Below are 57,671 nucleotides of genomic sequence, written 5' to 3'. Positions count from 1 at the left end.
GAGCTAAGAAGTTTGATAAGAATATGGGACTTGGTTCACTGATTTCCGTCATGCTTCCATATACGATTTTCTTTGGCATCGCTTGGATTTTATTTTTTATCGCCTGGTATTATCTCGGAATTCCGCTCGGTCCTGGAGCAGATATCCATTTAAAATAGAAGGAGGAAGCTTATGGCTGCTGTATTTTCAAAAGAACGATTGATTGAGGAGCTGGATCAATGCCCTTCTTATGAAGGAATTGATCCGACAGAACTTGCTGATAAATTATCCGTCCTTTTTGAAATAGGAAAAACGCCTGAAGGCGGAATCACAAGGTTTCCCTATACAAAGGAAGAAAACGAAGCAAAAGCCATTTTTAAAGGCTGGATGATAGAAGCCGGCCTTGAAATCAGGGAAGATGCAATCGGCAATTTATTTGGCACACTTCAAGGAACATCGAGAGAGCTTCCTGTCGTCATGACAGGCTCTCATTTGGACAGTGTTCCAAATGGCGGTGCATTTGACGGTCCGCTCGGCTGCTTAAGCAGTTTGCTTGCCATCAAGGCGATTGCTTCTAAGGAAGAGAAGCCAAAACGTTCCATTGAGCTTGCGGTTTTTGTGGACGAAGAAGGAGCACGATTTAAAAACGGTATTTTTGGAAGCCGCGTTATGATGGGTGAAGTTGGTGCAGCTGATTTCAAATCGTTTAAAGACGATAATGACAACGTTCTGTACGATGAAATGGTACGTTGCGGGCATGATCCGGAACGAGTTCAGGATTCGTACAGAAAACCAGAGGATATATATGCTTTTCTTGAACTTCATATTGAACAGGGCAGGCGCCTGGAATCAGAAGGGAAAGATATCGGAATTGTGAGCGGGATTGCAGGGCCTTCTTGGACGTCCTTTACGTTCTTAGGAGAAACAGATCATGCGGGAAATACACCTATGAACTTCCGCAGGGATACACTGGCGGCCGCAGCAGAATTTATTCTGAAAGTTGAACAGGCACCGCCAAGGTTCAGCCATACAGCTGTTGCAACAGTTGGGAAAATAAATGTTTTTCCAAATGGAACGAACGTCATTTCCGGCAAAACAGAGGTCATTGTCGATGCAAGGGATATTGACCTGGAAGCAAGAGATGCCATGATTGCATCATTAAAAGATGAAGCAGTGAACCTTTCAAAGGAAAGAGGAGTTGTAGTCGACATAAAAGACGGCATTAATATCGCACCTGTGATTGTCCCAGACCATATACAGGAAGTCATCCAAACCTCTGCAAAAGCGAGTGGACTAACCTCGCTCTCACTTCCAAGCGGTGCGGGGCATGACGCAATGACACTCGGAAAATATGTGCCATCAGGCATGATTTTTGTGCCTAGCTTAAACGGGAAAAGCCATTCACCGGAAGAGTGGACCTCACTGCCTGACTGCGTCAGAGGTGTGCAGGTGATGAAAGAATCGCTTGACCAGCTGGCAAATAGGATTTGAGTGCAATCCCAAAATCCAAAAATCCTCTCCCGCAATTTGGGAGAGGATTTTATAATGTTCAAATCTAATAAAAAAATGGTCATATGATTGCAGTGATTAAGGGATTACCTGGAATTTAATAAGATTATTCGGGTTCCATATTGAACGTTAGTGGGAAATTGTGGTAGTAATAAGATGGAGTACATACGAGATATCCGAAAGGAGCCCATCCATTGAAAAAATTAATACAGTTTAGTCTGGTTTTTATGCTGATCTTTACTGGGGGTTGCGGAATGAGCAAAGAAAAAGGAATCGGAAACGGTAAAACAGATGCTTCAACTATGCCGGAAACAGAAGCCTTTAAAGATGAATTTACACGGGAATTTATGGCTTCAAGCAAAGAGGTTGAAGAAGGGTATTATACATTCCAATCAAAGACAAAGGGATATACGATGCTGTTTCCCAGAAATGCTGTAATTTCTAAAAAGAATTACGAAATTCAAGAAGATAAATATGAGACCTTAACATTTGGTGAAAAATTGGAAGATAAGAATATTTCATATTATATAAAATTAACTTTTGAAGACAACAGCAATACAGCTGATACAGATATTAAATTGCGTCAGCTATCCAAAAGCACAGGTTATAGTGGGAACTTTGAAAGTGAAGATATGAATGAAAATACTGTGTATTATTCGAGTGATAAACCAGAAGAGACGGATTACTATTTTTACTTGGCATATATTAAATCAAAACAATCCGATAAAGCGATACGGCTTACATACTTCAGTAACTGTTCTGAAGAGGAAAAGAACTGTGAGTTATTGTCCAAAGGTATTGTTGAAAGGATTAATTCATTAATACAGTCTATTAAACTCAAGTAGATAACATTAAATTATTTGAAGGTTAATATCAAATGCAAAACGAAGAAGTTCTGAGGCGGAATAGGACACCGCTCGAAATTTAGAAATTTAAATGAGTAATTACTCCCATGTGTATAGTAGTAACTTTTTCATTATTCAGGTTTCATCTTGAACACCAGTGGGAAATTGTGGTAGTAATAAGGTGGAGTACATACGAGATATCCGAAAGGAGCCCATCCATTGAAAAAATTAATACAGTTTAGTCTGGTTTTTATGCTGATCTTTACTGGGGGTTGCGGAATGAGCAAAGAAAAAGGAAACGGAAACGGTAAAACAGATGCTTCAACTATGCCGGAAACAGAAGCCTTTAAAGATGAATTTACACGGGAATTTATGGCTTCAAGCAAAGAGGTTGAAGAAGGGTATTATACACTCCAATCAAAGACAAAGGGATATACGATGTTGTTTCCTGTGAGTGCAACTATTTCATCCACGTCCTATGACTCTCAAGAAGACTTTTTTGAAACATATAACTTTGGGGAAGGCGTAAAGGAAAGCAACCTATCAAGATATGTAACTATTACCTATGAAGACAAACCTACCACTAAAAATATTGAATTTAACTTAGATATGTTATCAGAGCATGCAGGATATGAAACATCTTTTGAAAAGATTAATAATGGTGAAAATCTTATCTATTACGGTAAAGGTTCCCAAACAATCAATGATACAGAGACAAAAAAGAAAGCGGATTTTTATGGATATTTTGGATACATACAATCACAAAAGACCGAAAAAGGAATTCAATTCTTTTATGAGGTTACATGTATGGACGCAGATCAATCTTGTGAAATTGATGTAAAGAGTGAAGAAGAAAATGCATTGTTGATCATGAAGTCAATTGATTTTACAAAGTAGGTTTTAGAGGTGAAACCAATGCAAAACGAAGAAGTTTTGAATAGTGACATTCTGCGGGTCAGGCTGACTGAGCTTGAATACGGCGGTGAAAAAAAGTTCACTGTAGAAGAAGTTAGAAAAATCATTATAGAAGAAACGGGTGAAAGTCCTCCTAGTAACATTGAAATCTTCAGTACAGATTCTCTTAAAGAATTTAAAGAATTAAAGAATGAAGGCAAAGATTCTGGTTTTGATGGTACAGCTATTCATTTTTTTGATGCTGAAAAAGGAATTAATCAGACATACGTTATTACTAGAGGAAGTGAGAATGTAGAAAGGTTAGATGATAATGAAGAAAAAGGCGGTCCCTTAGACTGGGTTTACAATTCATTAGGTATTTATGCTGGTAAAGAGAGTAATCAATACAGGGATGCGAAATTATTTGATTCATTAGTAAGTAAAGAAGTGGAAAAAAATATTAAATTAAATCATATAGAAATTGAAAATAAAAAATATGGACTTGGTCACTCGTTAGGTGGAAATTTAATTCAGATGATTTCTATAATGAATAGATCATTTGAAAAGGTATATGCTTTTAACGATGCACCACCAAGTGCCTATCAACTAGCTTTTATTGATATTAGCTTTAGAAGAAAACTATTTTTAAGATTTGATCTTAATCCAAATTCATTTGATGAAATCTACACTATTCCCCCGGGAGAACTCAAAGCTTTTGCTGAAAACCACTACAGAGAGAGCGGCCAAAACATCCACCACCTCACCAACGAAGAAGACATGCTGTTTGCAGCCTGCAATCTCCGTGGATTTCTTGATTTAGGAAGCCGGACAGTGTTGGATTCAGATCCAGATTTTGAGAGCATTCGTGAAAGAATCAGCAATCTATCAGATGAAGATTTATATGAGATGCAAAAGTTCCTAGTGAAGTATGCGCCCGCGTATAAAGCGGGAGGATATAACGGCTTAATCAAAGCGATGACTGGCGTTGATTTGGTGCTTTTACAGGAGCTAAAAGATACTTGGACCAATATCAGCATCACGGATAATCCAGTTGGTGCTGCTGAAGCTGTTTGGGAGACGGTCAAAAAGTTTGACGAAATTGCTGTTAATCTCAAGGACTTTGCGATGCAGTTGCCGCAATTGATTAAAAATCTTCCAGTCCTGCTGAGCATTTTTACTGATCTGACGAGCGGGGAAATTGACCTTATTGTGGATGAGCTTAAAGGTATGGAGAAGGATGTAAAGGAAATCCAAAGCTTGATTGCAAGTCTTGCAGATTTGACAGCGATGGATGGGCTTCTAACGCTTAATCCTATAGACTTTGTTCAAAAACTGTTTGCTATTAAAGATCATTTTGAAGCAATCGATGCGAAAATCAATCAGCTTTTCGGACGTTTCGATACCATCAAAGCCATCATCGGGGAGGCAAAGCTGGAATTTGGCGAGGCTGTAGAGGGCCACAGCCTTCAGCAGGTTTCCAATGCACTTGCTAAAAAGGGCAGGCGTTATGAAGGCGGAAGTCTCTTTATCTTTAAAGCCGATGGGAATGGACAGAAAATTGAAGTGAATCTCTCTTCAGCTGTGAAGATTTATCAATCAGGAATGGATTCCTATGATGATCAGGAGGCTGTTTTAAGAAGATATCAGAGTGCTTTTGAGACTGTTTTCTTTGAGGATTATGAGAGAAGAAAAGGAGATCTTCTGAGCCGGATTCATGATATGGAATCTAACCCGCATTCTTATCGGAAGCTGCTTGCTATAGGAAGCGATTATGAAGTGAAAAGCATTCATGTCCATGAACAAATTCCAGCGCTGCCTGCAGCTTTCTCAGACCGTTTAGATGAAACGGTCCATCATTTTCAGGATCAGTTCGATAAAGGAAGAAAACTCATTTCTTCCATACGGACATCGATTGAAAAGATGTTTCAAGAAGAAAAGGACATTGCTTCTATTTTTGATCTCAGATAAGGAGGAATGAGTGTGAACCAGCTTTATAAGGAGCACGTGTTTGATTCTGCTAAGGATTTAAGATACAAAGCGGATCATCTCAATTTCCAGCTTGAATCGCTTGGTTCAGCAGGTGTTGAGCTTTCTAATATGATTAGAATGGAGCTTGCAGGCAGTACGGCAGAGTTTATTAATCAAATATCCACCGAACTGACCAAGCTTCAGTCTGAAAATGAAGCAGTCATCAGCCAGCAGATTTACAGCAATCATATGCTTGCTAATCAGTATTCCAATTTTGTAAATGACATGAATGCTCAATATTTGACGATTCGATATGAGAAGAAGGAAGCGATTGGATAAAGGCAAAAACATTAACGGAGAAAATCACTTATCTACAAAAACCACCATTTTTTTCATATATAATATGAGAATATATCCTCCAAAATTCATCTGGCTGGACCGTCACAAATAACCCGGGAATCAGAAATGGGACTATCCCCTTAACGTATGGTAAATTTTATTAATTTTTTCCTTATTATAGGTTTTATGGGTGAATTGACTGGGTAAATAATAACAGAATCGAGGAATTCAGTCATATTCTTCCTCCATTACATATTAATAGATAGAATGTACCATTTTACTAGTATTCTAGAAGTAACAATTGACCTTCATGGTCTTTGTTTATACAATTAATGTAAATTCGTGTAAAAGGAGAGATGAAAATGTCAGGAATTATTCGCGTTACCCCTGCTGAACTTGTCGATATGTCAAAACGTTATAACAATGAGGGTGGAGAGCTTGGCCTTATGATCGGCCGCCTTGACAGCATGATCGGCCAATTACAGGCTATGTGGGAAGGGGAAGCAAGCAACGCTTTCAGAGATCAATACGAACAGCTTAAGCCTTCTTTCGTTGACATGCAGCATTTAGTAGAAGATATTTCAAGACAATTAGAGAAGACAGCACACGCTCTTCAAGAGGCTGATGCAAACATTGCAGGCCAAATCCGCGGTTAATAAGATCTGACAATCTAATGAAGTGCAGAAAGGAGCGCCCATTCTAAATCAGATGACGGCGCTTCTTCATTTTTGAGGTGAAAAGGCATGTATATTGAAGTGACAATCGATTTGAAGCATTACACAGGAGAAACATTTGATCTGCGTCTATCAAATTATCACTCTGTCAAAAAAGTAGTAGATATCGTATGGCAGGCAAGATGCATTTCTGACCCACCTCGAGAAGGGTATTGGGTGCGCGTTCCCAATAAGCAGATTGTCCTATCAGGCAACCATAAGCTTGTAGAATGCGGAATTACAACAGGAGATCGTTTTGAAATCCTATGAAGGAGTCATTCTCAATGTCAGAAAAAAAACAGACTTATTTAGAGCAGCAGCTTGAGGCTGTCATAACGAAGGAAGATGGCTATACCTTCATCTTCCAAACAGAAAAAGTGAAACTGGATCAAGCAGCAGAAATCGAAATGCTGAAAGAAATGGATCCATCCATTAAACGGGAAATTACTCTGACTGAAGATGAATTAAGGGTTCATGTTCAGCCGCCTGAGACTTATTTGGGTTTTTCCAGTTTAAATAAAAAAGAAGAACGAAGCAAGTGGAATTTTTCCTATCAGCTGGTAAAAAAGGTAAAAAATCACTCGTTATCGCGGCTTCATTTGATTGTGTGTCCTGAAAACATTTCATTTGATCAAAGCTTTACGCCCTATTTTCTTCATTACGGTGTAATGGAAAGCATTCCTCCTTATGAACAGGACAATGACCGGCTCTGGCAGGAACTGAAAGCCTGTGTTGCAGCTGCTGTCGATTCCAACTATTCATTTGAACAGTATTTAAAATTCAGCGAAACATTAGATATTTCTCAAGTATCCCGGGAATTGCTTTCAGCGGCAACTTATTCTGAATTGTTAACCCTGATTGAAAGGAACATGAGGGAAGTCGATAACAAGAATGCAGCCCTAGTATCCATTCCGGAAAAGAAATGGAAGCTTACACGGTACATAGCTCTCGGATTTCTTGTTTTGCTTGTTCCCGCACTTGTTTATACAGCATATTCCCTTTTTTCCCTTCACCCTAAACAAGAAGCGTTTGTAGAGACCAATGAATACTACCTGGGAAATGATTACAGTGAAGTGGTCAGCACCCTTTCAAGCTACAGCATTGAAGAAATGCCAAACGTTGTGAAATTTCAATTAGCATCCTCTTACATAGTGAATGAATCTTTGACTGAAGACCAAAAGGAAAGCGTGCAAAACACGCTGACCCTCCAATCTGATCCTCAGTACCTTGAGTATTGGATTCATATTGGAAGAGGCGAGGCGAAAGAAGCACTCGATCTTGCAAGAAATCTTGAGGACCGGGATCTGATTGTCTTTGGGCTTATTAAATACCAGGATCAAATAAAAGCGGATACCGAAATGAACAGTGAAGAAAAGCAGCAGGAACTTCAAAAAATAGATGCAGAAATAAAACAGTTTAAAGAAGAACAAGAAGCCCAGAAAAAAGAAGAAGAGCAGAAGTTAGAGGAAGAACAGAAAGCGAAAGAGCAAGTGGAAGAACAGCAGAAAGCAGAAGAAGAGGCTAATGATGCAGCTGAGCAGGCGAAAGCTGCAGAGAAAAAGCCAGCCGCTCCTGCAAAATCAGGCTCTGACTGACGATTATAGGCAACAGGAGGTGATATCATGACTATTTTATGGGTTTTTCACGGTGAATCCTATCAGCAATATCAGGCGGACGGAGAGGCGTTCCGCCCGATTTCTATCGGTTCTGAGATTCAGCACACGCTGACAGTCAGGAATTTTCCTTTTTCTGAAGGAGCGCTTACCGTTGCAAAAGCAGAGGGAGCAGACGAGTTTGTCATTATGCAGAATGACAAATTCATTGGAAAGGCAGCAGAAAAAGAGCCTTTTCGTCTTTTGGATCATTCAGAACAGCTGACGATTTATCTAACACCAGCGCCTAAAAAAGCAGAGATCTGCTATATTGGCTTTCAAAAAGAAATTTCTTTTTCAGCGACCAGTAAAGAGGCTCATATTTATAAAGATAAGGGTGCCCTCCCGGTTCTTGGAAAGGGATCTGTCAGCCTGCTGAAAACAGGCGCTCACTGGTTGGTTTCGCCTGAGAGTGAAACGGTTTATGTGAATGGAAGGAAGGCAGATGGTCTCACGGAATTGCAGATTGGAGACATTCTCTTCTGGCCGTTTATGACCGTCCGTCTTATTGATGAAGATTTGCTGCAGGTTATGAGTATAGAGGATTTTCATTCAAATCTGCCCCATACGGAAAAGCCAAAATCGGAAATGAGCAAAAAATATCCAATCTACCGCCGCACGCCGCGGATGATTTATGAGCTGCCGAAAGATAAAATTTCTCTCACTTTCCCTGCGCAGGAAGGGGACGATCAATCACGGAGCCTGTGGCTGATTATTCTGCCGCCGCTAGTCATGATGATTGCGATGGGAATTGTCGCTCTTATTGCTCCCCGGGGCATTTTTATTATCGTCTCAATGGTTATGTTTGTCATGACGCTGATTACGTCAACCGCACAATATTTCAGAGAAAAAGGCAATTACAAGAAGCGGAAAGAACGAAGACTCAGGGTTTATACCCAGTACCTTGAAAACAAACGCCATGAACTTCAGGAAGTGGCTGAAAAACAGCGCCAGGTTCTGTCTTACCATTTTCCTTCCTTTGAACAAATGAAGTATATGACGCGGGAGATATCTGACCGGATTTGGGAAAGAACGCCTGAAAGCAATGACTTTCTTGAGCTTCGAATCGGAACAGGCACCGTTAAATCAAGCTATGAAATTTCACTAAGCTCAAACGATATGGCGAACAGAGAAGTGGACGATCTCTTAGAACAGTCACAGCAAATGGAAAAGGTCTACCGGGAAATCGAATCTGTTCCAATCAGTGTAAACCTTTCAAAGGGCGCAATGGGAATGATCGGGAAAGAAGCGATCATGAAAAATGAACTTCATCAATTAATCGGTCAGCTTGCTTTTTCCCACAGCTATCATGATGTCCGGTTTGTGTTTATCTTTAATGAAAAAGAATACAAGAGCTGGGAATGGCTTAAATGGCTTCCGCATTTTCAGCTTCCGCATGCCTTTGCAAAAGGCATGATTTATAACGAGCAGACGAGAGATCAGCTGCTTTCGTCAATTTATGAAATGCTGCGTGAGCGTGATCTTGAGGAAAAGAAGGAAAACACAAGGTTTGCGCCGCACATTATTTTTGTTATTACAAATCAGCAGCTTATTTCCGATCATGTTATTTTAGAATATTTAGAAGGCGAGTTTTCACATTTAGGCATTTCCGTTATTTTTGCCGCAGAAGCGAAGGAAAGCCTGTCTGATAACATCCATACGCTTGTGAGATATGTAAATGATCAAGAAGGGGACATTCTCATTCAAGAGAAAAAAGCTGTTTCTGTTCCTTTTAAGCTTGATATACATAAGCATGAGGGAAATGAGCCGTTCGCCCGGATGCTGCGCACGCTTGATCACCAAGTGGGGATGACAAATTCGATTCCTAAAAGTGTTTCCTTCTTAGAAATGGTGAATGCAAAAGAAGTGGATGATCTGCCGATTGAGCAGAACTGGCTTACGCGGGAATCGGCAAAGTCTCTTGCAGTTCCAGTAGGACTGAAAGGCAAGGAAGATGTAGTGGAGCTGAATCTTCATGAAAAAGCTCATGGGCCTCACGGCTTATTAGCGGGTACAACCGGTTCAGGTAAAAGTGAATTTCTTCAAACGTATATTTTGTCACTTGCCGTTCACTTCCATCCTCATGAGGTAGCTTTCCTTCTCATTGATTATAAGGGCGGAGGAATGGCGCAGCCGTTTAAAAATATGCCGCATTTGCTTGGCACCATTACAAACATTGAAGGCAGTAAAAACTTCAGTGCCCGTGCCCTAGCATCAATTAAAAGCGAATTAAAGCGGCGCCAGCGTCTGTTCGATCAGTATCAGGTCAATCACATAAATGATTATACAACTCTTTATAAACGCAATCAGGCAGAAGAACCGCTTCCTCACTTATTTTTAATTTCCGATGAATTTGCGGAATTGAAAAGCGAAGAGCCTGATTTTATCCGGGAGCTTGTCAGTGCAGCGCGCATAGGGCGAAGCTTAGGCGTGCATCTCATCCTGGCAACACAAAAGCCCGGCGGAGTCATCGATGACCAAATCTGGAGCAATGCGAGATTCAGAGTGGCCCTTAAGGTTCAGGATGCAAGCGACAGTAAAGAGATTTTGAAAAATGCAGATGCGGCCTCTATTACCATTACAGGACGGGGTTATCTGCAGGTAGGCAATAATGAGGTGTACGAGCTTTTCCAATCAGCCTGGAGCGGAGCGCCTTATTTAGAAGAAACATCAGAGTCGGAGGATGAGGTCGCAATCGTGACAGACCTTGGTCTGCAGCCGTTATCTAATGTTGCTTCTTCTAAACAGCATAAAAAAGATACGGAATCAGAGATTGAAGTGATTGTCGATAAAATTGAGGAACTGCAGGCGTCTATGGGCATCCGCAAGCTGAACAGCCCATGGCTGCCGCCGCTTGAAAACAGAATTTCACGCCATCAATATGCTTCCAAGCAGCCTGAGGAAATCTATCTTGGCCTAGTTGATGAGCCTGAAAAACAAAGCCAGACCCCATACTCGTATCAGCTGATGGATGACGGAAACATCGCCATCTTCGGTTCGTCCGGCTACGGAAAATCACATACTGTGATGCTCTTGCTGTTAAGCATCGCTTCCAGACTCAGCCCTGAAGAAGCGCATTATTACGTAATCGATTACGGAAATGGCACACTGCTGCCGCTCAGACAGCTGCCGCATACAGCGGATTATTTCCAGCTGGATCAAGAGCTGAAAATCGATAAATTTATGAGAATCGTAAAAGATGAGATTTCACGAAGAAAGCAATTGTTCCAGCAGCAAGAGGTCAGCAGCATCAAAATGTACAATTCACTGAGCAAAAACAAGCTGCCTCTAATGTATATTACCATTGATAATTTTGATCTCGTGAAAGAAGAAATGCAGGAGCTTGAAACGCAGCTGATTCAATTCGCGCGTGATGGACAGTCTCTTGGCATCTATATGATTTTTACAGCGACAAGAGTACAGTCTGTCCGTCAATCATTGATGAACAGCATGAAAACGAAAATCCTTCATTACCTTATGGATACGACTGAAACATATATGGCTGTCGGAAAGGTTCCGTTTGCTCCTGAACCTATTCCGGGACGCGCCATCATCAAGAAGGATCAGGCCTATTTCTCCCAAATTTTCCTTCCTGCTGACGGCGGGGATGATTACGAGCTGCTTGATTCCATCAAAGATGATATTGGAATGCTGAAGGAGAAGTATAAAGGTGCCAAGCTTCCTCGTCCGGTCCCAATGCTTCCTGCTGAACTGACCATGATCAACTTTACACAGTTCACAGATGATGCCCAGAAAACAGGGGTTATCCCAATCGGACTTGATGAAGAGCATGTACAGCCTGTCAGTGTAAATCTGGCCAAAACGAAGCACTGTCTCGTACTCGGCCAGACTCAAAAAGGAAAGACAAATGTGCTTAAAGTCATCCTGAACACAGCCCTGCTTCAGCCGACCGAATCAATCGGCGTATTCGATTCGATTGACCGCGGTCTGTCAAGCTATGCTTCTGAAGAAAAGGTTGCCTATCTAGATACGAAAGAACACATATCGTCGTGGCTGGATACAACTGAAGATCTTCTTAAAGACAGAGAACAAACCTATCTTACAGCTATCCAGCAAGGTGTTGTAAATAATCTGGCTTTCTCGCCGGTCATGCTTGTCGTTGACGGTTATTCAAGGTTCCAGCAATCTCTTGACAGTATGCTGCAGGAGAGATTGACACGATTCATGAAAAATTACAGCCACCTTGGCTTTAACGTAATTGTTTCAGGAAATAACAATGAGCTGACAAAAGGATTTGATGCATTCACAAGTGAAATCAAGCAAATCCGCCAGGCGCTCATCTTAATGAAAAAATCAGAACAAACTCTATACACCTTGCCTTATAGCCGAAAAGAAAGCGATATACATCCAGGCTTTGGATATTATGTGGAAAATGGCAAAGAAACGAAAATACAAATTCCTCTTTGTGCCATTGAAAGGAAGATCTACACATGACAGATCAAAGAAAGCATACGATTAAAATGATAGCTGCGGTGCTGCTTATCTTAGCAGTGCCTGCTCTATTCTTTCAATTCATCGGGGACAACCCGCTTGAAATCAAGGAGAAGGCTACGAGAAACATTGCGGTCGTTAATGAGGACATTGGAACGGAAAAGGCTGAAGGGGAAAATAAGGAAGCTGAACCTGTCCAATTCGGCAAGGAAGTTGCAGCGATTCTTGATAAGGATTCCCAGTACGACTGGACAATCCTGAGCAGAAGTGCCGCAGTTAATGGGCTGAAGAATGGGCAGTACGACGCTGTCATTTATATTCCTTCCAATTTTTCTTCCAACATTTTAACGTATGATGAACAGCAGCCTTCGAAAGCAGAATTTGAATATGTGGTCCAAAATCAGCTGAATGCTGAAAACAGACAAAGAGTGCTACGGGCACTTGAAGACGCTACAGGCCGCGTAAATAAGCAAATGTCTTCGCTTTACTGGAGCTATGTCGCGCAGGACATGGAGAATGTAAGAGAAGAGTTTGACCGCATTCTTGAAAAGGAAATTGCCTTTCAAAATGCCATGCTGAATTTCTATAAACCAAGCTCTAAAGATTTGGCAGGGGAATTGGATCAGCAAAAACAAATGCTTGAGCAGCTTCAAACGACAATGAAACAGGCTGAAGAAGAGTCGCCGGAACGAAAAAACTCAGTTGATCAATTCGAGAAAAGTCTAGCCTCATTTGTTAAGTATGTTGAAGAATATCAGGCGTATCAGGAAGATCAGCAGCAGCTTCTGACGCTTGCCCAGCAGGAAAGCTTAACGGCTATTCAGGGCGGCACCATGGAAGTAGATCAAGTACAAAATGAAACGCAGCAGGCCTTTAACGAACAAGGAAGCATGCTTGCATCAAAAATGACGGACATTCAGCAACAGCTCGACCAGAATCAGAAAACAGCAGAAAACCTTGGCAGTGTAAGGCTCAGCCAGACAGAACGCCAGGCAAGAGAGCTTGAGACTGTTCATCGTAATTATGTGGACATGTATATTATGAAGGATAATCAGGATACACTGAACCGTCTTGAAGGGGAACTTATTCCTCTTAGGGAGAGCCTTAAGCAAGGGAATCCTGGTGAGGAACCAGGAAGCGGAGAGGAAGGGCCGCCTGAAGATGACGGAGATGTCACTGAACCAGAAGCTCCCGGTGAAAATGAAAGTCCTGCTAACATGGAAGAGGAGCGGGCTAACATTCTCGCTGTTTCAGAACAGCTGAAAAATCTCAAGGCCATTCTAGAAACGATTCCGGATCCTAAACCAGAGCAAGTAACACAAGCTTTAACTGAACTAGAAGACATGTCAGCCCAGCTTGTAGCAATCGAAGAATCAATCAAGTCAAAAGAAAATCAGAACTCATGGAAAGGCGAGTATGAAAAACTGCTTGCTCTTTATGAAAAGCTGACAGAAGAAAATGCAGAACTATTAGAAGAAAATCAGCTTCTAAAAGATGAAAACAGCAAACTGGCAGAAAAGATAAACCAGCTGACAGATAATATGAACTCAGGTTCAGCTGCAATCATCGAACAAGAACAAACCATACTGAACTCGCTCAGCCCTGAAAGAAAGCAAAGACTTGAGAGTGTGTTCAGCGGTCCAATCGGAAATGCATCAATGAACGATATGATGAAATACCATACGATTTTATCTCAGTACGAGGCAGCCGCCAAGCGTATGAATACCTCTTCAGATCCAGCCAAAGATGCTGTCCTTGCAGATGAAATGCAAAAAACAAAAGTAGAATCGATTCTATCAATCAATGAAGAAGAACAAGGCGCATGGGACAAGCTGAATCAGGAGCTGCCGGCAACGGAAGAAGAAATGAAAGAAGTCCAGGCTTCCGCTCTTGCATTCATGGATGAATACAGCAAGGAGCTCGATTCTCAGCAGGCAGCTATATTAGAGGATCTTGCTTCTATGGAAGAGAGCGCAAATAGCGTACTGAGCCAAGTTCAGAAAACAGAAAATACAGCTTCCAAAATGCCGCTTGAAAACTCGGATGGTACTGTCCTTGTTGTCAATCAGCAAACTATCTCCCAGGAATTAGTCATGATTTCAGACTTGATGAATTCGCTTGGAGAAAGACAGGAGACGGTTGTAAGCAGTACAGATGTCCTCCAGCAAAAAGTGAATGAAGTTCAATCGGAAGCAGACCTTTTAAATGATAAATGGGCAACAAATGTAGCTTCAACACAGCTTGTCAGAGATGACGTCTTCAGCATACTCGGCAATACGTTTGTAGACGGACAGAACAACGGGTATGTATATGAACACCTTGCCAATCCGCTGCAAATTAGCGGTGAAGCACCGGCTGCTCAGGCTAAAGCGGTTCCGCCGGTCGTGATTCTTGTCATCATCCTGATCAGCAGCTTGCTGATCGGATTCTTCAGTCATTATTTCAAAGCAGCACCGTTAGTAGTAAGAGGCTCTATGTTTGGTCTATTAAACTTAATTGTGGGGCTCATCATCAGCGTGTTCGGGTTAAATATTTACACTCTCACAGATGAACGAGCGATTCAATGGTCAATTTTTACGGTGCTTCTGTTATTTGCAGCATCAACTGTCGTAAGAGTTTCGTTCTTGCTCGGCAATTTCGCAGGCTGGCTTGCAAGTGTAGGTCTCGTTGCCTTCTTTATCAGTCCGCTGCTTGCTTTAGCCGCGCCAAACTTCACATACGAAGATCCGATGTCCAAGGTGTACATCTCGATTCAGTATGATGCAAATAACTTATTTACTCAGGGAGTGATTGTGCTGATTGGCATTATCCTTGTTCTGACCATCTTGCCGTTTGTTGTGAATGCTCTTAAAAACTCAAACGAAAAGGCCAATCAGGAACATACCCATGAAGCGTAAAACAGTCATATGGTTCTCGTTTTTACTGATCATGTTTGTTTTTACAAGTGGGATTCCGGCACATGCAGAGACAAAAACAAACCTTGAGGAGCTGGATCCTAATGTCTATGAGGAAAAAGAGCTTAAGGAAAACACGGAATATCTGCATGAGGAATCACTGTATGAAAAAAGAACCACCATACCGGAGGAGCAAAAAGATCTAACCTTTGAAAAGCCGTCCAGGGACGAAAAGGACGATCTGCAGGAACAGCTCTTCACTGATTACACAAAAGAAAAAAACACGATTAAATCCAAAGCGGAACAACTGGATTTATTCTCAGGCAGTGCAGAACCATCAATGAGTATGACAGAAACGGTAAATTCTGAAACAACCCAAAACTCCGGCTTAATGATGACGTATATTCTTCTGATTGCCATTGGCGTCATCCTGATGCTCGGACTTTTGATTCCAAAGATGACACAAAGTAAAAAAACAAACTAAGAGATTGAGGCAGCTTTTTATAAGCTGTCTTTTTTTCACGCTGCTTGGCGATTTTCGCAAAAAGACCCTTTCACTGCTTGGTGTATTAACTAATGCCTTACTTATTTTGGCTGTAGAGCAAAAAACATCCTTCGTGCTATGATGATAGGAATCTTTGAATATGAAAGTGAAACGATCCTATGAGAATAAATAAATATATAAGTGAAACAGGCTATTGCTCAAGGCGTGAAACCGACCGTCTTATTGCTGAATGCCGAATTACCATTAATGGAGTAACGTGTGAGGCCGGCGACACGGTTGCAAAAGGAGATACCGTTTTAATTGACGGCGGTCCGATTCCGTCAAAAGGTGTCTCTATTTATCTGGCTTTAAATAAACCAGTGGGTATTACTTGTACAGCAGCAAGGGATGTAAAAGGAAATATCATCGATTTTATGGCTTTCCCGGAACGGATCTTTCCTGTCGGCCGGCTGGATAAAGCGTCAGAAGGGTTAATTTTGCTCACAAATGATGGAACGATCGTAAATAAGATCATGCGGTCTGAATATGGCCATGAAAAAGAATATCTCGTCAAAGTAGATAAGCCATTTGACCATGACTTTATTCTTGGAATGTCAGAGGGAGTAGAAATACTCGGAGTGACAACTAAACCGTGTACAGTTGAGAGGATCAGTGATTCTGAATTCCGCATTATTCTTAAACAGGGACTTAATCGTCAGATCCGCAGAATGTGCAAGGTGTTCGGCTATAAGGTGGAGAGGCTTGAAAGAAAGCGAATCATGAATCTGTCTGTAGAAGGTTTAAACAGCGGAGAGTGGCGCGAGTTAACATCGGGTGAGATCGAAGAACTGATGAGCAGGCTTGTTTAAAGAAAAACCCGCGGGACACATCACATGTGCACCGCGGGTTCTTTTGTCAGGCTGAGAAGCCTTCTTCATGCAGGTAATTTGCAGCTTCTTTATAAGTGGTAAATGTGCCATCAAGGTTTAATCCGGCATACACATTCCACATATCATCTTCTTGGATCAAAATAAGAGTCTGTCCATCCTCATTTGTCCATTTTTCTTCTTCAAATTCTTCTGCTTGTTCGTCTTCCTGCACAGAAAGCGAATGAATGGATTTTTTGATGATGCTGCGCAATTCTTCTTCAGAGAAATCACGGATGTTAACCATGCCTTTATCATTCGCGGCATATCCTTTTACATGTTCAGCATATACGAATCCATTTCCGTTTGGATGAAGGTGATAGACCACATTTTTCTTATCGTAAATACTTTCCTCAAAATGAAAGTTGATTCTTCCAAGGGAAACGTTCTTTCTTTGCAATTCCTTAAATGATTCAATAACAGCAAGCTTTTGTTCAAAAGTAAGCATATCTTTCCTCCGATAATCGATTCAATTTGCTTATTATATCACAAGGAGATGAAAACCATTTATTTGACTGGAAAGTGTGAAGAAGATACTATACGTTCAAGAGATTAAACATAAGAACTTATTGGAGGGCAAAAGATTGAAGACTATGGCTATAAAAAAATACGGAAAAAATCAAAAGTTGATGATAACAGAAGCTCCAATGCCGGCAATAGGATAAAAGGATGTTCTCGTGGAGATATATGCTTCGAGTATTAACCCCATTGATTTTAAAATAAGAGACGGCAAGGTAAGAACTTTACTCACCTATAAAATGCCGCTTGTGCTGGGAAATGATTTTTCAGGAAAAGTCATAAAAACGGGAGAGAAGGTTACAGCTTTTAAAACAGGTGACAGTGTATACGGACGCCCGCGAAAAACAAGAATCGGCACGTTTGCAGAATATATTTCTTCACATGAAGAAGATCTTTCGCTTATGCCGGAGAACCTCTCGTTCACTGAAGCCGCCTCCCTGCCTCTTGTTGGGCTGACAGCCTGGCAGGCGTTTCATGACATCTTAAAGCTGAAAAAAGGCCAAAAGATCTTAATTCATGCAGGAGCTGGAGGATTGGGCACATTTGCGATTCAACTTGCGAAGCAGATGGGGGCTTATGTTGCGGTAACTGCCAGTGAAAAAGGGCATCATCTTGCCGAATCATTGGGTGCAGATTTAATCGTCAATTATAAAAAAGAAAAATTTAATGAAGTGCTGAATGACTATGATGCTGTTTTTGATACACTCGGCGGTGAAGCTCTTCAGAAATCATTCGAGGTTCTAAAGCCTGGAGGCAAAATTGTATCCGTTTCAGGGGTTCCAGACGCTTCTTATGCGAAGGATCATCAAATGGGAATCGTAAAATCGGTTCTTTTTTGGGCTGTCAGCAGAAAGCTGATGTCCCTGGCAAAAAAACATGATGCTGCGTATCACTTCTTATTTATGAAGCCAAGCGGGGATCAGCTGAGATTGATTAAGGAATTGGTTGAAACAGGAAAAATAAGGCCTGTGATCGATCGTACTTATTCTTTTCAAGACACACAGGCAGCACTTGATTATGTTGAAACGGGCCGTGCCAAAGGAAAAGTAATCGTGAAAGTAAAACAATAGCAGGCGGCCTTTTCTGATAAACTAAATGCATAAAACAGCAGGAGAGGAATGTTCAAATGAGAGCACTTGTATTCAATCAATTCGGCGGACCTGAAGTATTGACTTCAGCAGAGCTTGAAAAGCCTGTTCCGGGACCGGACGAAGTTTTAATCACAATGAAAGCAGCAGGGCTGAATTTTGCGGATGTGTACCGCCGAAAAGGAAACTACCACTTAGAGGGAGAGCCTCCGTACATACTTGGATATGAGGGAGCAGGAATTGTTGAAGAAATCGGCAGTGAAGTACGCGGTATTAAACCAGGTGACCGGGTTGGGTTTGCAGATGTTCCTCATTCAAATGCAGAGTTTGCTGCCGCGCCTGTTGAGAAGGTGATTCCACTGCCAGATGAGATTTCATTTGAAACAGCAGCTTCAGTGCTTCTGCAGGGGCTGACAGCTCACTATCTGACGTCTGACAGCTACAAGATTAAAGCGGGTGATACGGCTATCGTTCATGCTGCAGCCGGCGGTGTAGGCCAGTTGCTCGTTCAGATCATTCACCTTTTGGGCGGCAGAGTCATCGCGCTAGTCTCTACTCATGAAAAAGCAAACATTGCTAAAGCAGCAGGTGCAGAAGAAGCATTTGTTTATACAGAAGACTGGAAGCAGAAGGTCCTTGAGGTGAACGCAGGAAAGGGAGCAGATGTCGTTTATGAATCAGTAGGTTCAACACTTATGGACAGCTTTGAGGCAACCCGTATTGGCGGAACCGTCGTATTCTACGGTATGGCAGGTGGAGATCCTGTACATATTGACCCGAGAATGCTGATGGATACTTCAAAAACCCTGACTGGCGGTGATCTTTGGAATGTACTTACGTCCAGAGAAGAGCGCATCTCAAGATCAAATAAGCTATTCAGCTGGATTGCAGAAGGCTCACTGCGGATCGCTGAACCTGCCCGCTTTGCTTTAGAAGATGGAGCAAAAGCGCACCGTTATCTTGAGAGCAGAAAAAGCACGGGGAAAATTGTGCTGATTCCATAAGGTGGAGGCTGCTTTTTTCAGCAGCCTTTTTTTCATCTGTCATTCCCTAAACGGGCGCTTCTGCTATTCTTATTGTCCAGCTCCACCTCTTTTTCGCTCCATTCCCAAAACTTAGCGGCTAGCTCCATATCTCTGGCGCGCTCAGTTGGAAGCTCTATTTTTCTTTTATAAAAATATTGCCCGGTTACATGTTCCACTTCATGACTTTCTGCTAAGTAAATAGCTGTTTGTGCTCCTTGTTCAGGAGTCAGAAAGAAGGGTTTTAAAAGAGCATAAACACCTTTTCCAAATCCTGTCTTGCGATTAACACCCAAACTTGTTGCTACTGCTCCGGGGTGAAGTGCGTTAACCGTTACCCCTGTACCCTTCAGTTTCTTTGCAAGTTCCAAGGTAAATAAAAGATTGGCCAGCTTTGATTGAGAGTAGCCCTTCCATACTGTAAAACCTTTAGTCAAATAAGGGTCATGAAAATGAATGTTTCCGATTTTATGGGCACCGGATGAGACGTTTATGATCCGGCCCTGCGGTGATTTTTTTAATGCAGGGAGCAACAGCCGGGTCAAAAGAAAATGACCAAGATGGTTCACGCCCATCATGCTTTCAAATCCATCTTCCGTTTGCTCCCGTTTTATCGTCACAACACCGGCATTATTGATTAATACGTCCAAAGAATGGTATTTATCATCATACTGCCTTGCAAATTCCCTAATGCTTAAAAGAGATCCAAGATCACACCTCATAAGCTCAATCGCATTCGATTTGCTTTCCCTTTTCGCCTGATCAAGTGCTGCCTGTCCTCGTTCTAGACTCCTGCAGGCCATGATGACATGAGCGCCCTTTTTAGCCATCTCAATTGCAGCAGCAAGCCCCATACCTGAATTTGCACCTGTAATAATCACCTTTTTATCTTTCAAACTGTCCTCTCCTTATCGTTTTCCTCAGATGCTGTTAATTTACGCTCAGATGCCTCTGTAAGCTTTCATTTCGTGTGGGCTATAGGGAAACCTGATTATCCATAAATCGGCGCATTTAGCCCTGTTTCTGAAACAATCTGGTGAAAAGCCGTATTTATGATTCGAATAAGTGAAATTTAAGGCCGAACGGATCCATCACCATGACGCTTTTTTCACTTATTTCCTCAGTTACTGTACAGCCTGCTTGCAGCAAAGAAGCTTTAGCTTCTGAAAAAGAATCAACGGCAAATTCAAAAAAGACACCATCAGGCTTTTTGTTTTCGACATAAAAAAAGTTCCCATTCATGCTGAATTTTGTTTCTGATTCATTTGAGAACTGGGCGGTCATGCCGATTACTGTTTCATAAAACGCAATGGCTTTTTCGTAATTTCCCGCAGCAAAAGCAATGTTGCCGGTCAATCGAAACGGGGTATGTTCATTCATTTTTTTAGATGGACGGTAGGTATCCGATCCTGATGGGAGAAGGTCAAATAGGTGCCACACAGAACAAAAATCATCACCCGGTCCAAAAGGAGCCTGTGAAACATGATAAATGGACCCATCCGCCTCTTTTTTGAAAGCTGAGACACCCGGATAATAAAGTCCGTCTTTTTCAAAACCGAAATCTTGTTTAAAAGCAGTGCCAGAAGTGGAGACGATAGGGAACTGCCATCTTCTTTCAGCGGCGAATGCATCTTGGATATGAGGATCATCAGGTGTGGAAAGAACAAAAGCAGCTTTTTTTGCGATATGGTGATAGACGCCATTAAACCCGTCTGCCCACATCGTACAGTAAGAACAGTTTTTCCCCATGTTATGGACGATGATAAGCTCATCTTTCTCTTTAAAAAGCTCACTTAATGTGACAGAATGTCCATTAGATGACGTAAAAACATAATTTTCGGCCTTTTTCACCGTCTCTTTTTTCCTGAGTGCTGCAAGAAGCTGTTTTTTTTCAAGAAGCTCTTTTTCTAGAGAAGAAATCTCTTCCACTAACTTATTTTGATTCATTTTCATACCTCCTCTGCTATCTAAGTAGATATTTCGGGCGGTAAGGGTCTTTATCCTTTAAATAAATGCTTTTTTAGAATGGAGTGTGCGTTTAATGACCGTTAAAGGAGTGGCACTTGATGCAAATACAAGATGCCGTCACTATGCAACTGACAAAGATATTATTGCAATCAAATTTAAGTGCTGTGAGACATTTTATGCCTGCTATGAATGCCATGAGCAGCTTGCAGATCACAGTCCGGAAGTATGGGATAAATCAGAGCGGGATGTACCTGCAGTGCTTTGCGGTTCTTGCCGCCATATACTGACGATTCAAGAATATTTGGACAGCGGCAACTGCTGTCCGAAGTGCGATTCTGCCTTCAATCCGGGCTGTAAAACACATTACCACTTGTACTTCAGCTCTTAAAACGTTTAGTATTCTTACTTTTTGGGAAAATAAAAAGAAAGAAAAGAGGAGGAGTTTACAGTGAAAAAACTGATTCGAAAAGCGATAAAATATGCTCCAATCGTCTATCCTATTGTAAAGAAAATGCTTAATAAGCGAAAAAGCGGCGGACGCACAACTTATTAATAAACGTTAGATCGCAGCTTATAAGGCTGCGGTCTTTTTTTGTGCTGTTTTTTCACAAAAAAACACCTGCTGACTGTCAGCAGGTGCTCCGTTCTATCGATTAAGTTCTTTTGCGCATAGTACGCAATACAAGGCTTAATAAGAAAACAAAGATGATAGCTCCAAGCAATGCAGGGATAATAGCGATGCCTGCTAAAGTTGGTCCGAATGAGCCAAGAAGCTCTCCGCCGATCCAAGCTCCAATAATACCTGCAATGATGTTTCCTATAATGCCTCCAGGTACGTTTTTACCTAAAATAACTCCTGCTAACCAGCCGATTAAACCGCCGACGATAAGATATAAAATAAAGCCCATTTTAAATTCCGCCTTTCTTAAGATAGTGTTTGGTTTTTGTTTCTATGGTTGTTATTCCCCCGCCTTTTAGAAAAGAAACATCTTGCTGTAATTTTTTTTATTTATCTTTGAAAAATAGCTCTTCAGATCTGTATGAAATCATTCTTGAATAAGGACTTATCTAGAATCTGCAAGTTGTTTCATGTAGTATGGGTAGAATAAGATAACGATACTTTTTTAAAGATGGGACGGAACTATGAAAACTGAGACAACGCTCACGATTAAATCTAAATACGTAAAGGAAATGAAAAACGGCAGCCCGCTGATTCAAAAGGATTCGGTCGTTAATCTTTCTAACTTAAAGCATGAAGGCGAGCTCATCAGACTGGTCGATGAACAGCAGCGGTTTATTGGAAGGGGATATTACGGGAAGCAGAATAAAGGCATTGGCTGGATCCTTACTTCTAGTGAAAGAGAAGAAATGAATCAAGCCTTCTTTGATCAGAAAATTCTAGCTGCCATCCAGTTCCGCAAGAACCTTTTCCAAAGCGAAGCTACGACAGCCTTCCGGGTTTTCAACGGTGAAGGGGACGGCATCGGCGGATTAACAATCGATTATTTTGACGGCTACTATCTGGTGACATGGTACAGTAAAGGAATTTACCAATTTAATCTCTTCATACTTGAAGCCTTGAAGAAAAATGCCGAAATTCGCGGAATTTATCAGAAAAAACGATTCGATTCTCAAGGGAAGTTTGTTGAGGAGGATGGATTTGTAGAAGGGCATAGACCGGAATTCCCATTAATCGTAAAGGAAAATGGCGTGAAATTTGCGGTGTATTTAAACGATGGCGCCATGGTGGGTGTTTTTCTTGATCAAAGGGATGTAAGAAAGACCATTAGAGACCGTTATGCAAAAGGAAAAACCGTATTGAATCTGTTTTCTTATACAGGTGCGTTTTCTGTGTTTGCTGCTCTTGGCGGGGCTGTAAAAACAACGAGTGTTGATCTGGCGAACCGGAGTCTAAGCAAAACAATCGAACAATTCAGCATTAATGAGGTTGATTATGAATCGCAGGATATTATTGTTGAAGACGTTTTTCATTACTTCAAATATGCTTTGAAAAAAAATCTCAAATTTGATCTTGTCATCCTGGACCCGCCAAGCTTTGCAAGATCTAAAAAATATACGTTCAGCGCTGCAAAGGACTACAAGGATCTGCTGAAGGAGACCATTGCTCTAACGGAAGACAATGGGGTTATAGTTGCATCCACAAACTGCAGTACGTTTTCAATGAAGAAGTTTAAAGGGTTTATCGACACAGCCTTTAAAGAAACAGGAGAAAAGTACAAAATAAAAGAAGAATTTTCCCTGCCGGATGATTTTAAAACGAAAAAGGAATTCCAAGAGGGGAATTATTTAAAAGTCGTGTTTATAGAAAAGCTGAATCCAGTCAGATAATGACTGGATTTTCTTTTGGTACAGCATTAGACAGAATAATATTTGTTTGAAAAGAAACCCTATCTTGATGATTGAAAGAGGCTGGCTTGAAAGACCTCCTCAGCCTGAAATGAAGCCAATATAAAAAAAGCAGCGATTTATCTGCAGCTGCTTTTTATCCATTCTTCTTTGAGGAGAGAATGCATGATTACATCACATGGAATATTGTCTTGAATGATATAATTTCTAAGCCTTCCTTCCTCTTTAAAGCCTAAACGTAAAAGAACGCTCCGAGAAGGGGAATTCGCAAGCATCACCACCGCCCCGATGCGGATCATCTCCATCTCCTCAAACCCAAAATCAAGTATTGCCTCAATGGCCTCTGATGCATAGCCTTTCTGCCACTGCAGATGGGAGATTTCATAGCCTACTTCAGCTCGTTTGTACTTCTTTGAGAGCGCGTGAAATCCGCATGTGCCAATTAGTTCATTGGTTTCTTTGAGTTCAATCCCCCATCGGATGAGCTTATTCGATTGATAGCCAATCTGAAACGAATGAATCAAAGTCTCTGCATCCTCTAATGTTTTAAAAGAATCCATTCCATAATACTTTGTTACCTCTCTATTAGAGAAATAATCAAACAATTTTACAGCATCCGATCTTTCAATACTTCTTAGCCTTAAACGGTCTGTTTCTAATTGCGGAAATGATGTCATTTTCGTTCTCCTTTTAACTCCTTTAAAATGTTTCAGTTCGACATGTATTGATGGATTCCCTGTTTTTCTTCTTCCGATTTTTGTGATGAACAAAATGATTTTGGTTGGATAAAATCCGATATTAACTTAATAAATGAGAATGTTTACAAGTATACCAATATTGTATACTTGTAAACAAAATGTAATGAAATGTATACAGTAATTGTTTACATGTACACATATGTGTACGCATCCCGTTATATAAGGATGTATACAAATTGTTTATGTTGTGTACAAATTTGTTTTCAATGTAAACGTATTTGTACACATGTATACGAAAATGTAATCATCTTGGTTCTATTGACGAAACTATCAATCTCTAATACTCTTTAATAGAATGGATTTTTATACTAATTCATGAAGTGAAAGGAATGGTGTTCATGAGTAATTCTAGAATCGCAGCAATCGATGTAGGAAACGATGCAGTAAAAGCAATTTTCGGAAAATATGACTCTCAACTATACATACCGAATGTCATTGCAAGAGACATTGAAGATCGTCCGGTCATTGGAATTGAGGAATTAGACAGCAAAGACCCTCTCGATGGCATCCATATTAAAGTTCACTCCCCTGCTTTAAAAGAAAACAATGCCATTTACCGTGTTGGATCACTCGCAACAAAAAGCGACAACGCTTCTGAGCTTGATCCTGGCAGCAGCAAATCTGAAGAAGATCAAACGCTGATTATGCTGTTTGCATCAATTGCCCTTGACGCAGTAAAACCTGAAAATGAAAAAGTGTTCCGCAGAAACAACAAAGTTATTGATGCAAATTATACACTTGGTACAGGACTTCCATTAAGAGAAGCTAAAGAAGGCAAAGATGTTGGATACCGCTCTAAACTTCTTGGAAATGTTCATCAGGTAGAATTTTTAATCACTCCGAAATATCAGGGATTAAAAGTTAATATTAAATTTGATGAAGTGAAAGTGTATCCTGAAGGATTTGCAGCTTATATCAACTTAGTGATGGATAAGGATTTAAACATCATCAATAAAGACTTGATTGATAAGCGCATCATCATCCAGGATATTGGAGGTCTTTCTACAGATATCGCAGTTATCAAAAACCGCAACGTAGATGACGATAAAGCGCAGGGCTTTAACCTTGGCGTTGTTGAATCGCTTGAAGCAATCCGTGAAGAGATCCGTTCTAAACATGGTGTTGAGCTTGACAGCCGCCGCGATGTCGTGGAAATCATTACTAAGAAAACAGACCGCAATCATATCTATGTAAGAGGAAGCCGTACAAGCGTTCATGATATTACGGACCGAATTCTTTTAGACCTTGCGAAAAAACAATATCGCCACCTGCGCAATGTTTGGCAAAAGAACTCACAAACTGAGATCTGCTATTTTGTCGGCGGAGGAGCAGTTGTGCTGAAAGATTACCTTAAAACGCTTAATAATAATCTTGACGGCTACAACATTGACTTCTTTGAAGATGAGAATGAAAGCATCTGGATGATGGCAAATGCTTATTACAAGCTTGTTTTTGACTTTTACCGCAAGACAAACAAAGATAAAAGCAACGAAGATAAAAAAGCAGCTACTACCAAATAATAGGGTGGTTTTATGAACAAAGGCACTTCATCAGGCATTCAGAGGGGACAGGCGATCACGTTTCGCATCCCCTCCGATACTCCTGAGCACATAATAAAACAGCTGCAAAAGCTGAAAGAAACGGAAAAAAGGAACTTCTCAAGCAAAATTGCTGAATTTGTCTCACAAGGTGTGAGTGATTCTTTTGTTAAAGAGAAGGAAAGCATCACAATTCCGCTTCCGCAAAAACTAAGTAAAGCTCAAAGAGACTGGCTAAAACATGAGCACTCTGAAGCGCTGCTTGGAAGCATTGTATATCAGATTCTTGCTGATCCGATAAGAGCAGCTTCCCTTCTTGCCTCATTTAACAGCAGGTCACTTGATATTGACGAGGCCCTTTACTTACAGGAAACTCCCTTTCAGTCTAATCGCCGTCCGGCAGTGGAGGAACCTGAATCTGACGAAGATTTTGATGAAAATGCAGGGCTGGATGATTTTGATTGGGAAAAAGCTTTGCAGGAATCAGCCTCATCAGCAGAAGAAGAAGAAAAAGAAGAAACGGCAGATGATTTGATTGGCGGATTTCTTTCTAAGATGAATAAGTGAGCCGAAGCGTCTGTTTAGCGCAGGCGGTGAGTCGGGCAATGAAGCTTCACATCAGCGCACATTATTTAATTCTTTCAAAATCTTTTAAAAAAGCTAACGGCCGTACGTTAGCTTTTTTGCTGTGTTTAAAGATAAACGTGATATCTAAAACGGGGTATTGCTACATATCATGGAAAAAGGAGGGATCACCCATGTACGAAGAGTTAACAAGACTTCAAAAAAAGCACCGTCAGAAGGCATCAATCATGCTTGCAGACTCTTTCTTTGATAATCCCTTATTTTTTTACCTTTTCCCTGATGAGAGAAAACGACGGAGAATTTTGCAGAACGTATACCGGGGGACGATTGAAATTGTGGATGCAATCAGTGAGGTATATGTGACTTCAGATCGGGTAGAAGGAATTTTTGCTGTGAGGAGAACTGGAAGTCCTGCTTTTTCGCCAGCTCTTTACAAGGCCATTTTAAAAACGATGTTCAGAAGCCTGCTGTTAATAAAGGACGTGCCGCTGGTGTCTTTTGTTAAAAAAGCGAGAAAGCTGTCCATTATTTCAAAAAGAATGGCTTTTTATGAAAAACAAAAACCACATCTAGTACTAGACATGGTCGCAGTTGATAAGAAATATAGAGGCCGGAAGTTTATGAGTCAAATGATTAGAGCGGCGCTGAAAGAGGCTGATATCAGGAGGACATTCTGCGTTCTGGAGACGGAAACTATCGAAAATGTCCGGATTTACGAACACTTCGGCTTCCAGCTATCACAGAGCATTGAGGTGATAAAAGGGCAGCTGACCGTTTATATCCTCGTATATGATCCTTATCAGCAAATCATTTATGCTGAAAAAACTTAAGGAGCATCAATTGATTTTACCCGGCCGACTTGTCCATCCTGAAGTCGCACTTTTATTCCGTGAGGGTGAAAAGCTGATTTTGTCAGGATGTCTTTTACTACACCGCCTGTAAGCTTTCCAGAGCGCTGATCTTGCTTCAGAACAATCTGAACAGGTGTACCCTGCTTAATGTTTTCGCGGTTTTGACCGTTCATTTAAACACCCATTCTTCTGCGCTGATTATTTGTTTTCTTGGAAACCTGGCTCTTCATGTTTTTCGTCTGATTCGAACCTTTCAAACTGCCATTGCCATTCGCTTGTGCCTGCTTTTTGCTGGCAAGCTTTTGTTTAATCGCCTCTTCAAGTGTCATTTTCTTTTCTGACATTGGACAAACCTCCTTTAAAAATAAGATGTACAGTCATTATACTATCATTCATTAAATAAAAATAGAACTCTCTCTGCAGGCATGCTTGAAACTGCTTAATTAGGCGGGAAAGCTGTATAATAGTGGTAAATAATCTGATAGAGGAGCATGGATATGACTGTATCTTTAGGCGGAAGCCAGCTGAGCAATTATTTAGCTTTTCGAAAGAACCCTCTCCGATTTCTTTTAAATACTCATACACTTGGTGACATTGTTGCCATAAATCCTCATTCCAGGAACACATCCTACATTATTCATTCCAGAGAAGCTGTTAAGCAGATTTTGACTATAAAAGAAGAGTATTTTGAAAAAGGTTCTTCTGCACGGACGCTTGGGAAAACACTTGGAAACGGAGTTTTAACAAGCGAAGGAGACGAGCACAGGCAGCAGAAGAAAATGATGCAGCCTGCCTTTCACAAGCGGAAAATTGCAGGTTATGCAGAAACTGTCACCTCGATGACTCAAGACTTAATCGGCTCATGGAAATCCGGAGAAACGAGGCCGATTCATGAAGATATGATGAATCTGACGCTTAGGATTATCATAAAAACAATGTTTGGAGTCCAGCTTTCTAAAGCGACAAATCATATTACTAAAGCAGTCAGCGATATCATTGAAAAAACGGCCAAATCCTTGCTGACACCTTTTCCTCCCCCTGAATTTTTGCCTACCGTTCAAAATAGAAAGTACAAAAAGGGAGTCCGGGCACTGGATGAACTGGCTGATTTTCTAATTGAAGAAGGAATGAAACAGTCAACAGACGAACACCTTATGTCTTTGCTTCTTGAGACAAAGTATGAGGATGGTGAGCCATTATCGAAAAAAGAAATAAGAGATCAAATTGTCACTATTTTAATTGCAGGACATGAAACGACTGCAAATTTATTATCGTGGGTGTTTGCAATGCTTGCCGTACATCCCGATATTGAAAAAAGAATGCTTGTTGAGTTGGACCTCTTAGGTGACCGTTTGGAGTTCGGGGATTTAAAAGCTCTGTCATTTACCAATCAAATCATACAGGAAACACTAAGGCTTTATCCTTCTGCATGGATTATGCTCAGGGAGGCAAAGGCGGATGCTGAAATCTTAAATGAATCGTTTAAGAAAGGCTCAATCTTTTTGATTAGTCCTTATGTTATGCACCGAAATCCAGCCTATTTCACTGATCCGGAAGTATTTAAACCTGATCGTTTTTCAAAAGAAACGAATGATGAGATACCAATGTACGGTTATTTTCCGTTCGGAGGAGGCTCAAGAGGATGCATAGGAAGCCAGTTTGCCATGATGGAAGCTGTACTGATCGCTGGAACAATCATCAAAGAATTTACGCTTAAACCCGTAAGTAAATCTGAATCAATGGTTCCTGAACCGCTCGTTTCTTTAAGAATAAAGAATGGGTTGTTTATGAATGTAAATAAAAGAGGATAAAAAAATATATTTTCTGGGAAATAGATAGATTGTAGCCTTGCCTTCTTGCCTCGTCTCAACGCATTTTCATTTCAGGGAAAGAAGGTTTTTTCATGTGATAAAGTGTACAATAAGAATCGAAGATAATGAATGACGGATGATAGAGAGGATACATGAAACGAATGACTTTTTCAGCATTAGGAATTTCCGATAGATTAACTAAAGCACTTAAGCACCAGGGTATTTCAAACCCTACTCAAATTCAGGAGGAAGCGATCCCTGCTGTGCTTGACGGTGCCGATATCATAGCGAAGGCACAGACAGGAACAGGAAAGACGCTTGCCTTTGTTTTGCCGATTCTTGAAAAGATCGACACGGAACACAAAGCTGTTCAGGCACTGATTGTCACTCCGACAAGGGAGCTTGCCATACAGATTACAGCTGAAATAAAGAAGATTACAGACAGGCTGGATGAGACAGGAGTTCTCGCCATTTACGGCGGACAGGATGTGGAGCGCCAGATAAAAAAACTGGGTCGCGGCATTCACATTGCGGTTGGGACACCTGGCCGGATTTTGGATCATATACGCAGGGAGACGATCAATCTCTCAGAAGTATCCACGCTTGTGCTTGATGAAGCGGATCAAATGCTTCAGGCAGGCTTCCAGAAGGATATTGAAGAAATCATTGCTCAAACCTTCGACTCCCGGCAGACACTGCTTTTTTCTGCGACCATTACGAATAAAGTGAGAGACTTGTCCAAGCAGTATATGACAAATCCCAAAGATATTACAGTGCAGGAAAAGCAGATTACTGTGGAAAAAATCACTCAGCTGGTCGTGGAGACAAACGACAGGGCTAAGCAGGCGGCTCTTTTCCGTTTTCTGGACGAGCAGCGTCCTTTCCTTGCGATTATCTTCTGCCGCACGAAAATAAGAGCCGGCAGACTGTTTGATGCGATGAAGGCGCGGAAGTATGCAGCAGAAGAGCTCCACGGTGATCTTTCTCAGGCTAAAAGAGAAAAGGTGATGAAGCTCTTCCGCGAAGCCAAAATTCAATATTTGATTGCAACAGACGTTGCGGCACGGGGTCTTGATGTAGAAGGAGTAACCCATGTCTATAACTATGATATGCCTCTCGATGCTGAAACGTATATCCACCGGATTGGAAGAACGGGGCGAGCAGGTGACGAAGGAATGGCTGTCACGTTTGCTGCGCCAAAGGATATGGACGACCTCCATACAATCGAAAAAGGAATTGCGCTAAAGCTGCCGAGACAAAAAATCGACATTCCCTCATCGGAATACACATCTCAGCCTAAAAACAAAGATCAGGTTTACCGCCCTGAAAAAGCAAAAAGAGGATCACAATCCAATCGCGGAAACGCAAGCAGAAGGCCAAGGTAAATCCTTTGGGAAATCCTTGGTCTCCTGAAAGAACGGTCTCAGAGTCCCTGGCTGTAAAGCTTATTACAAACGATTTTCAGAAGCTTCACCCTGTTCGTGCTAAACTGCTCGGAAAGGGATTCGACAATACCGTATTTGAAGTGAACGAACGGTATGTTTTCAGGTTCCCGCGCAGGCAGATTGCTGTTGATTTACTGCAAACAGAAAAGCGGCTTCTGCCCATACTGCCTGACATGGGAATAGCGATACCAGTGCCTATTTTAAGCGGTTCCGCTGGATTAGATTATCAATGGCCGTACCTTGGCTATTCTTACCTTCAGGGGCAAACACCTGCTCATCTGACAGAGAAACAGCGCACTGACATGGCCATTCCATTAGCGAGGTTTTTAAGAGTTCTTCATGCATTTCCTGTCGAACAAGCGCTGAGAGCAGGAGTTAAAAATGATACCCTCGGAAGACTTAATATGAACAAACGAATTCCGATGCTTCGTGAAACAGCAGAGAAGCTTTGCAGGATTCGTCCGGAAAGCCTTCCTGTCATACAGCTGCAAAGCTATGCAGGTCAGCTCGAACCTATCGATGAAGCATCTGAAAAATGCCTCGTTCATGGAGACTTGCACATTCGGAATATCCTGGTAACCGAAGACGGGTGTCTGTCAGGGATCATTGACTGGGGAGACACTCATATTGGGGATCCTGCAGTCGATTTGTCAGCTGTTTACAGCCTTCTTCCACCCGAAGCAAGACTCCTGTTTTTCGAAGAATATGGGCGAATTAATGAAACAACTTCAGCATTGGCAAGGTTTAAAGCGGTCTATACCCTTGCTGTTCTCCTTATATACGGAATCGATCTAAAGGATTGGGTTTTAGTGAAAAGCGCGGAGGAAGCATTAGAGCTTGCGCTGATTTGATGACTGAGCACCTTAAAACGGGCTCGGTCTTTTTGTTATTGGAAAAAAATCCAATTAGATTATTTACAACGAAACAATGTTATGTTACATTTATGTTATAACGTAACAATGTTTTGTTCTTTTGGAAGGAGGATTTAAGTGGAACAAGAGGTTATTTCAAAAAAAGAACTGCTTGATGCAACAGGAATATCATACGGTCAGCTTTACAGATGGAAACGGAAAAACATCATTCCGGAAGAGTGGTTTATTAAAAAATCAAGCTTTACCGGTCAGGAGACCTTTTTTCCAAAAGAGAAAATCATAGAGCGTATTGAAGCGATCAAAGGGATGAAGGATGCATACTCCCTTGATGAGCTATCTGCCTTTTTTTCCCCGCGGCCAGCAGATGTTGCCTTATCGGGAGAAGTGCTTGCAGCCCGTTCGATCCTGACGCCGGAAACTTTGAAAGCATTTGGGAACAGCACTTCAGATGAGCACTATGATTTTCATTCCATCCTTTTTTTGTCGCTCGCTGAGGAGCTTAGAGGGAAGGTCGATGATGAGAGCTGCTGCGAAATGATTAATTTCATGAAGCAAAGCTATAAGGCAGAAGAGCATCAAATAAGCGAGCTGCTGGCGTTTCAAAAACAGTATGTGGTTATTTGGGCAATCCTTAGCCCGCCTGCGCATGTATATTCAAGCTCGGAAATACTTGTAAGAGTAAACCTTGAAGACAAAGTAAACCAATTAAAGCATCGGCTATCGGCAGTTCATTAATAGGGGGATGAGAAGATGGAACAGATGACAAAGCTGCATGATTTGAAAATAAATGGATCGGGATCTGCAGGTGGAGGCCATTTCAAGACAGTCTCTATAAGCGGAAGCGGAAAAATTGCGGGGAACATTGAATGCGAGAGCTTGAAAATTGACGGTTCCGGCAAAGTAGAAGGCTCGATTTTTGCAGAGAAAATCAAAATTTCCGGTTCTTCCGCATTAAAGGGGAAAATAGAGACTAAACTACTCAAAATCAATGGCAGTACAAAGCTTGAGGGTGAGATTTCGGCAGAAGAGCTTACTGTAAATGGGTCCGCCAAGATGCTGAAAGATGTAAAAGCAGGAGATTTAAAGGTGAACGGTTCTGCCAAGATATCCGGAAAGCTTTACGCTGAGCGTATCGACGTAAGCGGAATGTTTACAGCAGCTGGTGATTGCGAGGCTGAGACGTTTCGTTCAAGCGGAGTCATTCACGTAGGCGGTCTGCTTAGTGCCGACGATATCCATATATGCATAGATCACTACTCAAAAGTGAAAGAAATCGGCGGCGAAACGATTATCGTCAGTATCGAGAAATCGTTTAACCTCTTCCGGCGCCTGTTCAGGTTTCTGAATTCTGAGCCGTACCTTCATACGGAAGTGATTGAAGGCGATACGATCCGTCTTCAGCATACGAAGGCGAAATTAGTAAGAGGGACCGACATTTACATTGGGGAAAACTGTGAAATTGGAACAGTCGAATATACTGGAAGTCTTGACGTTCATCCGAAAGCTTCCGTGCACGATTCCGTGAAGGTTTAGCTTAACAGAATTATATATCCCCATAAGTTCATAGACAAAAAGATGGTTTTTTCTCTAGGCTCTTTTCATAATTGTGTTATTTTTAGACTCCATGTTACAAACTATAAGTGGATTGCAGCGGAAGGAACTTGACTCCTGCGGGAAATAGAGCAAAATGGGAGACCCCACAGGCAAACAGTGAAGTGCACCCCTATTGTTGGACACACATCTAACAACAGGAGGTGTACTTCAATTGCGTAATTTTACATTAGAAGAAAAAATTCAAGCCGTACAACGTTATTTGAATGGTTTAGTAAGTTATCGAGAATTAGCTAAAGAGGTTGGAGTCGATCACTCCGTTCTCCGAAACTGGGTGATGCTGTTCAAACATCATGGTGACCAAGCATTCTCCTTTCCCTATACAAACTATTCGCCAGCCTTTAAACTGAGGGTAATTCAATTTACAAATGAAACGAATTACTCGATTCGAGAGGCATCGGCCATTTTCCACCTACCAGATCCTTGTATGCTCCGTAGGTGGAAGAAAAAGTGGGAGATTGGTGGTGAAGATGCCCTTAAAATAAAGGAAAAGGGGCCATCTGCCATGTCATCTCATAATCAAAAGAAAAAGAATAAGAAAGAAAATTCCTCTGACCCATCTATAGAAGAACTGAAAAAAGAAAACGAACTTCTTCGTATGGAGAATGCGTATTTAAAAAAGCTGCGAGCCTTAGTTCAGAAAGAATCAGTAAAACACTCAAAACGCAAGTAATCTATGAACTAAGGCACGAATTCCCTGTTAACCAACTGGTGAAGATTGCTGATTTGCCGAAAAGCACCTACTATCACCGCGTTCAATTATGGAAACAGCCGGATCCTGACCGCAAGTGGAAAAGGAGAATTCGCTTCATTTACCGTAAGCACAAAGGACGCCTTGGCCATCGCCGTATCACAGATGTCCTTCAAGCCAAAGGGTATATGATTAACAAGAAGAAAGTCCTTCGTATTATGAAAGAGATAGGGCTTCAATGCATCGTACGAATGAAGAAGTACAAATCCTATAAGGGCGGGGTCGGAAAAACAGCTCCAAACATCTTAAATCGTAAATTCAAGGCCGAAAAACCAAATCAGAAGTGGGTGACAGACATCACGGAATTTAAATTGTTTGGACAGAAATTATACCTGTCCCCTATTCTGGACCTGTTTAATGGCGAGATTATCACGTATACGCTCAATACAAGGCCTACGTTTGATTTAGTAGAGACGATGTTGATAGAAGGCCTACAGCGCGTGAACGAAAACGACGAACTCTTACTTCATTCTGACCAGGGCTGGCATTATCAAATGCCTCGATACCAGCACATATTAAAAGAAAATCACATTACTCAAAGCATGTCTCGAAAAGGAAACTGTTACGACAACGCCGTTATAGAAAACTTTTTCGGGATATTGAAATCAGAATTTCTGTACTTACAACAATTCGAGAGTATAGACCACTTCAAGAAAGAACTCGAAGAGTATATACACTACTACAATCATTTGAGAATCAAATCACGATTACAACGTAAAAGTCCAGTGTCTTATCGAACTAGTTTTGAGCAAGCTGCTTAGTAAATAAAGTGTCCAATTTATAGGGGGCAGTGCAACAGCTGAGGAGGCTCCCATGCTCCCCGCGGAAAGCAAGTTCCTGGAGCGGAAAGGAACGGACATCATTTCTATGCAAAACAACAACCTATTCGAAAAGCCTTTCGCTAAAGACTTCATTAAGAAATCCGCTGAATCCCTGCTCAAATAAACCTGCAGCATAAAAATAAAAAGCATCCGGCATACCATGTCCGAGAAGACATACATGCCGGATGCTTTTTAAATACCAATAAAACCTTTTATGCTTGTTCTGCCCATTCCTCTACGTTCCAGACCTTTGTGATCCAGTCTTCATAGAAGTCAGGCTCATGGCATACGAGAATGACTGTGCCTTTATAAGCTTTTAATGCGCGCTTTAATTCTTCTTTCGCTGTTACGTCCAAGTGATTGGTCGGCTCATCAAAAAGGAGCCAGTTGCTTTCATATTGAAGCAATTTGCATAAGCGGACTTTTGCCTGCTCTCCGCCGCTCAGCTGATTTAATGGACGGGATATATGTTCATTTTTCAGGCCAACTCGTGCCAGCATTGCACGGACCTGATGCTGATCAAGACCGGGGAATGCATTCCAGACGTCATCGATCGGCGTGATGTTTTCCGCTTTTACTTCCTGTTCGAAGTATGAAGGGAAAAGAAAATCGCCAAGCTGAATGGTACCGCCTAATGGCTTAATTTTCCCTAAGATTGTTTTGAGAAGGGTGGATTTCCCTACTCCGTTGCAGCCGACAATCGCAATTTTCTCTCCGCGTTCAATCGTCATGGTGAGCTTTGGAAGAAGGGGGTGCGTGTACCCGATTTCAACATCTTTTCCTTCAAACACAAATCGGCTGCTGCCGCGTGATTCTTTAAATTCAAACGTCGGCTTCATCGCCGTTTCAGGCCGGTCAATCCGGTCCATGCGGTCAAGCTGTTTTTGACGGCTTTTCGCGCGTCCGGTTGTCGAATAGCGCGCTTTGTTTTTTGCAATGAAATCTTCTTGCTTTTTAATGAAATCCTTCTGCTTTTCGTAGGCATGAAGGTGCTGGTTTTTATTGATTTCCGCAAGCTCAAGGAATTTTTCGTAAGTAGCTGTATAGCGAGTCAGCTTAGAGAATTCCAAATGGAAAATAACATCAACGACGCCATTCATAAATTCAGTATCATGAGAAATCAGCAAAAATGCGTTCGGATATTCTTTTAGATAATGGCTCAGCCACTGGATATGCTCAACATCTAAATAGTTGGTAGGCTCATCCAGAAGAAGAACTTCAGGCTGTTCAAGCAGAAGCTTTGCCAAAAGAACCTTAGTGCGCTGTCCTCCGCTCAGGGCAGATACGTCGCGGTCGAGTCCAATTGCATCAAGGCCAAGGCCGCGTGCTGCTTCCTCTACCTTAATATCAAGGGAATAAAATCCGCCGGCATCAAGGTGGTCCTGAATTTCGCCCATTTTCTCGAGCAGCTCTTCCAGTTCTTCAGGACTTGCACTGCCCATCAGTCCAATGACTTCATTCAGTTCTTCCTCTTTTTTGTATAATGGCAAGAACGCGTCTCTTAACACGTCTCTAATGGTTTTTCCTTTTGATAACACGGTATGCTGGTCGAGGTATCCATAATGAACGCCAGGTGTCCATTCTACTTTGCCTGAATCATGGATCAGCTCTTTCGTCATAATGTTCATCATCGTCGATTTTCCGACACCGTTTGCACCGACAAGACCGACATGCTCTCCAGGCAAAAGTCTGAAGGAAACGTCTTTAAATAAAGTCCTATCGCCAAAGCTGTGGCTTAACTTCTCAATTGTAAGTAAACTCATGTTCTTCTTAACCCTCCGCTGCATTCTAAAATATTCATTCTTCCATCATACTAAAACCTTATGGTTTAAGCTATACCGGAAACCCGGAACATTATGGCACAGGCCTTTTCTGCATAATGCTTACTAACCAACAAAAAAAGCAGCGGTTCCGCTGCTACAAGACATACTTTTTCATTAAATCTTCGAGCATATGATCAATGCATCTCAAAATGGTTTGCTTTGAGGTTTGCGAAGTTTCTTTTATAATAATACAGGTTTTTCCTGTAATTCGGGTTGCCAGGTCTTCATGGTAGGCTGCTACAATATTCGGGTCCATTACATAAAACATGAGCCCTTTTTGTCTGCCGGCATAGCCGACCTGCAGCTCACCGTCCAGGTAATAAACGGGAAATCCGTATTCAAATCCTTCTTTTGCACCTGGAAGGGCATTGAGAATCTTTGTCCGGAGCATATGCATATCCTCCAGATGTTCTTCTTTTGCTTTGCGGAAATAAAGCTGTACTTCGGAATGCATCAAGGTACCTCACTTTCTGCTTGTCAAAATCATGAATCACTACTAATTATGGTAACATAAAAGGGAAAACTTGGTTTAAGACGGAGGGGCAAAGATTATGAGAGAAACTGATTTAATCAAGTATTTTGACAGATTTACTCATATAGAAATAATAGATAAAGGTTTCTCAAGCGACTTAAAGTTCATAGCTGTCTGTAAAAGCGGAAAAAAATATGTCCTCCGAACGGCTGAACTGGAAAAGTACGAAGCGAAATTAAAAGAATTTGAGATTTTAAAAGAGATTGAGAAGCGGAAAATCAAATCCTCCATACCCGTTGAATTTGGGAAAATAGAGTCCCTGAATAGCTGCTATATGCTTGTAGAATACATTGATGGAGAAGAAGCTTTAGAGGAGCTTCCCAAGCTTTCCATTCGCGAACAATATCAAATTGGCTATGAGGCCGGCCTCGACCTTTTAAAACTGCATACAATTAAAGCGCCATCATCGCCTCTTTCCTGGTATGACGCGGCCTCTGCAAAGCATGAACGCTATCTGAAAGCATACAGAGAAAGCGGAATTCATTTAGAATATGGCGAGAAAACAAGCAGGTTCATCAATGAAAACCTAGTCTTCATGAAGGATCGGCCCCGCGTTCTTCAGCATGATGATTTCCATCCAGCCAATCTCATCGTCTTAAATGGGGAGTACGCAGGCTGCATCGATTTTAATCGCTATGACTATGGGGATCCTTATCATGATTTCTATAAAGCAGCTCTTTTCAGCAGAGAAGTGAGCATTCCCTTCTCAGTTGGCCAGATAAACGGCTATTTTCAGGATGAAGTTCCGGCTGAATTCTGGAGGCTTTATGCTCTTTATGCAGCCATGAGCATTTTCTCAGCTGTCGTCTGGACGAACAGAGAGACTCCGCATTTAATGGACAGCATGTTGAAGCGTCTGAGCTTGATTGCTGATGATCACTCTGCGTTTGATCAGATTGAACCGAAGTGGTTCAACTCTTTTGGCAGCATTTTGTGATACCATATAATATCGAATGAAAGTGAGGAATGTGACTATGGGAAAAATTGTCGTTCTTGCAGAAAAACCCTCTGTAGGGAGGGACCTCGCAAGAGTTTTACAATGCGGAAAAAAAGGCAATGGATATTTTGAAGGCAGTACGCACATTGTTACCTGGGCGCTTGGGCATCTTGTGACACATGCAGATCCTGAGGCCTACAGTGATTCTTATAAAACGTGGAAAATGGAAGACCTCCCGATGCTTCCGCAGGAACTGAAGCTTGTCGTGATTAAAAAAACAAGCAGACAATTTCAGGCAGTAAAAGCTTTATTAAACCGGAAAGACGTGACGGAAATCGTCATTGCAACAGACGCAGGACGGGAAGGCGAGCTTGTTGCAAGGTGGATTATTGAAAAGGCTCATGTCCATAAACCGATCAAACGTCTTTGGATTTCATCCGTTACGGATAAAGCCATTAAAGATGGATTCAAAAAACTGAAAAACGGCCGGGAATATGAACATTTATTTCATTCTGCAGTAGCGAGAGCAGAGGCTGACTGGATTGTCGGCATGAATGCCACCCGGGCTTTAACGACGAAATACAATGCACAGCTTTCATCAGGGAGAGTTCAAACACCTACCCTTGCCATTATTGCCGAGCGTGAAAATGAAATTAAGGCATTTCAGCCGAAGGCGTATTACGGAATAAAAGCAAATACAGGAGCAGGCCTGCATTTAGTTTGGCAGGATGCAAAAACGAAGGATATCAAGACATTTGATAAAGAAAAAATCGATTCATTGGCTAAGGGTCTTGCGGATAAGGACGCTGTGATTGTTTCTGCAGACAAAGCATACAAAAAGACATTTTCACCTGGTCTATACGATTTAACAGAGCTTCAGCGCGATGCCAATAAACGATTTGGCTATTCCGCAAAAGAGACTCTTTCTATTATGCAAAAGCTGTATGAACAGCATAAAGTTTTGACATATCCAAGAACAGACTCTCGTTACCTCAGCTCAGACATTGTGGAAACGCTCAGTGAGAGAGTAAAAGCCTGCGGTGTAAAGCCATATGCCAAAGCAGCGATGAAAATTCTTCAAAAACCGATCAAGGGGAATCCCTCTTTTGTAGATGACAGCAAAGTATCTGATCACCATGCCATCATCCCGACAGAGGAAACAGTAATTGCGTCTGCCTTCAGTGATAAGGAAAGAAAAATATATGATCTGGTTGTGAAACGGTTCCTGGCTGTTTTATCTCCTCCTTTTGAGTATGAACAAACGACTCTTACATGCAAAATTGGACAGGAAACGTTCCTTGCTAAAGGAAAAGTGGTTCTTTCCCAAGGCTTTAAGGAAGTTTACGAGTATGAGACGGATGAAGAAAAGGAAGGCCTCGCTGAGCAAAAGCTGCCTGCGCTGAATAAGGGAGACGTTCTGAAAGTTCAGACCCTTGTCCAGACAAAAGGAGAAACAAAGCCGCCTGCTCGCTTTAACGAAGCAACTCTTCTGTCAGCTATGGAAAATCCGGCCAAGTATATGTCAGGAAATGCTGATTTAAAGAAGGTCATTGGCGAAACGGGCGGGCTTGGAACTGTAGCAACCCGTGCGGATATTATCGAGAAATTATTTAACAGCTTCCTAGTTGAAAAGAAAGGCAAAGAGCTGTTCGTTACATCAAAAGGAAAGCAGCTGCTGGATCTTGTACCGCAGGATTTAAAATCACCTGCACTTACAGCGGAATGGGAGCAGAAACTAACGCTGATTGCAAAAGGAAAGCTTTCAAAGCAGGCTTTTATTCAGGAGATGAAAGGCTATGCGAAGGCTGTCGTCCAAGAAGTAAAAAACAGCGATAAGAAATTCAAACATGATAACATCACAGGACGCAAATGCCCGGAGTGCGGAAAGCTTCTGCTTGAAGTAAACGGCAAAAAAGGCAAGATGTTTGTATGTCAGGACAGAGAATGCGGCTATCGCAAAGGAGTATCCAGGGCAACAAATGCAAGATGTCCCGTCTGTCATAAAAAGCTTGAACTCAGAGGCGAGGGCGAAGGGCAGATCTTTGTCTGCGGATGCGGCCACAGGGAAAAGCTTTCTGCATTTACAGAAAGAAAGAAAAAATCTCAAAACAGCAAAGTATCCAAAAAAGAAGTGTCAAACTATATGAAAAAGCAAAATGATGAGCTCTCAAATCCGGCATTAGCGGATGCTTTGTCTAAATTGAAATTTGACTAAAAAAGCGGGACTGTCCGATAAATTCCTAAAATAAAGCAGGCTGGAAAAACATTCTATTTCCTGTCTGCTTTTTTCTGTAGGCTCATTTCGTAAACTTTGTTGTTTTTAGACTAATTGTTAAAAATACTAAGTGGATTGTAGCGGAAGGCACTTGACTCCTGCGGGAAAATAGAGGGAAATGGGAGACCCCGCAGGCAAGGCCGAGGAGGCTTTCACCCTCCCCGCGGAAAGCAAGTGACTGCAGCGGAAAGGAACGAGCGATATTTATCATCAAAACAACAATTTATGCGAAGACAGACTTTCTGGATAGCCCCGGTTTTTACATTCACAGAAATTTACATCGACAGACATCTGCACTGAAAGTTTGGAAGATTCATGTTCGTTTTATTACTGGGAATACAGGGTATAGAAAGGTTTGACAAACCATTGTATAACTTATCCTTAAAAAGAAAAATTTGCATTAAAGCACTTTCAATTCCAATAAAAGAAAGGAATTACATAAATATGACTAAAGTATGATAAAAATGTGACATTTATTTGAACGACTGATGAAATTCTCGTGACATTTCAGAAATGGCATCACATCAGGAAGCTAGCTCTGCTAGCATATAGAGGAAAAGAAAACGAAAACATCGTTTTTTTGAAATAATTTAAAGGTATGCTTTTTTGGCATCCACATTATAGTGAATCAGTTAATAATTAGGAAGGAAGGTGAACCTGGTGTTCAAGCTGTTTAAACCATTTTTAGCGTTAGGTCTATTACTCTCTGTTTTTTTACTCGGCGGATGCAGTGAACTCGTCATCCTAGATCCGAAAGGCCCAGTTGCAGCTGCACAAAGTGACCTTATTCTCTTGTCGATAGGTTTTATGCTATTCATTCTTGCTGTTGTTTTTGTACTCTTTACTCTCATCGTTGTGAAGTATCGCGAACGCAAAGACAATATGGAATATGAGCCGCCTGAAATGGAAGGAAGCAAATTTCTTGAAATCGTATGGACGGTTATTCCAATCCTTATCGTAATTGCACTTTCCATTCCTACAGTGCAAACCATCTATGCACTGGAAGAACCGCCTGAGTCATCAAAAGACAAGGCACCTTTAGTCATACACGCAACATCTGTTGACTGGAAATGGATTTTCTCTTATGAAGAAGAGGGGATTGAAACAGTTAACTACTTAAACATTCCTGAAGACCGTGCAGTTGAATTTAAACTATCATCTGCTGATACGATGACAGCATTCTGGATCCCTCAATTAGGCGGACAGAAATATGCGATGTCAGGAATGCAGACTAAGCTGTTCCTTCAGGCAGATGAGCCTGGAACATATGCAGGACGCAATGCAAACTTTACAGGTAAAGGTTTTGAAAGACATACATTTAATGTAGAAGCTATGCCTGAAGATAAGTTCGAAGACTGGGTAGAGGAAACGAAAGACTCTGCTCCTGAATTAACGCAGAATCAATATGATCAATTAATGCTTCCTGGTACAACAGGGAAAATGACTTTCTCTAACACTCATCTTGACTGGGTCGACCACTCAAAAGATTCAGAGTATGCAGTAAGAGTCCGCGAGCAATCCGGCTATGAATTGCACAAGCATGATGAAGTAGATCATTTAGAGAAATTAGATCCAAATAAAGAAATGAACATCGATCATTCTAAAAAATCAGAAGGTCATTCAGAACATGGAGAAGACCACTCCGAAGATGAAACAGATCATTCAGAACACGAATCAGAAGAAAAGACTGAAGAACATTCAGCACACGATTCTCACTGAGAAGGGAGGAAACACCAACTATGAAATGGGATGAATTTATTGTAACCGGCGACCCGTTGATTTTAGGAGCACAGATCTCTATTTTATTAACGTCGATTGCCGTTGTATTCGTACTCACTTATTTTAAAAAGTGGAAATGGCTCTGGACAGAATGGATTACAACTGTCGACCATAAGAAACTTGGAATTATGTACATCATTGCTGCCATTCTGATGCTGTTCCGCGGAGGGGTAGACGCGCTGCTTATGCGTGTTCAGCTGACGCTGCCGGATTCAGAGTTTTTAAACTCACAGCATTATAATGAAATCTTTACAACACACGGAACAATCATGATTATCTTTATGGCGATGCCGTTCCTTATTGGATTAATGAACGTTGTTGTTCCTCTCCAAATTGGAGCACGCGACGTGGCATACCCATATCTTAACTCACTAAGTTTCTGGACATTCTTTGTTGGTGCGATGCTGTTTAACATTTCTTTCGTTATCGGCGGATCACCTGATGCGGGCTGGACGAGCTACACGCCTCTCGCAGGTAATGAGGCAAGTCCTGGACCTGGACAGAACTATTACCTCCTCGGCCTTCAGATTGCCGGGATTGGTACGCTGTTAACAGGTATTAACTTCATGGTCACGATCTTAAAGATGCGTGCACCGGGTATGACGCTTATGCGCATGCCGATGTTTACTTGGACATCTTTAATCACTTGTTTGATTATCGTGTTCGCTTTCCCGGTTTTAACGGTTGCACTTGCGCTGATGTCCTTTGACCGGTTGTTTGGCACAGCCTTTTTCACTCTTGAAAATGGCGGTATGCCAATGCTATGGGCAAACTTGTTCTGGATTTGGGGACATCCAGAGGTTTACATTGTTATTTTGCCGGCATTCGGTATTTTCTCAGAAATTATTTCAACGTTTGCAAGAAAAACCTTGTTTGGCTACAAAGCGATGGTTATCTCTATCGTAGCTATCTCTGGCTTAAGCTTTGTCGTTTGGGTCCATCACTTCTTTACAATGGGTTCAGGAGCGCTTGTTAACTCCTTCTTCTCGATTACGACAATGGCGATTGCCATACCGACAGGTGTTAAAATATTTAACTGGCTCTTTACGCTTTATAAAGGAAGAATCAGATTTACTGTACCGATGCTTTGGTCACTTGCGTTTATTCCAAACTTCGTTATCGGCGGGGTAACAGGAGTAATGCTTGCGATGGCTGCAGCAGATTATCAGTATCATAATACGTACTTCCTGATCGCTCATTTCCACTACGTATTGATTGCAGGTACCGTGTTTGCTTGTTTCGCCGGTCTGATTTTCTGGTATCCGAAAATGTTCGGCCACAAATTAAACGAAAGAATTGGGAAAGTCAGCTTCTGGCTGTTCACAATTGGTTTCAATATCTGTTTCTTCCCAATGTACTTCCTGGGCTTAGCTGGTATGCCCCGCCGTATTTCAACATACGGTGCAGCAGACGGCTGGACTGGACTGAATGTTGTTGCATCTATTGGTGCAGCTGGAATGGCTTTAGGATTCGTTGTTCTTGTTTATAACATCTACTACAGCTTCCGCTACTCACCGCGTGAGCAAACAGGAGATGCGTGGGATGGACGTACACTTGAATGGGCTACAACAACTATGATTCCGCCTCACTATAACTTTGCGGTTACACCTGAGGTTAAGGGTCTTGATGCATTCTGGCAAATGAAAATGGAAGAAAAAGAAACGGGCAAGAAAAAAGAAGTGGTATACAAACCGATCCACATGCCTAACTACTCAGGCAGACCGTTTATCATGTCTGTATTCTTCGGCATCAGCGGTTTCGCACTTGTTTTCCAATGGTGGATTCCGGCTATTGTCGGCTTAATTGGAATTTTTGCCTGCATGATCCTTCGTTCGTTTGAAGAAGATCATGGTTACTATGTAAGTGTTGACGAAATAAAAGAAACAGAACAAAAAATATCTGTGTAAAGGAGGCGTGAATTATGGAACATGCACATCATCATGAAGAACATGATCCAAATGTGCCTCTTGAATATCAATCGGAAATTGGCCGCTTGAATATTCTTGGCTTCTGGATCTTCTTAGGTGCTGAAATTGCGCTGTTTGCAACGCTCTTTGCCACCTACTTTGTATTAGCACCTATGACAGCAGACGGACCTCTGCCAACTGATCTTTTCAAGATCGAAGGCGTACTGATTATGACGTTCCTGCTGTTAACAAGCAGTTTCACATGTGGTCTTGCTATTCACGAATTGCGTCGCCATAATCAAAAAGGCGTTATGTTGTGGACCATTATTACATTGGTATTAGGTTTAGGGTTTGTTGGCTATGAAATCTATGAGTTTGTAGAATATGTTCACCATGGTGCTACATTGCAGTCTAGTGCAATGTGGTCTGGATTCTTCGTTTTGGCAGGAACCCATGGACTTCACGTCACCATCGGGATATTCTGGATTAGCTTTATCTTAATGCAAGTAAAGAAACGCGGTTTAACACCGCAGACATCTGCGAAGCTGTTTATCTCAAGTCTTTACTGGCATTTCCTAGACGTTGTCTGGATCTTCATCTTTACAGGAGTGTACTTGCTTCTTATGATGGGAGGATTAAGTCCGCATGGCCACTAATCAGCAAAAAACAGCAGAGAGTCACAATCATTTTCCTTGGAGTCACGTCATTGGCTTCATCTCATCGATTGTCCTGACACTAGTAGCTTTATGGCTTGGATTATATACTGATTTTGCATTATCTGTAAAAATCGCTGTTGTTTTCACTCTTGCATTCCTTCAGGCTGGCATTCAGCTATTCATGTTCATGCATATGACGGAATCAGAGAGCGGAAACGTTCAAGTAGTCAATACAGTATTCGCGATCTTTGTTGCGGTTGTAACAGTTCTTGGCTCTGTATGGGTTATGAATGACCATTAGAATCCAATAAAAAACGCCCTTGGCCGGAAAAGGCCAGGGCGTTTTTTTATGCTTATTTAATAATATCAAGGTTGCTTTTAGGTTCAGCTTTACGTTTTAAGATCGGCTTTGCATAAATCAGGTAGGCTGCAACGTGAGCAAATATTAGGTTAATGAAGAAGAGAGATCCTCCAAGCACATGCATGGCCATACTCAAATCCATTGTTGCATACATGCCGAAGTAGCCCCACAGCAATAAGATAAACGGTATGTGAAGGAGTGCCAAATTCTTGCGCTGATCCCACAAGAACAGAGGTGTGGCACTTACAATAAGTAAATATACGAAAAATACATCCATTTTTAACAACTCCCTTTTATATACTTCGTGTCAACGCTTACATTATTTTAATTGTGACAAACTCAGAAACACTTTGTGAAAGTTTTGTTACAATTAGTATATCATATTAGGTTTAAAATTCCAGTACTTCTAACTATTTCTTATAAATAAATTTGAAAATACTGAAAATAACAGTGGTCTTTTCCCGCTATGTCTCATTCTATGCCTGTTCACCCATGGTTTATGCTCGTTTCGGGATCCATCATTTAGGTTGTTTTTGCATAATTATTGTTTGGAATATAAATGTTGTCCGTTTCTTTGCGCTCCAGGAACTTGCTTTCCGCGGGGAGCATGGGAGCCTCCTCGGCGTTGCCTGTGGGGTCTCCCAATTTGCTCTATATCCCGCAGGAGTCAAGTTCCTTCCGCTGCAATCCACTAATAGTTTGTAACATGTAGTTTAAAATAACAAAGTTATGAAAAGACCCTATAGAAAAAAGCAGAATGGAAATAACATTAGTTCTTCCTGCCTGCTTCATTTTAGAGACTCATTGGACAATCCCAATTTGGAATATATAATCAACATACGTTACATGGAGGCGCAGCTAATTAAAAACAATAGATGAAATCGATTCCAACTGTGATGTATTAGAACGATTTCCTCTTATGTAATAAATATTTCAACAGATAATCAGCTCCGGGAAAATAAGGTGTGGAACTGAAAAACGCATGAACCTTGTTCGGTTCATGCGTTTTTATGACAATGTTAAAACAGCAAGTGTGCAATCCCAACAATAACAGGAAGCGTAATGATTGTACGAAGAAGGAAAATGATCACTAAATCCTTGAATGAAACCGGGATTTTTGAACCGAGCAGCAGCCCGCCGACTTCAGACATGTAAATAAGCTGGGTAACAGAGACACAAGCTATTATAAATCTGGTCATTTCACTCGTAATCTCACTTGCTAATACTGTAGGAAGGAACATATCAGCAAAACCAACAACAAGTGTTTTGGATGCTTCTTTTGCTTCTGGTATTTGCATCAGTTCAAGCAGGGGAATGAACGGCATTCCAAGCCAATCAAATACCGGAGTGAACTCCGCTGTCATTAAAGCAATTGTTCCAAGTGCCATGACAATAGGGGCAACCCCCATCCACATATCAAGGACATTTTTTGTTCCGTCTTGAAAGAAAGAAATGACACTCTTATTTTTTTCTGCCTGAACAAGTGCCTGTTTATATCCCCAGCTAAATGGAGTATATCCACTTGGTACAGCTTCAGTAATCTTTTTATCCTGACCGTGATAGTAAGTATCAGGTTTAGTGGAAAGTGGAGGAATTCTGGGCAGCACTAGAGCTGCAATAATTCCTGCAAACGTAACAGTTAAATAAAATGGGACAAACAAATGTCCAAGCTCTACTTGAGAAATGACAACTAAACTGAAGGTAATCGATACGACAGAAAAACTTGTACCAATAATGGCAGCTTCACGTTTTGTATAGAAGCCTTCTTCATACTGTTTACTTGTAAGCAATACTCCAATCGTTCCATCACCAAGCCACGATGCGACACAATCAACAGAGGATCTGCCAGGCAATTTAAATACAGGTCTCATAAACTTGGCAAGCAGAGATCCAAAAAGCTCAAGCAGCCCGAAATTCAGGAGCAGCGGAAGAAACAGTCCTGCAAACAGGAATACGCAAAATAAAATCGGAAGCAGATCATTTAAAAGAAGTCCGCCGGTATTTTCAGACCAGATCCACTCAGGCCCTATTTTAAATAGTGTGAGAACGGCAAAGATCGCTCCGAGAACTCGGGCAATTACCCAAATGATGGGTACATCAAAAAGCGCTGTAAAGAATGGGCTTCGTTTAATAAAGCCTGGTTTTACTAATTTTGCTGCAGCAGTGCCTATCAAGGTTAGGATGATGATAATCGTCATAATAGAAGGCAATGCATTTCCAAGCTGTTCTTGAAGAATTCCAGAGAGAATCGCAATTGGAATTGTCACTTCACCTTTATAGTTAATCGGAACCATAAATAATAGAATCCCAAGCATGGAAGGGATGATAAATTTCATTGTGTTTTTAGTCTGTGAAGTCAATGTGTGTGCTCCTTACATCTAGTACATATTTATGTAACGTGTGTTATTTTAATGCAATTTGACGAAAATGCCAATGCTTTTATGCAAATTTCCTGTATTTTCACGTATACAATACCCGGTGCAAAAGTTCCTTAATCTTATTATCTGCAAAATGATCAAATCTTAGGTAAGATAGTTAAAACAAATAATAAAGGAGCCTAAATTATGAACAATGTCATTGACACGATCTTATCTCACCGCTCGATTCGGAAGTTTGAAGAAAAACCGCTGAGTGATGAACAAATCAAAACTATTGTGGAGTGCGCTCAGGCGGCTTCCACTTCAAGTTTTATTCAGGCGTATTCCATTATTGGCGTGAAAAATCCTGCAACTAAACAGAGATTGGCGGAGCTTGCAGGCAATCAGTCATATGTGGCTCATAACGGACATTTCTTTATTTTTTGCGCAGATTTGCATCGCCACGAAGTTTTGGCAGAGATGGAAGGCGTAAACTTAGATGATACGCTTGAGAGCACAGAGAAATTCATGGTAGCGGCAATAGATGCTTCGCTTGCAGCACAAAATGCTGTCATTGCGGCTGAATCCATGGGACTTGGAGCGGTTTATATCGGCGGACTGAGAAACAGCTTAAACGACGTCTCTGAGCTGCTTAAAACACCAGACAGAGTTATCCCTCTATTTGGACTTGCTGTAGGCTATCCGGCCCAAAATCCCGATAAAAAGCCAAGAATTCAGCCTGAACATATTTACCATGAAGAAGCTTATGAAACCGACAGCGAAACATATATTCGTCAATTAGAAGACTATAATCGCATTATTTCTGCTTACTACCATGAAAGGACCGAAGGAAAGAGAGCGGATACTTGGACAAATCAGATGGCAGCCATGCTTTCTAAGCCGACGAGAATGTATATGAAAGAGTTTGTTGAATCGAAAGGGTTTAATAAAAGATAAGCCGGGAAAACTTACTCCGTGTGAATAAATTTGATTTTACTCATAAAGGAGCGGTAAAAATGCCAGAAAAAATATTAGTCGTCGTGACAACTGCAGACAAAATTACAGAGGAATATAAAACTGGACTTTGGCTGTCAGAATTTGCTGAACCATACACGGAATTTACAGCCAATGGTTATGAAGTAACCGTTGCAAGTCCTAAAGGCGGAGAAGTTCCTCTTGATCCCAACAGCTTAGAGGGCGGAGAACAGGATGAATGGCCAGAAGCCATCAGCAGGCTGAAAGATACTCAAATACTGGATGACATTCAAGGAGATGAATATGCAGGGATCTTCCTTCCTGGCGGTCATGGAACCATGTTTGATTTCCCGTCCAATAAAAAATTGCAGGAGCTGCTCGTGCATTTCGCAGAAGCTGATAAAGTGATTGGAGCTGTCTGCCACGGTCCTGCAGGATTTGTTGGACCTGTCCTTTCAAATGGAAAACCTTTAGTTGAAGGCAAACGATTAACAGGATTTACGAATGAAGAAGAAGTGGACACAAAGCTGGATCAATATATGCCATTTCTTTTAGAAACAGAGCTTACAGAGCTTGGTGCAGAATTTGTGACAGCTCCAAAATTCACTGAGCATGTCGAAGTCGATGGAAAGCTGGTTACTGGACAAAATCCGCAATCGAGTGAAAATGCGGCAAAAGAATTTGTCAAAGTTTTATCAAAATAAACTGCTGAAAAAGACCTTAAATGGTCTTTTTTTGTTGGTTTTTGTTTCACGTGGAACGTTTTGCTTGAGAAACGTTTACATTTGAAACACTTTTCTTCACTATTTGCTAAGATTATAATGAAACTATTATTTGGAGGGTTCTTTTTGCTTCTGAAGAAAGTGGTGGGGAAATTGAAAATAGATGAGATTGACAGGAAAATTATTAAATTGCTGACGGAAAATGGCCGCATGTCGTATGTGGATATTGGAAAAGAATTAGAACTTTCCCGAGTGGCAGTACGGGAAAGAGTCAATCAATTAATAAGTGAGGGTGTCATTGAAAGGTTTACTGTTGTCGTAAATTTTGAGAAGGTTGGCAGATCTGTATCTGCATTTTTTGAAGTGGATTGTGAGCCTGCCTTTTTAGTAGAGGTTGCTGAAACGCTCGCAGACAATCCTAAGGTGGCCAGCTGCTATCAAATGACAGGGCCGAGCACTCTTCATATGCACGTGCTTGTTGAAGACTTTACGGCTCTTGAAAAATTCATCAACCACGAGCTTTATGCTCTGGAAGGAATCACGAGAGTTGAGAGCCACATCCTGCTCAGAAGATTTAAGAGCAGAAATGGACTGAAATTATAAAATAGGCAGCTTTCTGCACCTTAAATAGATTGAATATTTTACGTATTCAGATATAATCTTTATTAGAGAATAAACTTTACAAAAGGTAAGCTCAGCAAGTCAGTTGCTTAACAAATGTTTGAATCTTAATTAATTTTTAAACAATATGATTATAAGGAGATCCGAAATATGAATTTCGATTATTTAAATCATCCATACCCATCAGAACGGCAAACTGTATTTGCGAAAAATGGAATGGTCGCCACTTCTCAGCCTCTTGCTGCCCAGGCTGGCTTGGATATCCTGAAAAAAGGCGGAAATGCGATCGATGCGGCGATAGCAGCAGCTGCCGCCTTAACGGTTCTTGAACCAACCTCTAATGGCATTGGAGGAGACGCATTTGCACTGGTTTGGACAAACGGAAATCTGTATGGCCTAAATGCAAGCGGTCCTGCTCCATCGGGGCTCTCCATTGAAGCTGTTAAGGCAAAAGGATACGCAAAAATGCCTGTACATGGAGTAACTCCTATAACGGTTCCAGGTGCTCCAGCTGCTTGGGTACAGCTATCAAAGCGCTTTGGACGTCTGCCTCTTCAAGATGTGCTTGCTCCTGCAATCGCATATGCTGAAGAAGGATATCCTTTAACTCCAATTCTGGGAAAATATTGGGCTCTAGCTTATGAAAAATTTAAAACGGCTCTAACAGGTCCTGAGTTCGAAGCTTGGTTTGCTGCTTTTGCACCAAACAAGCGGGCCCCTAAAATCGGTGAAATCTGGCGTTCAGCAGATCATGCAGCTACTTTAAGAGAGATAGCTGAAACGAATGGTGAAAGCTTCTATCGCGGACGATTAGCAGAGAAAATCAGTTCCTTTGTTGAAAAGCACGGAGGTTTTCTATCAAAAGAAGATCTTGCTTCCTATGAAGCAGAATGGGTTGATCCAATTTCGGTGCATTACAAAGGGTATGATGTATGGGAGATCCCGCCTAATGGCCAGGGGATTGTCGCTTTACTGGGGCTCAATATATTAAAGGGCTATACAATGACCGAAAAGGACAGTGCAGATACCTACCATAAGCAAATTGAAGCGATGAAGCTTGCTTTTACAGACGGGAAAGCATATGTAACAGATCCGAAAGAGATGAAGATTACTGCGGAAGAGCTTTTGTCAGAACAATATGGGGATAAGAGAAGGGCAGAAATAACGGATGAGGCGATTTTACCTGAAGCCTATGAGCCTGCAAAAGGCGGCACTGTGTATTTGGCCGCTGCAGACGGGGAAGGCAATATGGTTTCGTTCATCCAGAGCAATTACATGGGATTTGGTTCGGGGGTTGTCATTCCTGGAACAGGAATCTCCATGCAAAACCGGGGACATGATTTTTCTCTTGATGAAACACATCCGAATGCATTAAAGCCGGGAAAGAAAACCTATCATACTATTATTCCAGGTTTTTTGACAAAGGATAATCAAGCTGTTGGTCCCTTTGGCGTGATGGGCGGATATATGCAGCCCCAGGGACATCTTCAGGTAGTCATGAACACGATTGATTTTCACCTGCATCCGCAGGCAGCTCTTGATGCACCGCGCTGGCAGTGGATTGAGGGAAAAAAGGTGCTTGTTGAGCCTCACTTTCCTTCGCATCTTGCACAAGCTTTAGTCCGGAAAGGCCATGAAATCCAAAAGACAGTGGATACAGGCCAATTTGGACGCGGGCAGATTATATGGAGGGATCCTGAAACTGGTGTGCTTACTGGAGGTACAGAGCCAAGAGCGGATGGATCGATTGCATCGTGGTAAGGGAAGAAATCGAGGTGACTTTTTTGTGAAACAGTGGAATATTTTCATTGCATTTTTCAGGTCAGGCATGCTTGGATTTGGTGGTGGACCTTCGACCATTCCGCTTGTGCATAAAGAAGTGGTTGAGAGATTTAAATGGATGAATGATGATGAATTTTCAGATGTGCTGGCGCTCGGGAATACACTTCCGGGGCCAATTGCAACGAAGATGGCCGGATATATCGGATATCGGATCGGGGGCTATGCAGGCATGTTGAATGCTGTCATCGCAACAGCACTTCCAACCGTAATCTTGATGATTTTGCTGCTGACAACCTTAAATGCTTATAAAGATGAAGCATGGGTCAGAGGAATGTCTCAAGCAGTTCTGCCGGTCGTGGCTGTCATGCTGCTTACTCTTACATGGGATTTTGCGAAGAAATCATCGCAGTCCTTTGGCTTGCTAAAAACGATTATCCTTATGGGAGCATCCCTTTTCTTAATGGAGGCTATCCACGTTCATCCGGGTATTCTAATTGGTATTCTGCTGCTTTGGGCTATTTTTTATAAAGGGAAAAGCGGCGGGAAGAAAGAGAAGGGGATGGATTCATGATTTACTGGCACATTTTTTTGGCCTTCTTCCTGCCTGGCATCCTCGGGTATGGGGGAGGTCCAGCTTCCATTCCCCTTATTGAAAAAGAAGTAGTCGACCGCTATGAATGGCAGACCGTCGGTGAATTCAGTGAGACACTGGCACTTGGAAACGCACTCCCTGGCCCGATTGCAACAAAAATGGCCGGCTTTATCGGCTATCAGGAGGGCGGCTTGTTTGGAGCAGCGGTTGGGCTGTTTGCCACTATTGCTCCCTCACTGATTTTAATGCTGATTCTTTTAAAGGTTCTAATGAAGTATAAGGAATCGCCTCAGGTAAAAAGGTTATCCACAGCGGTAAGGCCTGTCATCGCGGTTATGCTTGGAGTCATGACCTATCAATTCCTGGATAATGCCGTTCTTGGTTTTGGAATATGGCATACTCTGCTGTTGTTTATCCTTAGCTTCGTCCTGCTTGAAAAAATGAATGTTCATCCTGCCTTTGTCATAGCAGGAGCACTTGTTTATGGAGGAGTTTTCCTTTCATAGTCTGGTTCAATCCCTCTTCAAAAATGGAAGAGGGGTTTTTTATGAGATAAGGATAAAATTTAAGATAATCACAATAGTTTTAGACTTATCAACAGGCCTGTGAATAATTGCATTTCCTCTGTATATATAGTGGCGAACAATTGTACCCACACAAAATGTGGATAGAAATTGTGGATATGTTGATAACTTCTGTTGATAACTGTTGTCGAATGGTGGAATAACATGTGAATATCTAATAATTTAACAAAAAATTTAAAAACGTTTACATAGATTTACAAAATACACAGGTATTTGTGCTTTTTCAGCATTTTTGGCATGATGGTGTTACAATTATGTTCGCAGGAAGGAATAGACCTTTGAGAATCTATAAAATCTTAAACAATAATGCTGCAGTCGTTCTTGATGATCAGCAGGAGAAAATTGTAATGGGTCCGGGAATTGCTTTTCAAAAAAGCAAAAATGATATTATACCGGCCGGTAAAATTGAAAAAATATTTGTGATGAGAGAAGAAAGCGAGAAATTTCAGCAGCTGCTGCAAATGGTCCCCGAAGATCACGTTGAGCTTGCCGAGGAGGTCATCAGCTACGCTGAAGGCCGTTTGATGTCGCCGCTCAGCAATCACATTCACATAGCTCTGACAGATCACCTGTCGTTTGCGATTGAAAGAATTCAGCAAGGCTATCAAATTCAAAATAAATTGCTGAATGAAATTAAAGTGCTCTACAAAAAAGAATTTGAGATTGGATGTTGGGCAATCCAAAAAGTGCAGGAAAAGCTTGGCGTCACTCTTCCAGAAGATGAAGCGGGACACATTGCCCTCCATATTCATACGGCGAAATTAGATTCTGCTGATATGACGGTTACCTTAAAGCATACGACTATTATTCAAGAATCAATCAGCATAATAGAAGAGCACTTCGGGCTGAAGCTCAGTGAAAATTCCATTTCCTATCAGCGTCTGCTGACTCACCTTAGATTCGCCTTAAGTCGACTTGAGCAGGACGAGGAGTTTCATGTCATGGATACAGACATGCTGAGCCTGATTCAGGAAAAATACAGTTTTTCCTATCAATGTTCAAAAAAGATTGCAGATTATTTAAGCGAGGAATACAATCAGCATTTTCCAGAATCAGAGATTGGCTATATCACCCTTCATATTCAGAGATTAAGCGAGTAAAAAAATCTTGACGCACACGCTTTCATCTCATACAATGAAAGCGTATAAAAAAACTTCATATCCGGGATTGTGACTGGTTATGCAGGCAAGACCTAAAATTTGTAAAGAGATCAATGGAGAAACTCTGTCTATGATACCTTTATAAGTTTTAGGTCTTTTTTCTATTATAAAGGAGGATTAACAATGAATTATAAAGACACAGCAGAAAAAATTGTTCCGCTGCTCGGCGGAAAAGAAAATATCATTAGTGCCACCCACTGTGCTACAAGGCTCCGTTTGGTTTTGCAGGATGAAAGCAAAGCCGATAAAGCAGAAATAGAAGAGGTTGAAGGGGTTAAAGGCGCATTCGCAAGTTCCGGGCAATTTCAAATTATTTTCGGTACAGGGAATGTGAATAAAGTCTATGAACAGCTGCAGCCAATGATCGGAAGGATAGAAACAGATACTGTATCGCATGCTGAAGCAGTGAAGCAAAAAATGAATCCATTTGCCCGATTTGCAAAAACACTGTCGAATATCTTCGTTCCGATCATTCCGGCAATTGTAGCAAGCGGTTTATTAATGGGTCTGCTTGGAATGATGAAAGCATTTGAGTGGGTCAGTACAGACAGTCCATTTATTGTTTTGCTTGATATGTTCTCAAGTGCAGCATTTATCATACTGCCGATTCTAATTGGTGTCAGCGCATCCCGCGAGTTTGGAGCAAACCCCTATTTAGGGGCAGTCATCGGGGGGATTCTAACACACCCTGCCCTTCTGAATCCGTGGGGACTGGCTGAAGCGAAGCCAGAGTATTTGAACTTTGCGGGACTGGATATCGCTATGCTTGGCTATCAGGGAACCGTTATTCCAATTCTTCTTGCTGTATATATGATGAGCAAAATTGAGAAAGGGCTACGCAAGATTGTACCTAACTCGATTGACTTGCTTGTCACACCATTTTTGACAATTATCTCAACAGGTTTTATCGCTTTAATTGCTATTGGCCCTATTGGCCGCGGATTAGGAACTCTGATTACAAATACGTTAACTTACGTATATGATACAGCTGGTTTTATGGCGGGGCTTATCTTTGGCGGAACCTATTCTTTAATCGTACTGACAGGTGTTCATCACAGCTTTCATGCCATTGAAGCAGGGCTTCTTGCCGATCTTGGGAAGAACTATCTCCTTCCGATCTGGTCAATGGCAAACGTTGCTCAGGGCGGAGCGGGACTCGCCGTTTTCTTCATGACAAAGCGCGCGAAAACAAAAGGAATTGCACTGCCTGGAGCATTCTCGGCATTCTTGGGAATTACCGAGCCGGTTATTTTCGGAGTCAACTTACGCTACAGAAATCCATTTATTGGAGGTATGATTGGCGGAGCACTTGGCGGGGCATATGTTGTCTTTACGAATGTTGCGGCAAATGCGTATGGATTAACGGGTATTCCGATGATTGCCATTGTTGCTCCATTCGGAACATCGGCGATCATTAATTATCTGATCGGATTCGTAATTGCCGTAGCGGGTGCCTTCATTGCAACACTGCTTCTTGGATTAAAAGAAGAAGAGACTAAGTAGGACTTGCTATTTAAAAGAAGAATTAAGTAAGCTATAACTAAAAATCAGGCAGTTTGATGTCTGATTTTTCTTTCACTCGAGAGGAGAGCTGCATCCATGAAAAAAGGGATTATCAGTTTAGGAGAGGCATTAATCGATTTTATACCAGTAGATTCGGATAATTTGATCTATCAAAAAAGTCCGGGGGGCGCGCCTGCAAACGTTGCAGTTGGTTTAGCGAGACTTGGAGCTGATTCAGCTTTTCTTGGAAAAGTGGGAAATGACGTACTCGGGACTTTTTTAAAAGATACTTTAGACTCTTACGGGGTTCATACAAATCATATGATGCTTTCAGATGAAGCGAAAACAGGTGCTGTATTTATTACATTGGCTGAAAATGGAGAGCGTTCGTTTGATTTTTATATCAATCCAAGTGCAGACCGGTTTTTGAAAAGGGAAGAACTGAACGAATCGCTGTTTGAAGACAGTAAAATCCTTCACTACGGTTCAATTTCTATGATCAGCGAGCCTTCTAGAAGTGCGACGATCAAAGCTGTTGAGCTTGCCAGAAAGAACAGAATGATTGTTTCATATGATCCCAATTTAAGATTGAGCTTATGGGAAAACGAAGAAGCTTCACGTGAAACTATCCTATCTATGTTTGACTCTGCCGATTTAATCAAGATTTCAGAAGAGGAACTTGAATTTTTAACGGGAGAAGCAACGATTGAAAAAGGGGTAGAAAAGCTCTCCGCTTATAACATTCCATTGTTGCTTGTAACACTGGGAAGCGAAGGAAGCTATGCGTTTACACAGAATGTGTCTGCAAGAATTCATGCAATGCAGGTTAATGCAGTTGACACAACTGGTGCTGGAGATGCTTTCGTGTCAGGTGTTTTATATAAATTAAATGAGTATGAGGGAAATCTAGCCTCTCTAACGGAGAAGGATTTACAGGACATCGGCCGGTTTGCAAGTGTTTCAGGAGGACTTGCTGCATCGGTCAAAGGAGCCATGACAGCATTGCCTACACTAGAAGAGGTTCAAGGCATTCTCAGAAACTCGTAAAGGAGAGATGGACGTGAAAAACCGTGATTCAGAGTTAAAAAAAGCTGCTTATCATGAGGCTGAGGCAAGCCGGGAAACGGTTGAGAGCGATCCTTATCGGCTGAAGCATCATATTATGCCTCCTGTCGGACTTCTTAACGATCCGAACGGCTTTATTCAGTGGAAGGGGATTTACCATCTTTTCTATCAATGGATGCCGTTTAAAACAGGACATGGAGCAAAGTTCTGGGGGCATTATAGTTCAAGCGACCTTGTGAATTGGAAACATGAACCGATTGCTCTGGCTCCAAGTGAGTGGTATGAAAAGGATGGGTGCTACTCAGGCAGTGCTATTGCAGCTTTTGATAAACTTCATCTGTTCTACACCGGAAATGTGAAGGATGAAAATGGTGATAGGGAGACCTATCAATGCCTTGCCGTCTCAGAGGACGGTATCCATTTTAATAAAAAAGGCGTTGTAGCTGAACTTCCGGACGGCTATACGGCCCACTTTCGCGATCCAAAGGTGTGGGAGCATGAAGGCAAATGGTATATGGTTGTTGGAGCTCAAACAAAAGAGCTGGTCGGCCGTGCGGCGCTTTTCTCCTCTATGGATCTTTATAATTGGGAGTACCTGGGCGATGCTGCCGGTTCCAAAACCGGTAAGCTTGATGAGTTCGGCTATATGTGGGAATGTCCTGACTTGTTTCATCTTAACGGGAAAGATGTACTGATTGTTTCTCCTCAAGGTTTGGAGCCGGAAGGAATTCTTTATCAGAACGTTTATCAATCAGGCTACTTTGTTGGGGAGCTTGATTACAAGACGGCAAAATTAAATCATGGTGAGTTCACTGAGCTTGACAGAGGCTTTGATTTTTATGCTCCGCAAACGACGGTTGATGAAAAGGGCAGACGCTTATTAATTGCCTGGATGAGTGTGCCAGATCAAGATGAGGACAAGCATCCGACCATAGCAAACAAGTGGATTCACACTATGACATTTCCGAGGAAATTGTCGATAAAAGGTGAAAAATTGGTGCAGGAGCCTGTCGAAGAATTAAAAGCTCTCCGAAAAAATGAACAGATGCTTGAAAATGTAAAGGCAGTAAATGAAGAAGTTCATATACATGAAGCAGAGGGTGCTGTTTATGAACTGATCATGGATCGTATAAAAGTAGAAGACTCTTTTAAAATCTCTATTAAAAAGAATGCTGAATTGCATTATTCACGCAGAGACAGGCTGTTTACATTAACTAGAATCAGTTATGCTGACGGACTGCCTGAATCAAGAAAATGCCGATTGGCAGAGCTGACCAAGCTTCAAGTATTTGTAGATACATCATCGATTGAAATTTTTATAAATAATGGTGAAGAAGTATTTACGGCGAGAGTATTCCCGGATGCTGAAGACCGAAGC

The 57,671-nt window shown here is 41.6% G+C and carries 52 protein-coding genes and 2 pseudogenes (2 of these 54 running past the window's edge); 43 read left to right on the top strand and 11 right to left on the bottom strand.

Features of this window, described 5'->3' with window-relative positions; translation table 11 throughout:
- From AC3ISE_RS21830 to AC3ISE_RS21770, 13 genes are all read left to right on the top strand, one after another.
- Window positions 1–158, top strand: the end of a protein-coding gene (locus AC3ISE_RS21830; protein WP_489222589.1) for an AbgT family transporter. 1,378 nt of this gene lie to the left of the window's left edge; only the last 158 of its 1,536 coding nucleotides appear in the window; the start codon falls outside the window, past its left edge; it ends in the stop codon at window positions 156–158.
- A gap of 13 nt (window positions 159–171) precedes the next feature.
- Window positions 172–1,470 (top strand): Zn-dependent hydrolase, encoded by a 1,299-nt coding sequence (locus AC3ISE_RS21825; protein ID WP_489222588.1) that lies wholly within the window; start codon window positions 172–174, stop codon window positions 1,468–1,470.
- Window positions 1,471–1,682: 212 nt separating this feature from the next.
- Window positions 1,683–2,333 (top strand): hypothetical protein, encoded by a 651-nt coding sequence (locus tag AC3ISE_RS21820; RefSeq protein WP_489222587.1) that lies wholly within the window; start codon window positions 1,683–1,685, stop codon window positions 2,331–2,333.
- 279 nt (window positions 2,334–2,612) lie between these two features.
- On the top strand, window positions 2,613–3,230 hold the full coding sequence (locus AC3ISE_RS21815; RefSeq protein WP_489222586.1) for a hypothetical protein: 618 nt from the start codon (window positions 2,613–2,615) through the stop codon (window positions 3,228–3,230).
- Window positions 3,231–3,248: 18 nt separating this feature from the next.
- Window positions 3,249–5,195, top strand: a complete 1,947-nt coding sequence (locus AC3ISE_RS21810) for a DUF6792 domain-containing protein (protein ID WP_489222585.1) — start codon at window positions 3,249–3,251, stop codon at window positions 5,193–5,195.
- Between the two features lie 12 nt (window positions 5,196–5,207).
- The gene (locus tag AC3ISE_RS21805) at window positions 5,208–5,534 is read left to right on the top strand and encodes a hypothetical protein (RefSeq protein WP_489222584.1); all 327 of its coding nucleotides are present in this window, start codon (window positions 5,208–5,210) and stop codon (window positions 5,532–5,534) included.
- A 362-nt stretch (window positions 5,535–5,896) separates the two neighbouring features.
- Window positions 5,897–6,190: a WXG100 family type VII secretion target gene (locus tag AC3ISE_RS21800; protein ID WP_070878855.1), complete on the top strand. Its 294-nt coding sequence runs from the start codon at window positions 5,897–5,899 to the stop codon at window positions 6,188–6,190.
- 87 nt (window positions 6,191–6,277) lie between these two features.
- Window positions 6,278–6,517 carry an ESX secretion system protein YukD gene (gene yukD, locus AC3ISE_RS21795; RefSeq protein ID WP_070878854.1) on the top strand — a complete coding sequence of 80 codons (240 nt, stop codon included), beginning with the start codon at window positions 6,278–6,280 and terminating at the stop codon, window positions 6,515–6,517.
- A gap of 14 nt (window positions 6,518–6,531) precedes the next feature.
- Complete coding sequence (gene essB / locus AC3ISE_RS21790) at window positions 6,532–7,842, top strand: type VII secretion protein EssB (protein WP_489222583.1); 1,311 nt, start codon at window positions 6,532–6,534, stop codon at window positions 7,840–7,842.
- Window positions 7,843–7,869: 27 nt separating this feature from the next.
- A complete protein-coding gene (gene essC, locus AC3ISE_RS21785; protein ID WP_489222582.1) occupies window positions 7,870–12,354 on the top strand; it encodes a type VII secretion protein EssC in 4,485 nt (1,494 codons plus the stop codon).
- Window positions 12,351–15,248: a type VII secretion protein EsaA gene (gene esaA / locus AC3ISE_RS21780; protein WP_489222581.1), complete on the top strand. Its 2,898-nt coding sequence runs from the start codon at window positions 12,351–12,353 to the stop codon at window positions 15,246–15,248. Before essC ends, esaA begins: the two co-directional genes overlap by 4 nt.
- Window positions 15,238–15,729, top strand: coding sequence for a type VII secretion protein EssA (essA, locus tag AC3ISE_RS21775; protein WP_489222580.1), 492 nt, complete (start codon window positions 15,238–15,240; stop codon window positions 15,727–15,729). Before esaA ends, essA begins: the two co-directional genes overlap by 11 nt.
- A gap of 179 nt (window positions 15,730–15,908) precedes the next feature.
- Window positions 15,909–16,598 carry a pseudouridine synthase gene (locus AC3ISE_RS21770; RefSeq protein ID WP_489222579.1) on the top strand — a complete coding sequence of 230 codons (690 nt, stop codon included), beginning with the start codon at window positions 15,909–15,911 and terminating at the stop codon, window positions 16,596–16,598.
- Between the two features lie 46 nt (window positions 16,599–16,644).
- Here AC3ISE_RS21770 and AC3ISE_RS21765 read toward each other — a convergent pair whose 3' ends face one another.
- Complete coding sequence (locus AC3ISE_RS21765) at window positions 16,645–17,103, bottom strand: hypothetical protein (RefSeq protein ID WP_489222578.1); 459 nt, start codon at window positions 17,101–17,103, stop codon at window positions 16,645–16,647.
- 136 nt (window positions 17,104–17,239) lie between these two features.
- On the opposite strand from AC3ISE_RS21765, the pseudogene AC3ISE_RS21760 reads away from it, so the two are divergent.
- Together AC3ISE_RS21760 and AC3ISE_RS21755 are read left to right on the top strand one after the other, a co-directional pair.
- Window positions 17,240–18,244: pseudogene (locus tag AC3ISE_RS21760) on the top strand (NADP-dependent oxidoreductase).
- A gap of 56 nt (window positions 18,245–18,300) precedes the next feature.
- Complete coding sequence (locus AC3ISE_RS21755; RefSeq protein WP_489222577.1) at window positions 18,301–19,266, top strand: quinone oxidoreductase family protein; 966 nt, start codon at window positions 18,301–18,303, stop codon at window positions 19,264–19,266.
- A gap of 32 nt (window positions 19,267–19,298) precedes the next feature.
- Here AC3ISE_RS21755 and AC3ISE_RS21750 read toward each other — a convergent pair whose 3' ends face one another.
- Entirely contained in the window at window positions 19,299–20,180 is an 882-nt protein-coding gene (locus AC3ISE_RS21750; protein ID WP_489222576.1) for an SDR family oxidoreductase, read from the bottom strand.
- Between the two features lie 154 nt (window positions 20,181–20,334).
- Complete coding sequence (locus AC3ISE_RS21745) at window positions 20,335–21,231, bottom strand: DUF899 family protein (RefSeq protein ID WP_489222575.1); 897 nt, start codon at window positions 21,229–21,231, stop codon at window positions 20,335–20,337.
- Window positions 21,232–21,325: 94 nt separating this feature from the next.
- On the opposite strand from AC3ISE_RS21745, the gene AC3ISE_RS21740 reads away from it, so the two are divergent.
- Window positions 21,326–21,640 (top strand): CHY zinc finger protein, encoded by a 315-nt coding sequence (locus AC3ISE_RS21740; protein ID WP_489222574.1) that lies wholly within the window; start codon window positions 21,326–21,328, stop codon window positions 21,638–21,640.
- Between the two features lie 54 nt (window positions 21,641–21,694).
- Window positions 21,695–21,805: pseudogene (locus tag AC3ISE_RS21735) on the top strand (hypothetical protein); the annotation flags it as partial.
- A gap of 100 nt (window positions 21,806–21,905) precedes the next feature.
- On the opposite strand, the gene AC3ISE_RS21730 reads toward AC3ISE_RS21735, so the two are convergent.
- Complete coding sequence (locus tag AC3ISE_RS21730) at window positions 21,906–22,160, bottom strand: GlsB/YeaQ/YmgE family stress response membrane protein (RefSeq protein ID WP_133312922.1); 255 nt, start codon at window positions 22,158–22,160, stop codon at window positions 21,906–21,908.
- A gap of 235 nt (window positions 22,161–22,395) precedes the next feature.
- On the opposite strand from AC3ISE_RS21730, the gene AC3ISE_RS21725 reads away from it, so the two are divergent.
- Window positions 22,396–23,601, top strand: a complete 1,206-nt coding sequence (locus AC3ISE_RS21725) for a class I SAM-dependent rRNA methyltransferase (RefSeq protein ID WP_489222573.1) — start codon at window positions 22,396–22,398, stop codon at window positions 23,599–23,601.
- A gap of 137 nt (window positions 23,602–23,738) precedes the next feature.
- On the opposite strand, the gene AC3ISE_RS21720 is transcribed toward AC3ISE_RS21725, so the two are convergent.
- Window positions 23,739–24,296: a GNAT family N-acetyltransferase gene (locus tag AC3ISE_RS21720; protein WP_489222572.1), complete on the bottom strand. Its 558-nt coding sequence runs from the start codon at window positions 24,294–24,296 to the stop codon at window positions 23,739–23,741.
- Between the two features lie 419 nt (window positions 24,297–24,715).
- Here AC3ISE_RS21720 and AC3ISE_RS21715 point away from each other — a divergent pair, with 419 nt between their 5' ends.
- The 3 genes from AC3ISE_RS21715 to AC3ISE_RS21705 all read left to right on the top strand — a co-directional run bounded on the left by AC3ISE_RS21715 (window position 24,716) and on the right by AC3ISE_RS21705 (window position 27,330).
- On the top strand, window positions 24,716–25,897 hold the full coding sequence (locus AC3ISE_RS21715) for an Alp7A family actin-like protein (RefSeq protein ID WP_489222571.1): 1,182 nt from the start codon (window positions 24,716–24,718) through the stop codon (window positions 25,895–25,897).
- A gap of 12 nt (window positions 25,898–25,909) precedes the next feature.
- Window positions 25,910–26,482, top strand: coding sequence for a hypothetical protein (locus tag AC3ISE_RS21710; protein ID WP_489222570.1), 573 nt, complete (start codon window positions 25,910–25,912; stop codon window positions 26,480–26,482).
- A gap of 191 nt (window positions 26,483–26,673) precedes the next feature.
- Entirely contained in the window at window positions 26,674–27,330 is a 657-nt protein-coding gene (locus AC3ISE_RS21705; protein WP_489222569.1) for a GNAT family N-acetyltransferase, read from the top strand.
- Here the strand turns inward: AC3ISE_RS21705 and AC3ISE_RS21700 are convergent.
- A complete protein-coding gene (locus tag AC3ISE_RS21700; RefSeq protein ID WP_489222568.1) occupies window positions 27,327–27,524 on the bottom strand; it encodes a YwbE family protein in 198 nt (65 codons plus the stop codon). The genes AC3ISE_RS21705 and AC3ISE_RS21700 overlap by 4 nt on opposite strands.
- Window positions 27,525–27,695: a hypothetical protein gene (locus AC3ISE_RS21695; protein WP_165971023.1), complete on the bottom strand. Its 171-nt coding sequence runs from the start codon at window positions 27,693–27,695 to the stop codon at window positions 27,525–27,527.
- Between the two features lie 153 nt (window positions 27,696–27,848).
- On the opposite strand from AC3ISE_RS21695, the gene AC3ISE_RS21690 reads away from it, so the two are divergent.
- From AC3ISE_RS21690 to AC3ISE_RS21665, 6 genes are all read left to right on the top strand, one after another.
- A complete protein-coding gene (locus AC3ISE_RS21690; protein WP_489222567.1) occupies window positions 27,849–29,162 on the top strand; it encodes a cytochrome P450 in 1,314 nt (437 codons plus the stop codon).
- 152 nt (window positions 29,163–29,314) lie between these two features.
- The gene (locus AC3ISE_RS21685; protein ID WP_489222566.1) at window positions 29,315–30,547 is read left to right on the top strand and encodes a DEAD/DEAH box helicase; all 1,233 of its coding nucleotides are present in this window, start codon (window positions 29,315–29,317) and stop codon (window positions 30,545–30,547) included.
- A gap of 5 nt (window positions 30,548–30,552) precedes the next feature.
- Window positions 30,553–31,458 carry a phosphotransferase gene (locus AC3ISE_RS21680; protein WP_489222565.1) on the top strand — a complete coding sequence of 302 codons (906 nt, stop codon included), beginning with the start codon at window positions 30,553–30,555 and terminating at the stop codon, window positions 31,456–31,458.
- Between the two features lie 138 nt (window positions 31,459–31,596).
- On the top strand, window positions 31,597–32,214 hold the full coding sequence (locus AC3ISE_RS21675) for a DUF4004 family protein (RefSeq protein ID WP_489222564.1): 618 nt from the start codon (window positions 31,597–31,599) through the stop codon (window positions 32,212–32,214).
- A gap of 15 nt (window positions 32,215–32,229) precedes the next feature.
- Window positions 32,230–33,012 (top strand): polymer-forming cytoskeletal protein, encoded by a 783-nt coding sequence (locus tag AC3ISE_RS21670; protein ID WP_489222563.1) that lies wholly within the window; start codon window positions 32,230–32,232, stop codon window positions 33,010–33,012.
- 232 nt (window positions 33,013–33,244) lie between these two features.
- A protein-coding gene (locus tag AC3ISE_RS21665; protein WP_489221085.1) for an IS3 family transposase occupies window positions 33,245–34,602 on the top strand; the annotation gives its coding sequence in 2 pieces (ribosomal slippage) (window positions 33,245–33,716 and window positions 33,716–34,602; 1,359 coding nt in all).
- A 272-nt stretch (window positions 34,603–34,874) separates the two neighbouring features.
- Here the strand turns inward: AC3ISE_RS21665 and AC3ISE_RS21660 are convergent.
- Both AC3ISE_RS21660 and AC3ISE_RS21655 read right to left on the bottom strand, forming a co-directional pair.
- Window positions 34,875–36,425, bottom strand: a complete 1,551-nt coding sequence (locus AC3ISE_RS21660; protein ID WP_070878834.1) for an ABC-F family ATP-binding cassette domain-containing protein — start codon at window positions 36,423–36,425, stop codon at window positions 34,875–34,877.
- A 154-nt stretch (window positions 36,426–36,579) separates the two neighbouring features.
- On the bottom strand, window positions 36,580–36,939 hold the full coding sequence (locus tag AC3ISE_RS21655) for a DUF1801 domain-containing protein (protein ID WP_489222562.1): 360 nt from the start codon (window positions 36,937–36,939) through the stop codon (window positions 36,580–36,582).
- 97 nt (window positions 36,940–37,036) lie between these two features.
- Here AC3ISE_RS21655 and AC3ISE_RS21650 point away from each other — a divergent pair, with 97 nt between their 5' ends.
- From AC3ISE_RS21650 to qoxD, 6 genes are all read left to right on the top strand, one after another.
- Window positions 37,037–37,954 (top strand): aminoglycoside phosphotransferase family protein, encoded by a 918-nt coding sequence (locus tag AC3ISE_RS21650; RefSeq protein WP_489222561.1) that lies wholly within the window; start codon window positions 37,037–37,039, stop codon window positions 37,952–37,954.
- Window positions 37,955–37,991: 37 nt separating this feature from the next.
- Window positions 37,992–40,169: a DNA topoisomerase III gene (locus AC3ISE_RS21645; RefSeq protein WP_489222560.1), complete on the top strand. Its 2,178-nt coding sequence runs from the start codon at window positions 37,992–37,994 to the stop codon at window positions 40,167–40,169.
- Window positions 40,170–40,889: 720 nt separating this feature from the next.
- A complete protein-coding gene (qoxA, locus tag AC3ISE_RS21640; protein WP_489222559.1) occupies window positions 40,890–41,948 on the top strand; it encodes a cytochrome aa3 quinol oxidase subunit II in 1,059 nt (352 codons plus the stop codon).
- Window positions 41,949–41,968: 20 nt separating this feature from the next.
- A complete protein-coding gene (qoxB, locus tag AC3ISE_RS21635; RefSeq protein ID WP_489222558.1) occupies window positions 41,969–43,915 on the top strand; it encodes a cytochrome aa3 quinol oxidase subunit I in 1,947 nt (648 codons plus the stop codon).
- Between the two features lie 14 nt (window positions 43,916–43,929).
- Complete coding sequence (gene qoxC, locus AC3ISE_RS21630; protein WP_070878828.1) at window positions 43,930–44,571, top strand: cytochrome aa3 quinol oxidase subunit III; 642 nt, start codon at window positions 43,930–43,932, stop codon at window positions 44,569–44,571.
- Complete coding sequence (gene qoxD / locus AC3ISE_RS21625) at window positions 44,561–44,872, top strand: cytochrome aa3 quinol oxidase subunit IV (RefSeq protein WP_430006248.1); 312 nt, start codon at window positions 44,561–44,563, stop codon at window positions 44,870–44,872. Before qoxC ends, qoxD begins: the two co-directional genes overlap by 11 nt.
- Window positions 44,873–44,924: 52 nt before the next feature.
- Here the strand turns inward: qoxD and AC3ISE_RS21620 are convergent, their stop codons facing one another.
- The gene (locus AC3ISE_RS21620) at window positions 44,925–45,209 is read right to left on the bottom strand and encodes a spore morphogenesis/germination protein YwcE (protein WP_309193388.1); all 285 of its coding nucleotides are present in this window, start codon (window positions 45,207–45,209) and stop codon (window positions 44,925–44,927) included.
- Between the two features lie 742 nt (window positions 45,210–45,951).
- The gene (locus tag AC3ISE_RS21615; protein ID WP_489224410.1) at window positions 45,952–47,268 is read right to left on the bottom strand and encodes a YjiH family protein; all 1,317 of its coding nucleotides are present in this window, start codon (window positions 47,266–47,268) and stop codon (window positions 45,952–45,954) included.
- Between the two features lie 228 nt (window positions 47,269–47,496).
- On the opposite strand from AC3ISE_RS21615, the gene nfsA reads away from it, so the two are divergent.
- The 10 genes from nfsA to AC3ISE_RS21565 form a co-directional block, all read left to right on the top strand.
- On the top strand, window positions 47,497–48,246 hold the full coding sequence (gene nfsA, locus AC3ISE_RS21610; RefSeq protein WP_489222557.1) for an oxygen-insensitive NADPH nitroreductase: 750 nt from the start codon (window positions 47,497–47,499) through the stop codon (window positions 48,244–48,246).
- Between the two features lie 59 nt (window positions 48,247–48,305).
- A complete protein-coding gene (locus tag AC3ISE_RS21605; RefSeq protein WP_489222556.1) occupies window positions 48,306–48,968 on the top strand; it encodes a type 1 glutamine amidotransferase domain-containing protein in 663 nt (220 codons plus the stop codon).
- A gap of 171 nt (window positions 48,969–49,139) precedes the next feature.
- Window positions 49,140–49,589: an Lrp/AsnC family transcriptional regulator gene (locus tag AC3ISE_RS21600; RefSeq protein WP_489224409.1), complete on the top strand. Its 450-nt coding sequence runs from the start codon at window positions 49,140–49,142 to the stop codon at window positions 49,587–49,589.
- 168 nt (window positions 49,590–49,757) lie between these two features.
- Complete coding sequence (locus tag AC3ISE_RS21595) at window positions 49,758–51,368, top strand: gamma-glutamyltransferase family protein (protein WP_489222555.1); 1,611 nt, start codon at window positions 49,758–49,760, stop codon at window positions 51,366–51,368.
- Window positions 51,369–51,393: 25 nt separating this feature from the next.
- The gene (locus AC3ISE_RS21590; RefSeq protein WP_489222554.1) at window positions 51,394–51,960 is read left to right on the top strand and encodes a chromate transporter; all 567 of its coding nucleotides are present in this window, start codon (window positions 51,394–51,396) and stop codon (window positions 51,958–51,960) included.
- Window positions 51,957–52,487 carry a chromate transporter gene (locus AC3ISE_RS21585; protein ID WP_489222553.1) on the top strand — a complete coding sequence of 177 codons (531 nt, stop codon included), beginning with the start codon at window positions 51,957–51,959 and terminating at the stop codon, window positions 52,485–52,487. Before AC3ISE_RS21590 ends, AC3ISE_RS21585 begins: the two co-directional genes overlap by 4 nt.
- A gap of 356 nt (window positions 52,488–52,843) precedes the next feature.
- Window positions 52,844–53,665: a PRD domain-containing protein gene (locus AC3ISE_RS21580; protein WP_489222552.1), complete on the top strand. Its 822-nt coding sequence runs from the start codon at window positions 52,844–52,846 to the stop codon at window positions 53,663–53,665.
- Window positions 53,666–53,848: 183 nt separating this feature from the next.
- Entirely contained in the window at window positions 53,849–55,228 is a 1,380-nt protein-coding gene (locus tag AC3ISE_RS21575; RefSeq protein ID WP_489222551.1) for a sucrose-specific PTS transporter subunit IIBC, read from the top strand.
- 96 nt (window positions 55,229–55,324) lie between these two features.
- Window positions 55,325–56,275 carry a carbohydrate kinase family protein gene (locus AC3ISE_RS21570; RefSeq protein ID WP_489222550.1) on the top strand — a complete coding sequence of 317 codons (951 nt, stop codon included), beginning with the start codon at window positions 55,325–55,327 and terminating at the stop codon, window positions 56,273–56,275.
- A gap of 7 nt (window positions 56,276–56,282) precedes the next feature.
- Window positions 56,283–57,671, top strand: the 5' portion of a protein-coding gene (locus AC3ISE_RS21565; RefSeq protein WP_489222549.1) for a glycoside hydrolase family 32 protein. 57 nt of this gene lie beyond the right edge of the window; only the first 1,389 of its 1,446 coding nucleotides appear in the window; the start codon lies at window positions 56,283–56,285; its stop codon lies beyond the right edge, outside the window.

Source organism: Metabacillus sp. KH_069, assembly GCF_057838075.1.
The sequence above is the reverse complement of the archived record's forward strand: the minus strand, read 5'-3'. Positions and strand labels throughout refer to the sequence as shown.

Excerpts from the sequence above, each read along its gene's own strand:
- AC3ISE_RS21615 (WP_489224410.1), bottom strand. The coding sequence starts at position 47,268 with ATGAAATTTATCATCCCTTCCATGCTTGGGATTCTATTATTTATGGTT.
- AC3ISE_RS21660 (WP_070878834.1), bottom strand. The coding sequence starts at position 36,425 with ATGAGTTTACTTACAATTGAGAAGTTAAGCCACAGCTTTGGCGATAGG.
- AC3ISE_RS21770 (WP_489222579.1), top strand. The coding sequence starts at position 15,909 with ATGAGAATAAATAAATATATAAGTGAAACAGGCTATTGCTCAAGGCGT.
- qoxB (WP_489222558.1), top strand. The coding sequence starts at position 41,969 with ATGAAATGGGATGAATTTATTGTAACCGGCGACCCGTTGATTTTAGGA.
- AC3ISE_RS21620 (WP_309193388.1), bottom strand. The coding sequence starts at position 45,209 with ATGGATGTATTTTTCGTATATTTACTTATTGTAAGTGCCACACCTCTG.
- yukD (WP_070878854.1), top strand. The coding sequence starts at position 6,278 with ATGTATATTGAAGTGACAATCGATTTGAAGCATTACACAGGAGAAACA.
- AC3ISE_RS21815 (WP_489222586.1), top strand. The coding sequence starts at position 2,613 with ATGAGCAAAGAAAAAGGAAACGGAAACGGTAAAACAGATGCTTCAACT.
- AC3ISE_RS21725 (WP_489222573.1), top strand. The coding sequence starts at position 22,396 with ATGAAAACTGAGACAACGCTCACGATTAAATCTAAATACGTAAAGGAA.
- AC3ISE_RS21800 (WP_070878855.1), top strand. The coding sequence starts at position 5,897 with ATGTCAGGAATTATTCGCGTTACCCCTGCTGAACTTGTCGATATGTCA.
- AC3ISE_RS21575 (WP_489222551.1), top strand. The coding sequence starts at position 53,849 with ATGAATTATAAAGACACAGCAGAAAAAATTGTTCCGCTGCTCGGCGGA.
- AC3ISE_RS21685 (WP_489222566.1), top strand. The coding sequence starts at position 29,315 with ATGAAACGAATGACTTTTTCAGCATTAGGAATTTCCGATAGATTAACT.
- AC3ISE_RS21650 (WP_489222561.1), top strand. The coding sequence starts at position 37,037 with ATGAGAGAAACTGATTTAATCAAGTATTTTGACAGATTTACTCATATA.
- AC3ISE_RS21740 (WP_489222574.1), top strand. The coding sequence starts at position 21,326 with ATGACCGTTAAAGGAGTGGCACTTGATGCAAATACAAGATGCCGTCAC.
- AC3ISE_RS21765 (WP_489222578.1), bottom strand. The coding sequence starts at position 17,103 with ATGCTTACTTTTGAACAAAAGCTTGCTGTTATTGAATCATTTAAGGAA.
- AC3ISE_RS21810 (WP_489222585.1), top strand. The coding sequence starts at position 3,249 with ATGCAAAACGAAGAAGTTTTGAATAGTGACATTCTGCGGGTCAGGCTG.
- essA (WP_489222580.1), top strand. The coding sequence starts at position 15,238 with ATGAAGCGTAAAACAGTCATATGGTTCTCGTTTTTACTGATCATGTTT.
- AC3ISE_RS21655 (WP_489222562.1), bottom strand. The coding sequence starts at position 36,939 with ATGCATTCCGAAGTACAGCTTTATTTCCGCAAAGCAAAAGAAGAACAT.
- AC3ISE_RS21595 (WP_489222555.1), top strand. The coding sequence starts at position 49,758 with ATGAATTTCGATTATTTAAATCATCCATACCCATCAGAACGGCAAACT.
- AC3ISE_RS21720 (WP_489222572.1), bottom strand. The coding sequence starts at position 24,296 with ATGACATCATTTCCGCAATTAGAAACAGACCGTTTAAGGCTAAGAAGT.
- AC3ISE_RS21695 (WP_165971023.1), bottom strand. The coding sequence starts at position 27,695 with ATGTCAGAAAAGAAAATGACACTTGAAGAGGCGATTAAACAAAAGCTT.
- AC3ISE_RS21730 (WP_133312922.1), bottom strand. The coding sequence starts at position 22,160 with ATGGGCTTTATTTTATATCTTATCGTCGGCGGTTTAATCGGCTGGTTA.
- essB (WP_489222583.1), top strand. The coding sequence starts at position 6,532 with ATGTCAGAAAAAAAACAGACTTATTTAGAGCAGCAGCTTGAGGCTGTC.
- AC3ISE_RS21670 (WP_489222563.1), top strand. The coding sequence starts at position 32,230 with ATGGAACAGATGACAAAGCTGCATGATTTGAAAATAAATGGATCGGGA.
- AC3ISE_RS21755 (WP_489222577.1), top strand. The coding sequence starts at position 18,301 with ATGAGAGCACTTGTATTCAATCAATTCGGCGGACCTGAAGTATTGACT.
- AC3ISE_RS21710 (WP_489222570.1), top strand. The coding sequence starts at position 25,910 with ATGAACAAAGGCACTTCATCAGGCATTCAGAGGGGACAGGCGATCACG.
- AC3ISE_RS21715 (WP_489222571.1), top strand. The coding sequence starts at position 24,716 with ATGAGTAATTCTAGAATCGCAGCAATCGATGTAGGAAACGATGCAGTA.
- AC3ISE_RS21585 (WP_489222553.1), top strand. The coding sequence starts at position 51,957 with ATGATTTACTGGCACATTTTTTTGGCCTTCTTCCTGCCTGGCATCCTC.
- AC3ISE_RS21570 (WP_489222550.1), top strand. The coding sequence starts at position 55,325 with ATGAAAAAAGGGATTATCAGTTTAGGAGAGGCATTAATCGATTTTATA.
- qoxC (WP_070878828.1), top strand. The coding sequence starts at position 43,930 with ATGGAACATGCACATCATCATGAAGAACATGATCCAAATGTGCCTCTT.
- nfsA (WP_489222557.1), top strand. The coding sequence starts at position 47,497 with ATGAACAATGTCATTGACACGATCTTATCTCACCGCTCGATTCGGAAG.
- qoxD (WP_430006248.1), top strand. The coding sequence starts at position 44,561 with ATGGCCACTAATCAGCAAAAAACAGCAGAGAGTCACAATCATTTTCCT.
- AC3ISE_RS21605 (WP_489222556.1), top strand. The coding sequence starts at position 48,306 with ATGCCAGAAAAAATATTAGTCGTCGTGACAACTGCAGACAAAATTACA.
- AC3ISE_RS21825 (WP_489222588.1), top strand. The coding sequence starts at position 172 with ATGGCTGCTGTATTTTCAAAAGAACGATTGATTGAGGAGCTGGATCAA.
- esaA (WP_489222581.1), top strand. The coding sequence starts at position 12,351 with ATGACAGATCAAAGAAAGCATACGATTAAAATGATAGCTGCGGTGCTG.
- essC (WP_489222582.1), top strand. The coding sequence starts at position 7,870 with ATGACTATTTTATGGGTTTTTCACGGTGAATCCTATCAGCAATATCAG.
- AC3ISE_RS21745 (WP_489222575.1), bottom strand. The coding sequence starts at position 21,231 with ATGAATCAAAATAAGTTAGTGGAAGAGATTTCTTCTCTAGAAAAAGAG.
- AC3ISE_RS21645 (WP_489222560.1), top strand. The coding sequence starts at position 37,992 with ATGGGAAAAATTGTCGTTCTTGCAGAAAAACCCTCTGTAGGGAGGGAC.
- AC3ISE_RS21700 (WP_489222568.1), bottom strand. The coding sequence starts at position 27,524 with ATGAACGGTCAAAACCGCGAAAACATTAAGCAGGGTACACCTGTTCAG.
- AC3ISE_RS21690 (WP_489222567.1), top strand. The coding sequence starts at position 27,849 with ATGACTGTATCTTTAGGCGGAAGCCAGCTGAGCAATTATTTAGCTTTT.
- AC3ISE_RS21705 (WP_489222569.1), top strand. The coding sequence starts at position 26,674 with ATGTACGAAGAGTTAACAAGACTTCAAAAAAAGCACCGTCAGAAGGCA.